At 60.8% G+C, this 44,017-nt stretch carries 34 protein-coding genes, 1 tRNA gene and 1 pseudogene; 17 read left to right on the top strand and 19 right to left on the bottom strand.

Going from position 1 to position 44,017, the window contains the following annotated elements; translation table 11 throughout:
* A pseudogene (locus ACOVRJ_RS18380) lies at positions 1-169 on the top strand (ABC transporter ATP-binding protein); the annotation flags it as partial.
* Between the two features lie 71 nt (positions 170-240).
* Here the strand turns inward: ACOVRJ_RS18380 and ACOVRJ_RS18385 are convergent.
* The 3 genes from ACOVRJ_RS18385 to ACOVRJ_RS18395 form a co-directional block, all read right to left on the bottom strand.
* The gene (locus tag ACOVRJ_RS18385) at positions 241-1,347 is read right to left on the bottom strand and encodes a Leu/Phe/Val dehydrogenase (protein WP_422045278.1); all 1,107 of its coding nucleotides are present in this window, start codon (positions 1,345-1,347) and stop codon (positions 241-243) included.
* A 130-nt stretch (positions 1,348-1,477) separates the two neighbouring features.
* Positions 1,478-2,206 carry a 2OG-Fe dioxygenase family protein gene (locus ACOVRJ_RS18390; protein WP_422045279.1) on the bottom strand — a complete coding sequence of 243 codons (729 nt, stop codon included), beginning with the start codon at positions 2,204-2,206 and terminating at the stop codon, positions 1,478-1,480.
* 39 nt (positions 2,207-2,245) lie between these two features.
* Entirely contained in the window at positions 2,246-3,283 is a 1,038-nt protein-coding gene (locus ACOVRJ_RS18395; RefSeq protein WP_422045280.1) for a CDP-6-deoxy-delta-3,4-glucoseen reductase, read from the bottom strand.
* A gap of 206 nt (positions 3,284-3,489) precedes the next feature.
* On the opposite strand from ACOVRJ_RS18395, the gene ACOVRJ_RS18400 reads away from it, so the two are divergent.
* Complete coding sequence (locus ACOVRJ_RS18400) at positions 3,490-4,317, top strand: NAD-dependent epimerase/dehydratase family protein (protein WP_422045281.1); 828 nt, start codon at positions 3,490-3,492, stop codon at positions 4,315-4,317.
* A 19-nt stretch (positions 4,318-4,336) separates the two neighbouring features.
* Here ACOVRJ_RS18400 and ACOVRJ_RS18405 read toward each other — a convergent pair whose 3' ends face one another.
* Positions 4,337-4,915 (bottom strand): rhomboid family intramembrane serine protease, encoded by a 579-nt coding sequence (locus ACOVRJ_RS18405; protein WP_422045282.1) that lies wholly within the window; start codon positions 4,913-4,915, stop codon positions 4,337-4,339.
* A 347-nt stretch (positions 4,916-5,262) separates the two neighbouring features.
* A tRNA-Leu gene (locus ACOVRJ_RS18410) sits at positions 5,263-5,347 on the bottom strand.
* Positions 5,348-5,469: 122 nt separating this feature from the next.
* Between ACOVRJ_RS18410 and cysM the strand changes: the two genes are divergently transcribed.
* Together cysM and ACOVRJ_RS18420 are read left to right on the top strand one after the other, a co-directional pair.
* Positions 5,470-6,375 carry a cysteine synthase CysM gene (cysM, locus tag ACOVRJ_RS18415; RefSeq protein ID WP_422045309.1) on the top strand — a complete coding sequence of 302 codons (906 nt, stop codon included), beginning with the start codon at positions 5,470-5,472 and terminating at the stop codon, positions 6,373-6,375.
* Positions 6,376-6,445: 70 nt separating this feature from the next.
* Positions 6,446-6,673, top strand: coding sequence for a sulfurtransferase TusA family protein (locus ACOVRJ_RS18420; RefSeq protein ID WP_422045283.1), 228 nt, complete (start codon positions 6,446-6,448; stop codon positions 6,671-6,673).
* A 67-nt stretch (positions 6,674-6,740) separates the two neighbouring features.
* On the opposite strand, the gene galU is transcribed toward ACOVRJ_RS18420, so the two are convergent.
* Positions 6,741-7,622 (bottom strand): UTP--glucose-1-phosphate uridylyltransferase GalU, encoded by an 882-nt coding sequence (galU, locus tag ACOVRJ_RS18425; protein WP_422045284.1) that lies wholly within the window; start codon positions 7,620-7,622, stop codon positions 6,741-6,743.
* Between the two features lie 83 nt (positions 7,623-7,705).
* Here galU and ACOVRJ_RS18430 point away from each other — a divergent pair, with 83 nt between their 5' ends.
* On the top strand, positions 7,706-8,683 hold the full coding sequence (locus ACOVRJ_RS18430; protein ID WP_422045285.1) for an NAD(P)-dependent oxidoreductase: 978 nt from the start codon (positions 7,706-7,708) through the stop codon (positions 8,681-8,683).
* On the opposite strand, the gene ACOVRJ_RS18435 is transcribed toward ACOVRJ_RS18430, so the two are convergent.
* From ACOVRJ_RS18435 to ACOVRJ_RS18445, 3 genes are all read right to left on the bottom strand, one after another.
* Positions 8,631-11,474 carry a valine--tRNA ligase gene (locus tag ACOVRJ_RS18435; protein WP_422045286.1) on the bottom strand — a complete coding sequence of 948 codons (2,844 nt, stop codon included), beginning with the start codon at positions 11,472-11,474 and terminating at the stop codon, positions 8,631-8,633. The genes ACOVRJ_RS18430 and ACOVRJ_RS18435 overlap by 53 nt on opposite strands.
* Before the next feature lie 175 nt (positions 11,475-11,649).
* Positions 11,650-11,865, bottom strand: coding sequence for a hypothetical protein (locus ACOVRJ_RS18440; RefSeq protein WP_422045287.1), 216 nt, complete (start codon positions 11,863-11,865; stop codon positions 11,650-11,652).
* Between the two features lie 207 nt (positions 11,866-12,072).
* Entirely contained in the window at positions 12,073-13,050 is a 978-nt protein-coding gene (locus ACOVRJ_RS18445; RefSeq protein WP_339594103.1) for a GMP reductase, read from the bottom strand.
* A 269-nt stretch (positions 13,051-13,319) separates the two neighbouring features.
* Here ACOVRJ_RS18445 and ACOVRJ_RS18450 point away from each other — a divergent pair, with 269 nt between their 5' ends.
* Positions 13,320-14,447, top strand: a complete 1,128-nt coding sequence (locus tag ACOVRJ_RS18450; RefSeq protein WP_422045288.1) for a beta-ketoacyl-ACP synthase III — start codon at positions 13,320-13,322, stop codon at positions 14,445-14,447.
* Between the two features lie 63 nt (positions 14,448-14,510).
* Here ACOVRJ_RS18450 and ACOVRJ_RS18455 read toward each other — a convergent pair whose 3' ends face one another.
* Positions 14,511-16,691: a diguanylate cyclase domain-containing protein gene (locus ACOVRJ_RS18455; protein ID WP_422045289.1), complete on the bottom strand. Its 2,181-nt coding sequence runs from the start codon at positions 16,689-16,691 to the stop codon at positions 14,511-14,513.
* Positions 16,692-16,754: 63 nt separating this feature from the next.
* On the bottom strand, positions 16,755-19,067 hold the full coding sequence (locus tag ACOVRJ_RS18460; RefSeq protein ID WP_422045290.1) for a penicillin-binding protein 1A: 2,313 nt from the start codon (positions 19,065-19,067) through the stop codon (positions 16,755-16,757).
* 136 nt (positions 19,068-19,203) lie between these two features.
* On the opposite strand from ACOVRJ_RS18460, the gene sbcB reads away from it, so the two are divergent.
* The 3 genes from sbcB (at position 19,204) to ACOVRJ_RS18475 (ending at position 22,223) form a co-directional block, all read left to right on the top strand.
* Complete coding sequence (gene sbcB / locus ACOVRJ_RS18465) at positions 19,204-20,646, top strand: exodeoxyribonuclease I (protein WP_422045291.1); 1,443 nt, start codon at positions 19,204-19,206, stop codon at positions 20,644-20,646.
* A gap of 197 nt (positions 20,647-20,843) precedes the next feature.
* Positions 20,844-21,785 (top strand): GGDEF domain-containing protein, encoded by a 942-nt coding sequence (locus ACOVRJ_RS18470; protein ID WP_422045292.1) that lies wholly within the window; start codon positions 20,844-20,846, stop codon positions 21,783-21,785.
* 138 nt (positions 21,786-21,923) lie between these two features.
* Positions 21,924-22,223, top strand: coding sequence for a flagellar basal body rod protein (locus tag ACOVRJ_RS18475; protein ID WP_422045293.1), 300 nt, complete (start codon positions 21,924-21,926; stop codon positions 22,221-22,223).
* A gap of 25 nt (positions 22,224-22,248) precedes the next feature.
* On the opposite strand, the gene ACOVRJ_RS18480 is transcribed toward ACOVRJ_RS18475, so the two are convergent.
* Positions 22,249-24,297, bottom strand: a complete 2,049-nt coding sequence (locus ACOVRJ_RS18480; protein WP_422045294.1) for a sensor histidine kinase — start codon at positions 24,295-24,297, stop codon at positions 22,249-22,251.
* 154 nt (positions 24,298-24,451) lie between these two features.
* Entirely contained in the window at positions 24,452-26,380 is a 1,929-nt protein-coding gene (locus ACOVRJ_RS18485) for a bifunctional 2',3'-cyclic-nucleotide 2'-phosphodiesterase/3'-nucleotidase (protein ID WP_422045295.1), read from the bottom strand.
* 262 nt (positions 26,381-26,642) lie between these two features.
* Between ACOVRJ_RS18485 and ACOVRJ_RS18490 the strand changes: the two genes are divergently transcribed.
* From ACOVRJ_RS18490 to ACOVRJ_RS18505, 4 genes are all read left to right on the top strand, one after another.
* Positions 26,643-27,911 (top strand): 3-methyl-2-oxobutanoate dehydrogenase (2-methylpropanoyl-transferring) subunit alpha, encoded by a 1,269-nt coding sequence (locus ACOVRJ_RS18490; protein WP_422045296.1) that lies wholly within the window; start codon positions 26,643-26,645, stop codon positions 27,909-27,911.
* Positions 27,908-28,948, top strand: coding sequence for an alpha-ketoacid dehydrogenase subunit beta (locus ACOVRJ_RS18495; protein ID WP_422045297.1), 1,041 nt, complete (start codon positions 27,908-27,910; stop codon positions 28,946-28,948). Before ACOVRJ_RS18490 ends, ACOVRJ_RS18495 begins: the two co-directional genes overlap by 4 nt.
* Positions 28,948-30,252: a dihydrolipoamide acetyltransferase family protein gene (locus ACOVRJ_RS18500; RefSeq protein WP_422045298.1), complete on the top strand. Its 1,305-nt coding sequence runs from the start codon at positions 28,948-28,950 to the stop codon at positions 30,250-30,252. The genes ACOVRJ_RS18495 and ACOVRJ_RS18500 overlap by 1 nt, the downstream gene beginning before the upstream one ends.
* Before the next feature lie 174 nt (positions 30,253-30,426).
* Entirely contained in the window at positions 30,427-34,506 is a 4,080-nt protein-coding gene (locus tag ACOVRJ_RS18505; RefSeq protein WP_422045299.1) for a two-component regulator propeller domain-containing protein, read from the top strand.
* 140 nt (positions 34,507-34,646) lie between these two features.
* Here the strand turns inward: ACOVRJ_RS18505 and acnB are convergent, their stop codons facing one another.
* From acnB to ACOVRJ_RS18535, 6 genes are all read right to left on the bottom strand, one after another.
* Complete coding sequence (gene acnB, locus ACOVRJ_RS18510) at positions 34,647-37,241, bottom strand: bifunctional aconitate hydratase 2/2-methylisocitrate dehydratase (RefSeq protein WP_422045300.1); 2,595 nt, start codon at positions 37,239-37,241, stop codon at positions 34,647-34,649.
* 25 nt (positions 37,242-37,266) lie between these two features.
* Positions 37,267-37,674, bottom strand: a complete 408-nt coding sequence (locus ACOVRJ_RS18515) for a type II toxin-antitoxin system VapC family toxin (protein ID WP_422045301.1) — start codon at positions 37,672-37,674, stop codon at positions 37,267-37,269.
* On the bottom strand, positions 37,671-37,940 hold the full coding sequence (locus ACOVRJ_RS18520; RefSeq protein WP_263540215.1) for an AbrB/MazE/SpoVT family DNA-binding domain-containing protein: 270 nt from the start codon (positions 37,938-37,940) through the stop codon (positions 37,671-37,673). The genes ACOVRJ_RS18515 and ACOVRJ_RS18520 overlap by 4 nt, the downstream gene beginning before the upstream one ends.
* 128 nt (positions 37,941-38,068) lie before the next feature.
* The gene (locus tag ACOVRJ_RS18525) at positions 38,069-38,566 is read right to left on the bottom strand and encodes a hypothetical protein (RefSeq protein ID WP_422045302.1); all 498 of its coding nucleotides are present in this window, start codon (positions 38,564-38,566) and stop codon (positions 38,069-38,071) included.
* Between the two features lie 242 nt (positions 38,567-38,808).
* Positions 38,809-39,807: an HpcH/HpaI aldolase/citrate lyase family protein gene (locus ACOVRJ_RS18530; RefSeq protein WP_422045303.1), complete on the bottom strand. Its 999-nt coding sequence runs from the start codon at positions 39,805-39,807 to the stop codon at positions 38,809-38,811.
* 112 nt (positions 39,808-39,919) lie between these two features.
* Positions 39,920-40,906 (bottom strand): malate dehydrogenase, encoded by a 987-nt coding sequence (locus ACOVRJ_RS18535; protein ID WP_422045304.1) that lies wholly within the window; start codon positions 40,904-40,906, stop codon positions 39,920-39,922.
* A 288-nt stretch (positions 40,907-41,194) separates the two neighbouring features.
* On the opposite strand from ACOVRJ_RS18535, the gene ACOVRJ_RS18540 reads away from it, so the two are divergent.
* The 4 genes from ACOVRJ_RS18540 to ACOVRJ_RS18555 all read left to right on the top strand — a co-directional run.
* A complete protein-coding gene (locus ACOVRJ_RS18540) occupies positions 41,195-42,010 on the top strand; it encodes a GntR family transcriptional regulator (RefSeq protein WP_422045305.1) in 816 nt (271 codons plus the stop codon).
* Positions 42,011-42,171: 161 nt separating this feature from the next.
* Complete coding sequence (gene sdhC / locus ACOVRJ_RS18545; protein WP_422045306.1) at positions 42,172-42,594, top strand: succinate dehydrogenase, cytochrome b556 subunit; 423 nt, start codon at positions 42,172-42,174, stop codon at positions 42,592-42,594.
* Positions 42,595-42,622: 28 nt separating this feature from the next.
* Entirely contained in the window at positions 42,623-42,982 is a 360-nt protein-coding gene (gene sdhD / locus ACOVRJ_RS18550) for a succinate dehydrogenase, hydrophobic membrane anchor protein (protein ID WP_422045307.1), read from the top strand.
* The coding region (locus tag ACOVRJ_RS18555) for an FAD-dependent oxidoreductase (protein WP_422045308.1) at positions 42,982-44,017 on the top strand (1,036 nt) is incomplete at its 3' end. The genes sdhD and ACOVRJ_RS18555, both read left to right, overlap by 1 nt.

Here is a 44,017-nt window from a genome sequence, read left to right on the forward strand (position 1 = left end):
CATCCACAGCCAGGGCGTGACGATTTTGCTGGTCGAGCAAAACGCCAGCCGGGCCTTGCAGATCGCCAGCCGCGGCTATGTGATGGAGTCGGGTGAGGTGACGATGACGGGTGAGGGCCGAGCCTTGCTGAGCGACCCCAAGGTGCGGGCGGCTTATTTGGGCGAGTGAGCCGCAGGGCCGGGCAAAAAAGAAAGGGCGCCTTGGCGCCCTTTTGTTTGATCGCGAAAAATCGCGATGGATCAGGCCGGCTTGACCAGCTTGGAGCGGGCCCAGTCATCGGCCACACGGCCGGGTGTGGTGCCGGCAGACTTGACACGCTCCAGCAACTCGGCCACGCGCTCACCGATACGGCTCACCTCGGCCATCACGGCGTTTTCTTCGCCTTCGTTGCGGTACTCACGCGCCACGCTGATGATGCCGCCGGCATTGACCAAGTAGTCCGGCAGATAGCAAATGCCGCGTTGCTGCAGAGCGTCGCCGTCCTCGACGGTGGCCAACTGGTTGTTGGCGGCGCCGGCGATCAGCTGAGCGCGGATGCCAGGAATGCTCTGAGCGTTCAAGGAGGCACCCAGTGCGCAAGGTGCCAGCACGTCCACTTCGGCACTCAGGATGGCATCGATGCCCACGGCTTGCGCGCCGAGTTGCTCTTGTGCGCGAGCCACCTTGGCGGCATCCACATCGGCCACCACCAGCTTGGCACCGGCCTTGTGCAGGAACTCTGCCAAGTGCCAGCCCACCGCGCCCAGGCCTTGCAGTGCCACGCGTACGCCAGCCAGAGACTCGCGCTTCAGTTGCAGGCGAACACCGGCTTCAATCGAGACAAACACGCCCCAGGCGGTTTTCGGGCTGGGGTCGCCACCAAAGGCGCCGGCGCGAGGAATGCCGCTGACGAATTGGGTTTGGGTCTGCATGCCCAACATATCGGCCGTGGTGGTGCCCACGTCTTCGGCGGTGATGTAGGCGCCGTTCAGTGATTGCACCGCGCGGCCGAATGCAGCGAACAAAGCCGCCCGATCTTGGATGGCGGCGGGCTTGATGATCACGGCTTTGCCGCCGCCGAAAGGCAGATCGGCCAAGGCGTTCTTGAGACTCATGCCTTGCGACAGACGCAGCGCATCGTTCAGCGCGGCCAACTCATTGTCATAGGTCCAGAGGCGGCAGCCGCCGAAGGCCGGGCCGCGGGCGGTGCTGTGCACGGCCAAGATGCCCTTCAGGCCGGTTTGCTCGTCTGCCACCAGAAGCACACGCTCATGCGGGGCTTGGCCTGGAAGACCGAACAAGGAGGAGGGCAGGGATGATGCAGGGGCGGCCGCAATGGCGCGAGCGAGATCGGAAGTCGCATTCATATGTGGATGGCACTCGTGATGCTGAAGATAGGGGCTTGAAACCCGTGAATTTGGCCGCTTTTGGCAGCCAAGTCTGCAAGTGTAAAGGCCGCCGAGCCGCGTGTCCCCGTCGGGCTGTGGCTCGGCCGTATCAAAGTGCCTGAAAACCGTCTCGGCGCAAGGTCACAACCAGGGTGTCGCGGTGGCCGTGTTCGTCGGCGGGCTGAATGGGCGTGGTCTCGTGGATCACGCGCTCATCGTCCAGCAAGAGCAGGGTCCAGGGCTGGCTGAGCGTGAAGCGTTGGCCGTTCGGCCCCTCGGCTTCGAACACGCGGGACTCACCGCCCTTGATGTTGTGTCGACCTAACAAGAATACGGCGACCAGATCGACACCATCGCGATGGGCACCCTCCGGTGTTGGGCGGCCGATGCCGTCGGTGGTGTCGATGCGGAACTGGTGCGCTTCAATGAACCAGCTGTGCTCGCCCTTCAGGCGTGAGGCGATTCCAGCCAAACCCAGCAGCAGCTTGGTCCAAGCAGGCTGGGTCACGGCGGCCTCGTCCATCGGTTCAAACCACCGTTCAATGCCGCCATGCAGGGCGTTGTAATCGATAGGCTGCCAGTGGGCTCTGTGGGCCACCTGGGTCAAGGTGGCACCTGTGGCAACAAAGCAGCTGTGACGACGAAAGCGATAGCGGCCGCCATCGCGAAGGTAAGCGTCGGGCGGCAATTCGTTCCAGAACGGCAGCAAGGGCGCCAGCTCGGCTGCGCTGCAGTTCAGAGCAGCAGGCAGACTGTCCGGGGCAAGCACGGTATGGCCAGATTCGCGGAGTCGAGCTTCAAACCGCTCGGGGGAGTCATAGGGAGGCGTGAAGATCAAGACCGGTCCTTCGGCAATGAAGGGGGATGAGAGAAAGGCTCAAGCGAGGTGCTTGTCGGCTTCTGAAGTGAAACTGTCGGCGAAGAACTCTTCGGCTGGCAATCCGCAACTTGCAACGAAGTCTTTCTTCGCCGAGTCCACCATGATGGGAGCGCCACATGCGTAGACTTGGTGGGCGGAAAGATCCGCTTGGTCACTCATCACCGCCTGATGCACAAAGCCTGTGCGACCGAGCCACTGATCCTCTGGCTTGGGTTCGGAGAGCACTGGCACGTAGCGGAGCCAGCTCGACTGAGCTGCCGCTTGCTCGGCCCATTCATGCAAATAGAGATCCGCCTTGCTGCGGCAGCCCCAGTAAAGCGTCGTCGGGCGGGCCAAGCCAAGATGCTGCATGCGTTCGATGATGGCTTTGATGGGCGCAAAACCGGTGCCGCTGGCCAGCAAAATGATGGGCTTGTCGCTGTCCTCGCGAAGGAAGAAGCTGCCAAAGGGGCCTTCCATGCGCAAGATGTCTTTCTCCTTCATGGCCCCGAACACATGCTCGGTGAACTTGCCGCCTGGCATATGGCGGATGTGCAGTTCGACGGCAGCGGGCGTGCCCAGGTTGTGCGGCGCATTGGCCATGCTGTAGCTGCGGCGAGCGCCGTCGCGCTGGATGAACTCCACATACTGGCCGGCGTGGAATTGGAAGTTCTGCGTCGCCGGCAGTTGCAGGCGAAGTACCGCCACATCCGCGCTGGGCTTTTCAATGCTGATGACGCGGCTGGGCAACTTCAAGACCGGGAACTCCCCGGCACCCGGTACGGTTCGGGCCTCAAGCGTGCAATCGGTCTGCGGGGTGGCGCAGCAGGTCAACACGAAACCAGCGGCTTCTTCCTCGGGGGTTAAGGTCTTGGCTTGATGCGCGCCATGAATGACTCGACCCTCCAGCAACTTGCTCTTGCAAGAACCGCAGGCGCCATCTTTGCATCCATAAGGCAATCCGATGCCGCCGCGAATGGCGGCACTGAGCAAGGTTTCATCGCGTTCGACGGCGAAAACACGGCCGCTGGGCTGGACGGTGATTTGGAAGTTCATGGACAGAAGGGCTGGAAGCGAAAAGCGTGACGCTGAATAAGCACTGCGGCCCGGGAATGCCGGGTCGTACACTGTTGCCCCATTTTGCCTGAGCTTGTCGCATGCTTTTGAAATCCTCTGCGCGGACCCGTTTGCATGAGCCATTGCCAGGGCCTCGAGCCAGGGTCAAGCCACGTTTATTGATTGTGGGTTGTGGCGATGTGGGCATGCGAGTCTTGAGCCTGTTGTCGGGCCGTTGGCAGGTGATGGCGCTCACCTCCAGTTTGCATCGCATGCCTGAGTTGCGAGCGGCTGGGGCGATTCCGATGCTGGCGAATCTTGATCATGCGCGGACCTTGTCGCGCTTGAGTGGCTGGGCTGACGCGGTTTTGCATCTGGCTCCTCCCAAAGCGGAAGGGCAGACGGACTCCCGAACTCGCCACTTGCTGCAGACCTTGGCCCGAGCCAAGCTGCCCCGTCGAATCGTTTATGCCAGCACAACCGGGGTTTATGGCGACTGTCAGGGGGCGCGCTTTGATGAGACCAGGCCGGTCGCACCGACTTCCGAGCGCGCTCGGCGCCGTGTGGATGCGGAGTCTCAGTTGAGGCGCTTTGCAGTGGCTCATGCGGTCGGCGTGACGATTCTTCGTGTGCCTGGTATTTACGCGTCGAACCGGGTAGGCGGGCATCCGCGTGAGCGCCTAGCGAGGTCGGCTCCGGTGTTGAATCGTGCCGATGATGTTTTCACCAACCACATCCATGCGGCTGACCTGGCGCGGGCCTGTCTGCTGGCCCTGCACCGAGGTCCAGCATCGCGCGTGATTCATGTCTGTGATGACAGTGAACTGTTGATGGGTGACTACTTCGACTTGGCGGCCGACTTGTGTGGACTCGCTCGACCACCGCGGATCAATCGACAAGAGGCCCAGGCCCTGATGACGCCGATGCAACTTAGCTTTATGAGCGAGTCACGCCGGCTGATCAATCAGCGCTTGAAGCACGAGTTGCGACTCCGACTTCTCTATCCTCGGCCTGAAACGGGCCTGTTGGCTTGAGCGATCGAAGCGATCGATTTCAGCGGCGCCGCGCAGTGCGCCAGTATCGAATCAAAAGGTAGGCGCCAAGCATGCCGCCCAGGTGGGCGAAATGGGCCACACCGCTGTGGGTGTTCAAACCGAGTAGCAATTCCAAGGTACCGAAGATGGCCACGAAATACTTGGCCTTCATTGGGATTGGGGGAAACAAGGGCACGATGATTCGGTCAGGAAACAGCATGCCGAATGAGAGCAGCAGGCCGAACAAGGCGCCGGACGCCCCCACGGTTGGCGCCGAGGACCCGGACAAATAGGTGACGATCAGTTGCACAGCAGCAGCGCTGAGTGTGCTGGCGATCAGGATATGGGTGTAACGCTTTGCGCCCCAGACCCGCTCCAACTCGGAGCCAAACATCCACAAGCCCAGCATATTGAAGAACAGATGGAATTCTCCACCGTGCAAAAAAGCGTAGGTGATGGGTTGCCAGGGCAGAAAGTTGCCCGTTTGCAGTGGCCATAACTCGAACCATGGGCGCAAGCCAGGCACCAAGTAAAACAGGCAATACAGGCCCACGCAGGCCAGCATGAAAGCTTTGGTAACCGATGGAATCGGGGGCATGTCTAAAGGTGCTTTCTAGAGGCGGCCCGGGCGCGCGGAACAATGCGACCCCTGGACAAAAAGCCGAGTGTAAACGCAGGGCCGGCGACATGATCTAAGGCAAGATCTGAGCGGTGCCTCCAACTCGCGCTCATGTGCATTGCTTGGCAATAATGCTTCTTGTGCTGGGCGCGTTGCTGGTGCAGCGGTCGCAAGACTGCTTGCCAACCCGCGGTGCGCGTGCTGTCGCGAGTGCTGCAGGCGAAAAAAAACCACCTCATGGGTGGTTTGTTTCTCGCAATCAACAAGCTTTGCTGCTTGTCACTTGCTCTTCAACTTTGATACACCTGCCACCAAGACCGAAGTCATGGTGCCCGAGGCCGGACTCGAACCGGCACACCTTGCGGCGGGGGATTTTGAGTCCCCTGCGTCTACCAATTCCGCCACCCGGGCTGGGTGCTTGGAGGTATCTCGCTGCTGAAGCCCACTATTATGCCATGATTTTTTTGGGTTTGGAAACAAATTTTGATTTTGAAGCCACAATGTTCTCCATGAGCACAAACAAGATCATCGGCATGAAGCACTACCCTAGCTTGGAAGACGTGATTGGCAATACGCCTTTGGTGCGCCTGCAGCGTTTGTTGGGGCCAGAGATTCGCGAGCGAGGCAATACTGTCTTGGCCAAGTTGGAGGGCAATAACCCGGCTGGTTCGGTCAAGGATCGACCCGCAATCAGCATGATTCGGCGGGCAGAAGAGCGTGGTGACATCAAGCCAGGTGACACCTTGATTGAGGCCACATCGGGCAACACAGGCATAGCCTTGGCGATGGCCGCAGCAATTCGCGGTTATCGCATGGTGCTGATCATGCCGGAGGACTTGTCCATCGAGCGGGCGCAAACGATGAAGGCCTTTGGCGCTGAGTTGATCTTGACGCCACGATCGGGTGGCATGGAGTACGCCCGCGATCTGGCTGAGCAGATGCAGCGTGAAGGAAAAGGCCTTGTGTTGGATCAGTTTGCCAACGCAGACAACCCGCGCATTCATTACGAGACCACCGGGCCCGAGTTGTGGCGCGACACCGGTGGGCAAATCAGTCACTTCGTCAGTGCCATGGGTACCACGGGCACCATCACCGGCACGTCGCAGTTTTTGAAGGAAAAGAACCCCGCGGTTCGGATCATCGGCGCTCAGCCGTCCGAAGGCTCCCGCATCCCTGGCATTCGGAAATGGCCCGAAGCCTATTTGCCGAAAATCTACCGTCCTGAAGCTGTTGACGAGTTGATCTTGGTCGGCCAAGCCGATGCTGAGGAGATGGCGCGTCGGATGGCCCGTGAAGAGGGGATCTTTGCAGGAATTTCGGCCGCCGGTGCATGCTGGGTGGCGCTGCAGTTGGCGTGTACGCTCGAGAATGCCACCATTGTTTTCGTCGTCTGTGATCGGGGTGACCGCTATCTCTCCACAGGCGTTTTCCCCGCATGACGGCTTTGAAAAGGGCGGGCTGATGCCGTGCGGGCGCCTCTAGAATGAAGCAATCTAAAGGAAACAGATGATGGATGTTCACAAAGAACTCGACACGCGCGGACTCAATTGCCCTTTGCCGATTTTGAAAGCCAAGAAGGCGTTGGCGGAGATGGAAAGTGGCCAACTCTTGAAGGTCGTCGCCACTGATCCTGGCTCCACGCGAGACTTTCAGGCCTTTGCACGGCAGACCGGCAATGAGTTGGTGGAGCAAAGCAGTCAGGCCGATGAATTCATCCACGTCTTGAAGCGACGCTGAGTCTCGTCGCTAGGTTCATGAAAAAAAAGCCACGACAACGTGGCTTTTTTTGTTCCGAACAACAAGCTCAGATGTCGATCGAGCGCAGATAGTCTCTAAAGCCTGCGCCCAGTTGCGGGTGGGCCAAAGCAAGCTCCACATTGGCCTCAAGGAAGCCTTCCTTGCTACCGCAGTCGTAGCGCTTACCTTCGTAGCGATAGGCGAACACCTTTTCGCGGCGCAGCAGTCCGGCGATGCCATCCGTCAACTGAATCTCTCCACCCACGCCGCGTGGTTGATTGGCGATTTCATGGAAGACGCCAGGCGTCAGAATGTATCGACCGGCAACGGCCAAGCGCGAGGGCGCATCTTCAGGGGCTGGTTTTTCGACGATACGGCTGACGTCCAACATGCGGTCATTGACCGTTGTGCCGGCCACAATGCCATAACGCCGGGTTTGTTCGGCGGGCACTTCTTGCACGGCAAGAATCGACGCCCGCCATTCGGCGAACTGTTCCACCATTTGCTTGAGCACCGGAGGCTGGCCGACCATCAAGTCATCCGCCAGCAACACGGCAAAAGGCTCGTTACCAATCAAACGCTTACCGCACAGCACCGCGTGACCGAGTCCCAGCGCTTGGGCTTGGCGGACGTAAATGCACTCCATATCGTTGGGCTTGACGCTGCGGACCACCTCCAGCAGTTCTTGCTTACCCGCCTGTTCGAGGGCTACCTCCAATTCGAAAGTCATGTCAAAGTGATCTTCGATGGGGCGCTTGTGGCGGCCGGTGACGAAGATCATTTCTCTGACCCCGGCGGCGTAGGCCTCTTCAACCGCGTACTGGATCAAGGGCTTGTCCACCACCGGCATCATTTCTTTTGGCTGAGCCTTGGTGGCGGGCAAGAACCGTGTACCCAGGCCAGCGACCGGGAAAATCGCTTTGGTGATCGCTCCAGCACTTTTTGTCATAACCGTACACTCTCCTGTAGAAGGCGCGCATTGTTGCATGCGATGTTTGCGCGCTAGCTCTGATTACACCATCGCAAAATGACATGAGTCTGCTGATTCTTGAACCGCTTGAGACCGATGTCATGCAATGGCTGTCGGAACGCAATACCGTGCGTTTCGCGCCGGATTTGGTTGGGGAAACGGCGCAGCTGCATCAGGCCTTGCACCAAACCCGCGCCTTGATTGTTCCTCCCAGTGTGGCGGTGGATGCCGCGTTGCTGCGCGCTGCGCCGCGCTTGCGCGTTGTCGGTCGCATGAGCGCGGGCGGCGAGAACATCGATCTGGAAGCTTGCCGTGTGGCGCGGGTTGAGGTGGTGCGCAGCTTGACCGCCACGGCCAGTGCCGAGGCTGAGTTTGCGATCGGCGCTTTGCTGTCGCTACTGCGCCGTGTGCCGGTCTTGGCCAATGATGGCTTGATGGTCGGCCGCGAGTTGGGTTGCTCTACCGTGGGTTTGATCGGCATGACACCGGCCTCGCGCATGCTGGCGCAGCTTTTGCCGGCCTTTGGCACTCGTGTGGTGGGTTACGACCCGAGCTTGCATCAGAGTGATCCACTCTGGGCCCAATGGGGCATTGAGCCTCTGCCCTTGCGTGAATTGATGGAGCAGAGTGACGGTGTTTGTGTACAACTGGCCTTCTTCCCGCGATATCGGGGCCTGATCGGTGAGCGCGTGCTGAGTTTTGCTAAGCAGGATCAGGTCTTGGTCAGCATTGCCCATTCGGCTGTGTTTGACGCACCGGCTCTGGCCGAGGCCTTGAACAGCGGCCGTATCTTGGCCGCTTGGTTCGACAGCATGGAACCCGGCTTGCAGGAGCCGGGTTGCGTGCTGCATGGCGTGGCTTCGCTGCAACTGACCCCGCGTTTGGCCAGTACGACGCGCGAGTCTCGTACGCGCGCCGCTTGGGGCGTCGCGCGGCGCATTGATGAAATGCTGGCGGCGCCGCCGGAGCCGGCGGCGGATTTTCGGATCAGCGGGCCAGGCGAGCTGCCTGATCCCGTAGCCGAGCGGCGGTGGCGCTGAAGTCGCTCAGGCGCTGACGCTCCTGTTCCACCACGGCGGCTGGCGCGCGGGCCACAAAGCCTTCGTTGCCCAGCTTGGCTTCGATCTTGGCGACTTCGCCCTCCAGACGGGCGATTTCCTTGTTCAGGCGCGCGGTTTCGGCCGCTACGTCAATCTCCACATGCAGCGCCAATCGGGCGTCTCCGTGCACCAGCACCGGTGAAGTGGCGCTGGCTGCGTTGAAGGCGGCCTCGTCTGCAATGATCTGCACCTCACTCAGCTTGGCCAGCGTCTTCAGCAGCGCGGCGGCCTCGGCGATGAAGCCGGTATCGCCGCCGACCAAGAGCGGCACGCGGGTCGAGGGCGAGAGATTCATTTCGCTGCGCAGGCTGCGGCAGGTGCCGACCACGGCCTTCAGGCTGTCCACCCAAGCGATGGCCTTCTCGTCGATGCGCTCGGGCTGGGCGATCGGGTAGCTGGCGTTGACCAGATAGTCGGTCGACTTGCGGCCGGCGATCGGCGCCACGGTCTGCCACAGCTCTTCGGTGATGAAGGGGGCGATCGGGTGCAGCAGACGCAGGATGGTCTCCAGCACGCGGATCAGCGTGCGGCGGGTCGCGCGTTGCTGAGCTTCGTTGCCGTTCTGGATTTGCACCTTGGCAATTTCTAGATACCAGTCGCAGTACTCGTCCCAGACGAAGGAGTAGATGGCCGTGGCCACATGGTCGAGGCGGTATTCGGCAAAACCTTGGGCGATGGTCAGCTCGGCTTTTTGCAGCGCGCTGCTGATCCAGCGATCTGCCAGGCTGAAGTCCAGATAGCCATGGGCCGCGCCGCCGGGCGCGCATTGCTCCTTGCTGTGCTCCATCAGGCCGCAGTCTTGGCCCTCGGTGTTCATCAGCACAAAGCGGGTGGCGTTCCAAAGCTTGTTGCAGAAATTGCGATAGCCCTCGCAGCGCTTGCTGTCGAAGTTGATGCTGCGGCCCAGCGAGGCCAGCGATGCAAAGGTGAAGCGCAGGGCATCGGCCCCGAAGCCAGGGATGCCTTCCGGGAACTCCTTCTCGGTCGCCTTGCGTACCTTGGGCGCCGTCTCGGGGCGACGCAGGCCGGTGGTGCGCTTGTCCAGCAGGGGGCCGAGCTCGATGCCGTCGATCAGATCGACCGGGTCCAGCACATTGCCTTCGCTCTTGCTCATCTTCTGGCCTTGCGAATCGCGCACCAAGCCGTGGATGTAGACATGCTTGAAGGGCACTTTGCCGGTGAAGTGCTTGGTCATCATGATCATCCGGGCGACCCAGAAGAAGATGATGTCGTAACCAGTCACCAGCACGGAGCTGGGCAGGAACAGGTCTTGCTCTTTGGTCTGTTCGGGCCAGCCCAGGGTGGAGAAGGGCACCAAGGCTGAGGAATACCAGGTGTCCAGCACGTCTTCATCGCGCGTCAGCTCGCCGGTGTAGCCAGCCGCAGTGGCTTTGGCTCGTGCTTCTTCTTCGTTGTGCGCAACAAAGAGCTCGCCGCCCGAGCCATACCAGGCCGGGATTTGATGGCCCCACCAAAGCTGGCGCGAGATGCACCAGTCATTGATATTGCCCATCCAGTGGTTGTAGGTGTTGACCCACTGCTCGGGGAAGAACTTCACATCACCCGAGGCCACCGCTTCGACCGCTCCGGCGGCGATGCTCTTGCCTTGCTTGCCGGGCTTGTTCATGGCGACAAACCATTGGTCGGTCAGCATGGGCTCGATCACCTGACCGGTGCGCTCGCAGCGCGGCACCATCAGCTTGTGCTTTTTGACCTCCACCAAGAAGCCTTGCGCTTCCAGGTCGGCAACGACCTTTTTGCGCGCCACAAAGCGGTCCAAGCCGCGGTAGGCCTCGGGCGCTTCGTCGTTGATCTTTGCATCCAGCGTCAGCACGCAAATCAATGGCAGACCATGGCGCTGGCCGACGGCGTAGTCATTGGTGTCATGCGCGGGCGTGACCTTGACGACGCCGGTACCAAAGGCGCGGTCCACATAATCGTCAGCAATCACCGGAATCGTGCGGCCGCACAAGGGCAGGGTGACTTGCTTGCCGATCAGGGCGGCATAACGCTCATCTTCCGGGTGCACCATCACGGCGACGTCGCCCAACATGGTCTCGGGACGGGTGGTGGCCACGGTGATGTCGCCGCTGCCATCGGCCAGCGGATAACGGATATGCCAGAGGAAGCCGTCTTCCTCTTCGCTGGCCACTTCCAGGTCCGACACTGCCGACTTCAGCACCGGGTCCCAGTTCACCAGGCGTTTGCCGCGGTAGATCAGGCCTTCGTCGAACAATTGAACAAAGGTATCGGTCACCACGCGCGAGAGCTTCTCGTCCATGGTGAAGTACTCATGCTCCCAGGACACGCTGTCGCCCATGCGGCGCATCTGGCGGGTGATGGTGTCGCCGGACTCTTGCTTCCACTCCCAGATGCGGGCGACGAAGTTCTTGCGGCCCAGGTCGTGGCGGGTCTTCTGGCCTTCCACGCCCTTGTCAGCCAACTGCCGCTCCACCACGATCTGGGTGGCAATGCCGGCGTGGTCGGTGCCCGGAATCCACAAGGTGTTGTGGCCCAGCATGCGGTGGTAGCGCGTCAACGAGTCCATGATGGTCTGGTTGAAGGCGTGGCCCATGTGCAGGGTGCCGGTCACATTCGGCGGTGGCAACTGAATGCAGAAGGACTCGCGGCTGGCGTCCAGCGTGGGTTTGTACAGACCCTTGCTTTCCCACAAAGGGCCCCAGTGGGCTTCAAGGGCGGCGGGCTCAAACGATTTGGCGAGTTCTGTCATATCGGGCTGTTTGCTCGGCCATGTGCCAAGCAGCGGAGTTCATGGGGGAATGGGCCTGGATTGTAGGCGGCCGTTGGTGGCCCACCCGCTCTCGCGCGCAGATCATGCGGCGGGTTGATCACAAGGCTTGACTGCGGGTGCCATGGCGCCAACTTGGCGCAGGCTTCGTTCTCAATCAGTTGTCGGGAAGCAAGGCCGCCATCAGGTGGCCAGCCCAGGAACTGCGCGGCTCGAAGCGGGCCTCGCAGGGCACCATGGAGTTACGTCCCGCGGGATCCAGGATGCACAGCCCAATGGCCAGGGCATGACGTTCGCTTTCCACGCGAATGAGGGCGAAAGCGGCCGCCAGCAAGGCGAGCGCCAAAGCCGCGATGGTCAGAGTTTTCAGCATGAGGATCCCCTCCTATGGTTCTGCTTGCACCAATAGGGCAGCGTCAGTCGAGGCGGGAGTCTAGAAGCTGAAGTTGTGCGGCTGACGCACCGACGGACATCCGTCCGTCGGCATTCGGCAAAAGTTCGCGCTTGGCGCGAATTGCAATATGAGCAGAGGGCCACCGGCATTTCGGCTGGGCCGAAACGCCGTAGCCTTGCAAGCCAATTACATGAATAGATGTTCCCCGGCGTTCTCCCCACCGAGCACCACATAGTTCACTTTGCGCAGATCGGCCAGGGTCTTGCCACCGGAGTAGGACACCGAACTCTGCAAGTCTTCTTGCATCTCGCGCAAGGTGTCGGCCAAGCGGCCTTTCACCGGCTCCAAGATGCGCTTGCCTTCCACATGCTTGTACTCGCCCTTGTTGAAATCGCTGGCCGAGCCGTAGTACTCCTTGAAGAGCTTACCGTCGACTTCCACGGTGTTGCCGGGCGATTCTTCATGGCCGGCGAACAGCGAGCCAATCATCACCATGGCCGCGCCAAAACGCATGCTCTTGGCGATGTCGCCATGGTGGCGAATGCCGCCATCGGCCACGATGGGCTTGGTGGCCACGCGCGCGCACCACTTCAGCGCCGAGAGCTGCCAGCCGCCGGTGCCAAAACCAGTCTTCAAGCGGGTGATGCAGACCTTGCCAGGGCCAATGCCGACCTTGGTGGCGTCTGCCCCCCAGTTCTCCAGGTCGATCACGCCTTCGGGCGTGCCCACATTGCCGGCAATCACGAAAGCATCTGGCAGATGCTTTTTGATGTGGGCAATCATGCGTTGTACGCTGTCGGCATGGCCGTGGGCGATGTCGATGGTGATGTAGTCCGCCCCCACGCCTTCAGCAGCCAGTCGTTCGATGACCGCGTAATCGGCTTTTTGCACGCCTGAGCTGATCGAAACGAACAAGCCTTTGTCGCGCATGCTCTTGGCATAAGCCACCGCGTCGAGGTCGAAGCGGTGCATCACGTAGAAGTAGCCATTCGCGGCCAAGTATTCGGTGATGCGCTCGTCCACCACCGTTTTCATATTCGCCGGCACGGCCGGGAGCTTGAAACGACGGGGTCCGAACTGGACCGAGGTATCGCATTCGCTGCGGCTCTCCACACGGCACTTCCGTGGCAGCAGCAGGATGTTGTCGTAGTCAAAAATTTCCATGAGTCTTCGTCAGTTCGCAAAATCGAGGTGCGTTGATGCAGTGCACGCCCAAGGCTGCGAGCGCTTGACTTGGAAACCCGGTGATCTGTGAACCGCTGAAGCCATCCAGCCAGGGATGGGGCGGCACAAACAAAAAACCGGGCGCCAAAATTTGGGCCCGGTGGTTGATTCTACGCGAACGTCGTCGAATGCCAGCATATTTGTCAGACGATCGGCTGGATACACTTGCCAGCATGAATGAGCCGCCGAACGGCTCCAAGGAATCTTGCATGTACTCAGTCGTCATCAGCGGCACCGGCCTGTATCAGCCACCGCACGTTATCAGCAACGCCGAATTGGTCGAGGCTTTCAATGCTTACGCCGATTTGCAAAATGCGAAGAATGCCGAAGCGATCGCCGCCGGCACGCAAGTCGCGTTGACCCATTCCAGCGTGGAGTTCATCGAAAAGGCCTCCGGCATCAAACAGCGTTATGTGATCGAGAAGAGCGGTGTGCTGGACCCGACGCGCATGTACCCGCGCTTCACCGAGCGGCCCGATGACGAGTTGTCCTTGATGGCCGAGATTGGCGTCGATGCCTGTAAAAAGGCATTGGCCGCAGCGGGCAGACAGGCCAGCGATGTGGATGCGATTTTTTGCGCCAGCGCCAATATGCAGCGTGCTTATCCGGCCATGGCGGTCGAGATTCAAGCCGCGCTGGGCGCCGGTGGCTATGGCTTTGACATGAATGTGGCTTGTTCTTCGGCCACTTTTGCGCTGGAGCAAGCCTTCAACGCCGTGCGCTCGGGTGCCAGCAAATGTGTGCTGGTCGTCAACCCCGAAATCACCTCGGCGCACCTGGAGTGGCGCGACCGGGATTGCCACTTCATCTTTGGTGATGTCTGCACTGCCATCGTGGTGGAGCGTGCCGACCTGGCGGTTTCTGGCGATCAGTGGGAGATCTTGGGCACCCATCTGGCCACCCAGTTCTCCAACAATATTCGCAACAACTTTGGTTTCTTGAACCGGGCCGAGGACAGCGATCCGCTGGCGCGTGACAAGACCTTCCGGCAAGAGGGCCGCAAGGTCTTCAAGGAAGTGGTGCCGATTGCCGCTGCGCATATCGAAGGGCATTTGGCCAAGCTGGAGCATCAACCTGCCGAGGTGCGCCGTTTCTGGTTGCACCAGGCCAATCTGGGCATGAATCAGTTGGTGATCAAGAAGCTGGTCGGTGACGCCGCCGCGGCCGGTTCGGACATCGCGCCCTTGATTTTGGATACCTTCGCCAACACCGCTTCGGCCGGCTCCATCATTGCCTTTCACGAGCACCGCGCGGACTTGAAGCCGGGCGATCTCGGCGTAATCTGCTCGTTCGGCGCTGGCTACTCGGTGGGCAGCGTGATCGTGCGCAAGTGCTGAGTGAGCAAAGTTTGATTCCGCGCAGGGCGCCAGGCCGCTACGGCTTGGCGCTCTGCGGTGGGCTCAAAGCTGTGCCGGGAAGTCTGAGGCGCGCTTTTTCATGCGGGCCTTGACGGCATACATGGCTTGGTCTGCTTGCCCCACGCAGGCGGTCAGTGTTTGCTCTGCCGAGTGGCGAACCGCATAGCCCATTGCGGCGCTCGCACATGCTTCCTCACGGCCTTGAGACAGGGTTCGGGGAGTGTTCAGACAGCGCTGGCGCAGGGCCTCGATGTCTTGTTCGATCTGAGATTCGTTCCGCTGCGGGACCAGAAACACGAATTCGTCGCCGCCAATGCGAAAGCTGGAGGCTTGGGGCCACTGGCTGCGGGCGCAGTCCGCAAATAGCTGAATCAGCGCATCCCCGGCCGCGTGCCCCAAGCTGTCATTGACACGCTTGAGGTTGTTCATGTCGGCGACCACCACGGCAAGAGGCAAGGGCTGCGCTTGTGCTTCGTCCAGGATGAGGTTGAAGGCATTGCGGTTTTGGAAGCCCGTCAAGCCATCGGTGTACAAAAGGTGTTCACGCTCGCGCAGGAACTGCGTCTTGGCTTTTTGCAAGGCCAGCTTGCGAACGATGTAGACGGTCAATCCTAAAAACAAGCTCAGGGCCACCAGCAGGGCCGCCACCATTTGGGTGAGCTGTCGATTGGCCTCGTTGTCCAAACTGGGGACGGACTGCATGCCCAGGTACTTCATCTCTTCAAACTGAATCAAGGGAATGACCTTGTCCATGATGGCCGCCAGTTCGGGTTGGCGGCGGCTGACTCCAAAATAGATGAAGGAGTCTTTGGAGGTGTTGCCGCGCTTGACCAGCTCGGTGTAGCCCAGGCCATTGATATAGAACTCGGCCACCGTGGGGTTTTCAATCAGGTAGTCCACTTGACCATCGCGCACCAGCTTCAAGGATTCGATGATGGTGGCCGTCTTGGTGATCTGGGCGTTCTTCAGGTTTTTGAGCAAGTACTCTTCATGCCAAAAGCCATCGATGACCGCCACTCGCTTGCCGTCCAGACCATAGACATCCTGTACCGGTGCGCTGCGCTTGAGGCCGATGATGATGTCGCGCTCGGTGCTGATGGCATTTGGAAACAAGAAATAGGGCAGGCGGTCTTCGGTTTTGGCGAGATTCAGTACATCCACACCGCCATGCTTGGCTTTCTCAAGCAACTGAGCAAAGCTGCCACTTTCGACCTTGAAGCGGATCCCGATGATGTCGCCGATGCGTTGCAGCGTGGCGCCGGCGATGCCGCGGTACTCGCCCGCGTGGGCGTAGTCAAAGGGCAAGTAGTCCTCTGCCACGCCGACCACCGCTTCGCCCTGACGTTCCAGCCAGTCGAGTTCAGCATCGCTCAGCCTTAGCACCTTACGGCTGTAGTTGCGTGCCGCTTGCTTGGCCAGTAGCTCAATCGCCGGTTGGCGTTGATCTAGATAGCGGTTGATGATCTGCGCCAGCATGGGCTGATCCTTGAGCACCGCAAAGGTCATGTCGGAGGTGATGGCCTTGAGGTCGGCGACGATGCTCAGGCTTGGGTACTGGTGCAGGAACTCATGCTCGATACCGCCTCCAGCGGTCACGAAGCCGTCGACTTTGCCCTGTGTCAGCGCGCGCAATCCAGCGGCCTGGTCATCAAAGCTGGCTTGCTTGAAGCGGATGTTGGGGAACTCTTTGGGCAGTTGCTCGATGACAAAGTCATTGGCCAAGAAACCGATGGTGCGTCCATCCAAGTCGCCCAAGGTCTGGACGGATGCATCACGGCGCGCAAACACGGCGTAGGGGTAACGTTGCGCGGCGCGGGTGAAGCGCATGATTTGCTCGCGCTCTGGGGTCACGTTAGCACCGTAAAGAACGTCAATCTTCCCCTGCAAAAACTGGGTGTAGGCGTCGTCCCAGTTCTTCACTTCGGCCGGCCTCAACTGCAAGCCCAGCTGTAGCTTCATGTCTTCAAGCAAGGAGGGCAGCAGCCCGAGAGGCTTACCCCTGAGCATGAAGCTGTCCATGCCGGAGAAAGGGTCAAACCCGACGGTCAAGACTTGGCCGCGATGCTCCGAAATCCAGGCCTCTTCCTCGGCACTGAGTTGGATGGCGTTGGCCGCCCAGGCCGAAGAGCCAAGCGCCAAGCAGACCCACAAGCCGGCAAGAATGGGGCGCAACAAGGCGAACAAAAAGCGGTAGACGAGCAAGGCGGAGTCCCAGGATTGCATGGCATGACAGGGAACTGATGCTAGCGGACTGCAGCGCTGTTGCACTCAGAAGAAATCAGGATCTCAGCGCAAAGGGCTGGTGGTCATTGGGCTGGGGCTGTTCGTTGCTGCAGCGGAGGCCGCGATGAGGGGGGCAATCGCAGCAGGGCTGGGCTGAGCGGCGTCGAGTCCCAGGCTCTTGATGCCGGCTTCGCCCGCAAACTCCTCAAAGCTCCAATCGCTGCCGCTGTGAATCAAGCCTTCAACCGGAGCGATTTCGCGTACCGGCTGATGCTTCAGCGCCACGCTCATGAAATCGATCCACACCGGCAGTGCCAAGCCGCCGCCGGTTTCCCGGTCACCTAAAGGACGTGGTTGGTCATGGCCCACCCAGACGACGGCCACCAGTCCGGGTTGGAAACCGGCGAACCAGGCGTCAACCGCATCATTGGTGGTGCCGGTCTTGCCGTAGAGATCGGGACGCTTCAGCGTGGCTTGAGCGCGAGCGGCGGTGCCGCTGCGGGTTACTTCCTGCAATAGGCTGCTGGTCAGAAAAGCGTTACGGGCGGAAATGGCGCGATTGTCTTCCGTCGGAGCGGCCTCTGTAGCCTCGAACAAAACGCCGCCTTTGCTATCAACAATGCGCGAGATGACCATCGGCGGTAGCCTGTGACCGCCATTGGCGAAGACAGCGTAGGCGCTGGCCATCTGAAGCGGGGTGACGCTGCCGGAGCCCAGGGCCAGGGTCAGGTTGTCGGGCTGCTTGTCGATGTCAAGGCCAAACTGTGCTGCCCAAGCGCGTGTCTTGGCGGGCCCCACCAAGTCCATCAATCGAATGGTGACCATATTCTTGGAGCGCGCCAGCGCTTGACGCACGGTCATTGGCCCCTCAAAAGTGCCGTCGTAGTTTTTCGGCTCCCAATCGCCGCGAACAAAGGGGGCGTCATTGACCAGCGTTTGCGGCGTCACGCCTTGCTCCAGGGCCGCTGAATAGACCAGGGGTTTGAAGCTCGAGCCAGGCTGGCGCCAGGCCTGCGTCACGCGATTCAACTGGCTCTTGCTGAAGTCGAAGCCGCCCACCAAGGCATGGACCCGCCCGGTGCTGGGTTCCAAAGCCACCACTGCGCCTTCGGCCTCCGGCATTTGAAGCAAGGACCACGCACCCTTGGGTTCCGATTTGCTCGGCGGTCCCCGCATGACCCGCACGATGGAGCCGCGCCGTATGCGCAGCTTCTCTTGGGCCTTTTCAGACAGCAGCGCCTGGACTTGGCGCAGACTCTCGGCGCTGAGGGTCAGGTCTTCGCCACTTTGTAGGCTGGCCAGCACCTGGCCTTTGCTCACTTCTGTGACGACGGCGGCCCGTACCTCGTCCAGGTCGGGGTGATCGGCCAAAGCTTGGGTAATGGCTGCGTCTTGCTCTGCCGCACCCTTGGGCAGGGCCACAAAACCCTCGGGGCCGCGGTAGGGCTTGCGCCGCTCCAGATCCAAAAGGCTGCGCCGCAAGGCTTTGTAGGCGGCCGCTTGCTCCGCTGCGATCAAGGTGGTGTAGACCTTCAGACCCCGGGTGTAGGCCTCGTCGCCAAACTGCGCGTGCACCACTTGGCGGGCCATTTCGGCGGCATATTCGGCATGCAAGCGGGTGTCCTGGGCACTTCGGATGTGCAGGGTTTGGGCACGGGCCTCATCGAGTTGGGCCTGTGTGATCAGTTCCAACTCGCGCATCCGATTGAGCACGACCACCTGGCGCCGCTTGGCCCGGTCGAGGTTGACCACCGGGTTGGCGTAGGCCGGGTTGGGCGGTAGGCCGGCCAACAAGGCAGTCTCCGCCAAGTTCAGTTGCCTGAGCGTCTTGCCAAAATAGATGTCAGCGGCGGCTTCGAATCCGTAAGCACGTTGGCCGAGGTAGATCTGGTTCATATAGATCTCCAGAATCTGCTGCTTGCTCAGCTGGCTTTCCATCTTCAACGCCAGCAAGACCTCGACGAACTTGCGGGTGTAGACCTTTTTCTTGGTCAGATAGACCGTGCGTGCCAACTGCTGGGTAATCGTGGAGCCGCCTTGGCTGCGGGGACGAAACAAATTCGCCAGCACCGCACGGGCCACGCCTTGCAGATAGATCCCAGGGTGCTCATAAAACTTGTGGTCTTCAATCGCCAGCAGCGCTTCTTGCATCTGCAGCGGTATCTGAGCCAGCGGCAAGTAGCGGCGTCGTTCCGCGCCGTACTCTCCGATCAAGACCTCATCGGCGGTGTAAACCCGCAAAGGCTGCTTGGGCTGATAGTCAGTCAGCTCGGCAATATCAGGCAAGGTAGGGTAGACCAAAACAGCCGCCACGCCCAGCAGCAGTGCAATCCCCGCCAGCGCCGCAGCGCTGATCATCAGCAGTTTTTTCTTCAAGTGCGGTCACGCGCTCAGGCGCGGGCTCTAGGGTTGATGGAGGGCCGTGGCTCGAGGTCGTGATTATGGCGGGCCCTGCGCTGAATCCACTGCGCATGAGGAACGTAGGCTGGGCCCATCGGTTAATCTGTGGCCCATGAGCGAGATGACTTTCTTTTGGCATGACTATGAAACCTTCGGCCGCGTACCGCGCCGTGATCGGCCGGCTCAGTTTGCCGGTCTGCGCACCGACACTGACTTGAACGAAGTCGGCCCGCCCTTGATGGTCTATTGCCAACCTGCACCGGACTTTTTGCCCGACCCTGAGGCCTGTTTGTTGACCGGCATCCTGCCGCAAGCCTGTTTGGAGCAAGGGGTGTCGGAGCAGCAGTTCGCGGCGCAGATTGAAGCGGCGCTGGCCGAGCCCGGCACCGTGGGTGTGGGTTACAACTCGATCCGGTTTGATGATGAGGTCACGCGCCATTTGTTTTGGCGCAATCTGATCGATCCCTATGCCCGTGAATGGCAAAACGAATGCGGTCGATGGGACTTGTTGGATGTGGGGCGCTGTGCCTACGCACTGCGCCCGGAAGGCATCCAGTGGCCTCTGCATGACGATGGTCGGCCTTCATTCAAACTCGAACATCTGACCGCGGCCAACGGCCTCAGCCATGAGGCCGCCCATGATGCGCTGAGTGATGTGCGCGCCACCATCGCTTTGGCGCGCCTGCTGAAAACAGCCCAGCCCAAGCTCTTTGATTTTTGCCTGAAGTTGCGCAAGAAAGAGGCGGTTTGGGCCGAGATCGGCGTCGGTCGGCCCTTCTTGCATGTGTCGGGCATGTATGGGCCGGAGCGCGGCTGTATCGCCTTGGTCTGGCCTTTGGCGCCGCATCCCAGCAACAAGAACGAGCTGATTGTCTGGGACTTGGCCAGTGATCCTGCTGAACTGCTGACGCTGAACGCAGCGGCCATCCGCGCGCGCTTGTTCGTCAAGCAAGAGGACCTGCCAGAAGGTCAAAGCCGCTTGCCCATCAAGACCATTCATATCAACAAGTCGCCGGTGGTGATTGGCAACTTGAAAACGCTCAGCCCGGCGATGGCCGAACGCTGGGGCTTGGATATGGCCCAAGGCTTGCAGCATGCGCAATTGCTCATGGAGAAAGGTCGCTTGCTGGACGGCCTGTGGGGCGATGTGTTCAAGCGGGAGGCGACGGGGGGTAAGCCCGATGTGGATGAGGATCTCTACGGCGGCTTTATCGGCCCCGAGGATCGGCGTGCTTTGCAGCGGCTGCGGGGCATGTCGCCTGAGCAAATGGCGCAGCGAGCGCAAGAGGGCAAGCTGGCGTTTGTCGATGAGAGGCTGGGCGAATTGGTGTTCCGTTTCCGTGCCCGAAATTGGCCGGAAAGCCTGAGCGAGCCCGAACAGCTGCGCTGGCAAAACCATTGCGCTGCGCGTCTGCATCAGGGAGAGGCCGGCGCGCAGACCTTGGCGGCGTTTTTCGAGCAGATTGATCAGCTCAATGAATCGGCAGACGAGCGCGGGCAGGACATTCTTGCTGCGCTTTACGATTACGCCGAGCAGATTGCTCCGCCCGTTTGAGTGAGGCTGAACGAGGCTTGAGTTCAAGGGTGTCTCGGCCGATATGTCTTCCTTGTGGGGCGCTGGCGGCCTGGAGTGCCTGCGCATGGAAGAATTGAGGCGCTTTGGGCGAACTGTTCGGGCTATCCATAGGAAACTAAACCGGGTACACCTGCGATAGTGAACAATCGGTGAGGCCACCGACAAAGGAGTAGCAGATGCAAGCCAAGTCAGATGTCAGCCCCAGCGCAGCGAGCGATAGCGGTGCCGCACGGATGCGGGCCCTGATGGTGCGCGCGCCGATGGCGGTCGGTTTCGTCAAGGACGGTCACTTCGAGCTGGTCAGCGAGCACTTCAATCATCTCTTCGGTCACGGTGACGACACCGATCTGGTCGGTCAGTCGACCCGCGCCGTTTATGTCTCGGACGCGGCGCAACTGTCGGTGCACGAGCGTATGAGCGCCGCCTTCATCAGCGGCAAACCTCTGGATGATGAATTTGAGTTTGTTCGGCGTGATGGCAGCCGATTTTGGGGGCGTTTGCAGGCCACGCCTGTGCAATGGGATTCACCCGCCGGCGAGTCGCTTTGGCTGCTGGAAGATGTGACCGTCGCTCGTCAACAGCGCATGCTGCCGACATGGACGGCCAAGCATGATGCGCTGACCGAACTGGCCAATCGCCGCGAATTTGAACGCCGATTGGGCGAACATGTGGGCAGTCGCCGACATGAACCGGTGTCGGTCCTGTGGGTCGATGTGGATAAATTCACCGAGGTGGTGGCTGCGATGGGCAGTGAAGTGGGCGACCATTTCCTGTACGGCCTGGGCCAGCTGCTGATCACCAAGGTTCGCGCTTCGGACTTGGTGGCGCGCTTGGAGCATGACCATTTCGCCGTGCTACTGCCGAATTGCGACCAACACTACGCTGAGATCGTGGCCGAGAAAATGCGCTCGGGCATCGCCGCCTATCGTTTGCGTTGGGGCTTGCATCGCACCCGGGTTAAGGCCTGTATTGGTGTCGTGCAAATCCAGTCGACGCTGGAGACGGTAGATGCCGTTATCGGCGCCGCTGTCCTGGCCTGTACCGAGGCCAAGGCGGCGGGTGGTGACAGCGTGCGAGTGTTCATTTCAGCCGGTGGCTACGAGGAACTGGCGGGCTGAATGGCGCTGGCGGGCTTGGGTAAACCCGCGGTGCGTGAGGAAATGACGGGATAAAGCCCTTCTTTTCTAAAGTTTGGGCGCCGACTGCCGAAGAGCTTGGAACAATCCAGGCATTCGCTTGCAGTTCGGAGTCTTGCCATGTCCATCGGCCTGTCCACCGCCTTGTCCGGCCTCTCGGTTGCCAGCGAGCGGCTGCGCGCATCGGCCAGCAATACGGCCAATAGCGGGGTCAGTGATTTCCGTCGTCAACAAATTGAAAGCCAGACGCTGGAGGCCGGCGGCGTCAAGGGACAGCTGAAGCAAGTCAATTCGGTCGGAAGCTCGCCCGAGGCCGAGATGGCTACGCAAAAGTCCGCCACCTACGCTTTTGTGGCCAATCTGCGGGTGCTGCAGACCCAGTTGCAAGCCAGCGGAACCTTGCTGGACATCCATGCCTGAAGGTTTGATCTGATCGGATCAGATCTCAGCGCCGCTTTTCCCAGCTGAGTGGAAGTTTCACTTCAACCCGGGTGCCTTGCCCCAGTTGACTGCTGATTTCGATTTGCCCGTGCAGCAGTTCCTCAACCAGCATACGCACCACACTGAGGCCCAGCCCCGCACCCTCACGCCCCATCTGGCCGCAGAAAAACGGATCAAAGACACGCGGCAGTGACTCGGCTGAAATTCCGCAGCCATTGTCTTGTATGCGAATCAATACCCGTCCCTCGGGTAGGTGCTGCAGACTGAGACTGAGTTGGGGTGAAGCAGCCCCCTTGAGACCGTGACCGATGGCGTTGTCGAGCACCTCTCTCAACACGTCGCCCAAGGCATGCATGGCGCCATGCATAGTGACGGACTCGGGCAAGTCTTCATGCCAAGCGATGTGGCCTTCGCTGAGTCGGCTTTGTTCCTTGCTCAGCGTATCGCGCAGCAGTTGGCAGAGATTGAAGTCTTGCGCCACCTCTTGTGCGCCATCCAACGACAGTGCCTTCAGGCGCTGGACCAGGATCGACGCACTCTCTAGCGAGCGATCGACCAAGGACGAGCATTGGCTCAAAGCGTTGGCGGCTTCGCTGAGGGCTTGGCGTCGAACCTGGCCGTCATTCAGCCAGTGCGCCAGTTCCGTCGCGCGGTCATGGATCACCGAGGCGCCCATTCGTGCATTGCCCAGCGGCGTGTTCAGCTCATGCGCCATTCCGACCACGACGCGGCCCAGCGCCAGTTGTTTTTCCTGCTTCATCACGGTTCGCAGTGCCAACTCCAATTCTTGTGTCCGCGAATTGACGCGCGCCTCCAACTCGTCATTGGCTTGTTGCAGGGCTGCCTCGGCTGCGCGCCGGATGCTGGCTTCGGCCTGCAGGCGTCCCAAGGCTTGGCTCAGCTCTGCGTTGCGCGCAGCCAGTGATTGCTCCAGTTGCGTGCCTTGTCGAGTCAGTTGTTCGTTGGCCAGACGCATGCGCTGCAGACTAAAAACATCTTGCATGGCTTGCGTCAAGGTGAAAGAGACACTGCGCACCCGTTGGCGCTGCAGGGCCAATAAGGCGTGACTGGCGCGTAAAGCGGCGTCGGCATCGCCCGCGGCCAGACCATGGCGAGCAATGGCGCGCAGCACATACTCGTGCACGAATTGCATGGACGGCCCGACTTCTTCTTTGACCCGGCGTTCAAAGGCAAGCAGCGCCTGCCAAGTCTGTGCACTCGGTGATTCGCGCCACTCGATCAGCCGGCTTGAAAACTCGACGGCCCAAGGAGCGCCGGCCACTTGCGACATGATGCTGCTGTCCGGCCGCAGCAACAAAGCCTGCAAATGCGGGCGCGCATCCTCCGGCGCACCGATCAAGGCCTCGACCAGCGACAGATTCAAGTGACTGAGCAAGGCGTCTTCCGACAGTCCTTCGGACTCGGCCAATTGCAGCGCATCCTGATGCAAGGCTCGGCAGCGCTGCCACAAAGCATCGTCGGGCGGCGCGAGCGCCTCGTCGGCCAAGACAAAGCAAGCGGTGGCGCCAGTATTGAGCACGCGGTGCAGGGCGCCCACAGGCATCACCTCACGTTGCGGCAGTAGCTGCTCGATCAAGCGGAGCAAGTCCTCATGCATCTCCGCAGCCGCCATGATGCGCGAGCGTGAGGCCTGAAACTCAAAGCCGAGAGCCGGCTTTGCGGCGGTGCCCGCCAACTCATGGGCGCGCTCTAAGCTGCTCAATGCCCCGTGATGAAGCCGCATCCGAGATTGCAGCAGCGACAGACAGTTCAAGGCGATTGCCTCGATCAGAGGGTCGTCCGGCAGCATTGCGGCTTTCTCGGTGAGGGCCAAGACTTGCTCCAGCCACACCATGCCCATCAGGCTTGCATCCGAATGCAAGCGCCATTGCAGCCGCAAGATGCTCAACAGCAAGGTGTCGTGGTCATTCAGGTCATGGCCTTCCAGCGCAAGCAAAGTGCGGTCGGCACTGACCAGATCCATGCGCGTCATCATGGACTGGACTTGCTCCAGCCTCAAACGTGCGTCGGCCTGCTGTTCAGGAATCTTCATCGGCACACCCTTCGGGAAGATCCCGAAGCCCTGCTTGTTCTTGGCTCCCTGGGCTCAGCCTATTCTGTTGCCAAACTTAGCTGTGTTGTCGGCTCATTATGGGCCTAGCTTTCGTGTTGGTCTTTCCCCGGCTCAAGTGGCGGAGCGATGGGCTTCAGGGCTTGAACTCAAAGAGCGCCGAACCATCGGCATCCTCACGCAGCAACTGGAGCTGAGGCAAGGTGTTCAGGTACTTGATGCCACCCGCGCCGCTGCGCAAAAGCAAGCGAATGGCTGGTACAGGTTGAATGCGCCAGTTGCCGTCGGCACTTGGATTGAATTGCTGCGCCGTCGCCAAGAATTGGGCGACTGATTCTCTGGTTTCGTCTGGCGCGTCGACGACGATCTTGCTCGCGTTCAGGCCAGGAAAGCCGCCGCCACCGTTGGCGCGGTAGTTGTTGGTGACAACCAGGAAATCGGCCTGCTCGTCAATTGGCAACCCTTGGTAGCGCAGATTGACGATGCGTTGCGCATTCGAGTTGCTTCGTCGGCCCTCGGCGTCATAGCGGGCTGCTTGGGTGACGTCGATCTGATAGCTCAAACCTTCGATCATGTCGAAGTTATAAGCACGAAAGTCTGGGTTCAAGAGTTCTTGCTCGGGGGCGCCGGCCGGGTCGATCTGGCGGAACTGGCCCGCCGACATTTCCAGCCACTCGCGCACTTCCGAACCATTCAGCCTCAGGGCCTTGATCGTGTTGGGGTAGACGTAGAGATCGGCCACATGCTTGAGCGCCAGCGGGCCGGCTGGGATGTCGGTGTAGTTGCTCCAGCCTTGGCGGCCGCCAGACTTGAAGGGGGCTGCAGCGGACAGCAAGGGCAGGCGCTCCAGCGCTGTGCCTTGCACGGCTCTTCTGACGTAGTCTTTCTGCGCCTGCGCGACCAATTGGACCGAGGGATCGTCCATAAGCTGAGCGAAGTAGCTGTGTATTGGCGCGGTCGAATGGGCGACCTGGGCACGCATATGGGCCACGGTGTCGGCATGCTCCTGCCCGATCACATGCGCGACCATCGGGTCGGCGGCCACCAAGGGTCGGCGCGAACTGCGTTGATAGATGCCACGCAACTCTGCGCGACTGTCGCTGATTCGCCAGCGCCCCTGCTGCCGGGTCAGGGTCAGGTCAATCAGCCCCAGGTGATCCCCCCAACGACCCGGCATGATCGTCGGAACGCCATGAATGCTGCCCCGTTCCAGGTTCACGCCGGGATGCTGGGCAAACGCGGCGCTTGGAAACTCGCTGTGGGCATGGCCCAGCAGCAGGGCATCCAGTCCGGGCAGTCTTGCCAGTTCGGCCGCCTTGTTCTCCCCCAGATGGGCTTGAGCCTCTTTCTCAAAACCGGTGTGGGCGATGGCAATGACCAGATCGGCTCCTTGAGCACGCAGCTTTGGGATCAGCGCGCGGGCGCTGTCCACCATGTCCATGGCGATCAGCTTGCCCTCCAGGTGAGGACGGTCCCATTGCATGATCTGCGGCGGGGTCAGACCGATCACCCCGATCTTCAGCGGGTGGTGTTTGCCAGCGGTGTCGCTGAAACGACGCTCCAGCAAGATATAGGGCCTGAAGGCATGGCGCGGCCGACCCGGGCCGGCCAGCATGACATTCGCATTCACATAGGGAAAGGCGGCACCGGCCAGGGCCCGGCGCAGAAAAGGCAGCCCGTAATTGAACTCATGATTGCCCAGATTGGCGGCGTCGTAACGCAGCAGGTTCATCACCTTGTAGGCGGGGTGAACCGCCCCTGGCGCCAGCGGCTTGATCTTGGCCGTCATGTCGCCCAAGGGATTGCCTTGCAGCAAGTCGCCGTTGTCAAACAGAAGATTGTTGGGGGCTTGTTCGCGTGCTTGGTGGATCAGGGTGATGGTTTTGGCGAGGCCGTACTCATCGGTCAGACGATCCTGGTAGTAGTCGTAATTGAGCAGGTTCATGTGCAGATCGGTGGTCTGCATGATGCGCAACTTCAGTTTGGCGGCTGTGGCGGCCGGAACGAACAAGGACAGGGCGGGGAGCAGGGCCAGTGCGGCCAGTGTTGGACGGAAGAGTGGCATGGGCTGAGTGAAGGAGTTGACCGCGTGCCGTCTGGCGCTTGGCTTGAACAATGTGCAGATGCTAGCTGCTCACTAGGGTTTGTTCCGGCGCGTTTTCTCCCTGCGCTTGGGTCAAAGGGCTGCGCTTTTCCGCTACGCTAGACCCAAGCGACCGGCAACCCCGGTTGCCTCCCCATGCTTGCAGCCGAGGTGCTACCGCCGAGACTGGAAGGCATGCTTCATCGAAGCTTGGGCGCGAGATCCGCGCAGGAGTGAATGACGAATGAACCGCAATGATGAGCGCGCTCATGGCGAGCGCCTGCGCTTGCATGTGCCCGAACCCAGTGGCCGGCCGGGCTGTCACACCGATTTTTCCTATCTGCATCTGTCACCGGCCGGTGAGGTGCGCCGACCTGATGTCGATGTGGCGGCGGTCGACACCGCCGACCTGGCCTACAGCCTGATCCGGGTGCTCGATGAGCAAGGGCAGGCTGTCGGGCCTTGGGCCCCGGCGCTGAGTCCCGATCAATTGCGCCGCGGCCTGCGCACCATGCTCAAGACGCGCATTTTTGACGGCCGGATGCTGATTGCACAGCGTCAGAAAAAGCTTTCTTTCTATATGCAAAGTCTGGGCGAAGAGGCGATTGGCAGCGCCCATGCGATGGCGCTGAACGAGGGCGATATGTGTTTTCCCACCTATCGCCAGCAAAGCCTGCTCCTGAGTCGCGACGATGTGCCGCTGGTGGAGATGATCTGCCAGCTTTTGTCGAATGAGCGCGACCCGCTCAAGGGGCGGCAACTGCCGGTGATGTACTCGATCAAGCGAGCTGGTTTTTTTAGCATCAGCGGCAATTTGGCCACCCAGTTCATTCAGGCGGTGGGATGGGCCATGGCGTCGGCCATCAAGGGCGACACCCGCATCGCCAGTGGTTGGATTGGTGACGGCGCCACCGCCGAGGCGGACTTTCACACCGCGCTGACCTTTGCCCATGTCTACCGCGCGCCGGTGATTCTTAATGTGGTCAACAACCAATGGGCGATCTCGACCTTCCAGGCTATTGCAGGCGGCGAGGGCACGACCTTTGCCGCTCGCGGCTCGGGATGCGGCATTGCTTCCTTGCGTGTCGATGGCAATGACTTCTTGGCGGTCTACGCAGTGTCGCAATGGGCGGCCGAGCGCGCCAGGCGCAATCTGGGTCCGACCTTGATCGAGTGGGTGACCTATCGAGCCGGGCCGCATTCCACCTCAGACGACCCGTCCAAGTATCGGCCGACCGACGAGTGGCAGCGCTTCCCGCTCGGTGACCCGATCGCACGCCTGAAGCAGCACTTGCTCGTTCTGGGCGAGTGGTCCGAGGCGCAGCATGAGGCGCTGCACAAGGAACTGGAGGCCGAGGTCATCGCCGCGCAGAAAGAGGCTGAGGCTTTTGGGACCCTGGCCGATGGCCACATCCCCAGCATTGCCTCGATGTTTGAGGACGTCTACAAGGAAATGCCGGCCCATCTGCAACAGCAGATGGCCGAGGCGCGCCGCTTTGGAGGTCGGGAATGATTGAGAAAGAAGCACAAGACAAGGCGGTGCCCATGACCATGATCCAGGCCCTGCGCTCGGCCATGGATGTGATGCTGGCGCGCGAACCCAATGTGGTGATCTTCGGCCAGGACGTGGGCTACTTCGGCGGTGTGTTCCGTTGCACCGATGGCCTGCAAGCCAAGTACGGCGACCAGCGCGTCTTTGATGCGCCGATCTCCGAGGGCGGCATCGTCGGCGTGGCCGTGGGCATGGGGGCTTACGGCCTGCGGCCGGTGGCAGAGATCCAGTTTGCCGACTATTTCTACCCGGCCTCGGACCAGATCGTTTCCGAGGCGGCGCGGCTGCGCTATCGCTCGGCGGGTGACTTCACCGCGCCGCTGACGATTCGCATGCCCTGCGGCGGCGGCATCTACGGTGGGCAAACCCACAGCCAAAGCCCCGAGGCGCTGTTCACCCATGTCTGCGGCCTGCGCACGGTGATGCCGACCAACCCCTATGACGCCAAGGGGCTCTTGATCGCGGCCATCGAGTGCGATGACCCGGTGATTTTTCTGGAACCCAAGCGGCTCTACAACGGCCCCTTTGATGGCCATCATGACCGGCCATCAACGCCCTGGTCCAGTCACCCGCTGGGTCTGGTGCCGGAGGGCTATTACAGCTTGCCGCTGGATCAGGCCACGGTCTTCAGGGCCGGGCGGGACCTGACGGTGATTACCTACGGCACCATGGTCTATGTGGCCGAGGCGGCGGCCAAGGAAACCGGCATCGACGCCGAGATCATCGATTTGCGCGCCATCTGGCCGCTGGATCTGGCGGCCATTGTTCGCTCGGTCAAGAAGACCGGACGCTGCGTGGTCTTGCACGAGGCCACGCGCACCAGCGGCTTTGGTGCCGAATTGGTGGCCTTGGTGCAGGAGCATTGCTTCTACCACCTGGAGGTGCCGATCGAGCGCGTGACCGGTTGGGACACGCCTTATCCCCATGCCCAGGAATGGGACTACTTTCCCGGCCCGGCCCGTGTGGCCGCCGCCCTGCAACGTGCGATGGAGCAATGATGGGACAACATGTCATCAAGATGCCGGACATCGGCGAAGGCATTGTCGAAGTGGAGTTGGTGGCCTGGCGGGTTCAGGTCGGCGACGAAATTCGCGAAGACCAGATCCTGGCCGATGTGATGACCGACAAGGCGACGGTGGAGATCCCGTCTCCGGTGCACGGCCTGGTGCTGGCCCTGGGCGGCGAAGCGGGCGAGGTGATGCGAGTGGGCTCCGAGTTGATTCGTATCGCGGTGGAGGGAGAGCAGGGCAAGGCGAGTGCGTCAGCGACGCCTGTGGCTGCGCCGGTGCCGGCACCTGCACCTGCTGCCGCTTCCATCGTTGCCGCCGTGGCCAGCTCGGTCAAGGCTTCGGCTCCAGTGGCGCCCGTGGTCACGCTGCCCGCATCGAGCGCAGCGGCGCACCGGCCGCAAGACCTGAGTGCCGGCGACAAGCCGATTGCCTCGCCGTCGGTACGCCGTCGTGCCTGGGAGTTAGGCTTGGAGCTCAGCCAGGTGCGGGCCAGTGGGCTGGGCGGGCGCATCATGCATGCCGACCTGGACTTGGCCGCGGTACAGCCCAAAGTGGCCGCAGCACGTCCTGGTCGGCTTGTCAGCACCGCGCTGGCCGCCGACGAGACCATCAAGATCACCGGCTTGCGCCGCAAGATCGCGCAAAAGATGCAGGAGTCCAAGCGCCGCATTCCCCATTTCAGCTATGTGGAGGAGGTCGATGTCACCGAACTGGAAGCGCTGCGCGAGCAGATGAACCAGCGTTATGGCGCCAGCCGCGGTAAGTTGACCTTGTTGCCGCTACTGATTCGCGCCATCACGCTGGCGGTTCGGGAGTTTCCGCAGGTCAATGCGCGGCTGGACGACGATGCCGGCTTGCTGACCCGCTATCAAGCCGTGCACCTGGGCGTAGCAACGCAGACCGATGCGGGCTTGATGGTGCCGGTGCTGCGCGAGGCTCAATCCCTCAGTCTTTGGGAGACGGCGGCTGAAGTTCGCCGCCTGGCCGAGGTGGCCCGCAGTGGTCGCGCCACTCGCGATGAGTTGAGCGGCTCCACCCTGACCTTGACCAGTCTGGGCGCCTTGGGCGGCATCGTCACCACGCCCGTCATCAACCATCCGGAGGTGGCCATTGTGGGCGTCAACCGCATCGTTGAGCGGCCCATGATGATCAAGGGCCAGGTGGTGGGGCGGCAGATGATGAATCTGTCCTCATCCTTCGACCACCGGGTGGTTGACGGCATGGTGGCGGCGCAATTCATCCAAGCGATCCGCGCCTTGTTGGAGTGCCCGGCCCTCCTGTTCGTCGATTGAGTCGACAGGGGGCCGCAGATTCAGGAGCCGGTCTTGTCGCGGGGCTCTCAATTGCTTGAATATTGCCGTGCAAGTCGGCTGTTTCCCTGACCTTGTCGCCCGCAACTGCGGGTACGATGACTTGAAGCGTTGCGGGGAGCGACAGCCGGCTTCGATTACTGGCAAACGGTTCGGGTGGCAATTGATTTGGCGACTCAAGGCGACTATCGACGGCGAGCCTTTGTTGGCAAAGGCGATGCAGGGATCTGCAGCAAGGGCTGGTGGATGCAGCGTCTTGCGCTGCTGCGTGCGGAGGGTTTGCGCCGCTTGAGCCCTGGCGTTTGCATTGCGGTGCTTCTGGCGGTGCTGACGTCGGCATGGCCCGGAGGTGCCCACGCGCAAGACCACCCGCGCAATTTCTACTTCGAGCGACTGTCCGAGATTCAAGGCTTGCCGCGTGACAACGTCACTGCCTTCGCTCAGGACCGGCACGGTTTCATGTGGATTGGTACGCAAGCAGGGCTGAGCCGTTTTGACGGCCATCGCTTGGTGAACTATCGGCATGTGGAGGGCAAGGCCAACAGTTTGAGCGAGGACTGGATTCAGGCTTTGCAGGTGGATTCGCAAGGGACGCTTTGGGTAGGAACGCGCCGTGGCTTGCAGCGCTATCGCCCTGAACTGGATGATTTTGTGAGTCTGCCGCTGCCTGCTGGTGCCGGTTCAGGTCAGAGCCATTTGCAGGTCAATGTCCTGAGTGTCGATGCGCAGGGTGATCTTTGGGTCGGCACCGAAAGCGGCTTGTTCCGCTATTTGTTTCAGAGCCAGACGTTCCAGGTCATGAGCGCAGGCCTGAGCCACCCTCGCATCTTGTCTTTGTCTCTGGATCAAGCGGGACAGATGTGGGTGGGCACCGAGGCCGGGGTCGATCGCTGGCAGCCGGGTACCTCAGTGCTGCGGAATGTGAAGGTCACCAGTCAAGGCCTTGCATTTGCGATGGCTCCCGCAAAGGTCGTGCTTTTGGATGCACAGCAGCTGTTGTGGGTGGTCAGCGAGATTGGCATTCAAGCCTGGCAGTTGGACGCGCAGGGTGAAGTGCTGCAGCGCGTCTACGCCTTGCCACGTCCGCGCTCCGACGCCTATATGGCGATTTTCAAAGACCGCCAGCAACAGCTTTGGATGGGCATGGAAACCGAGGGCCTGTGGCGTTGGCTTCCAGCCCAGCAGCGCTTTGAGGTGCTGGCGCATCGTGAAGCCGACGCGCACTCGGTGCCCAAGCATATTTCTGCCTTCTTTCATGATCGCTTTGGCAGCTTGTGGGTCGGTACCTGGGCATCCGGGGCTTATCGGGTGGATCTGGAAAGCGGTGGTTTCAATAAGTATGTTCATGTGCCGGGCGACAGCAGCAGCCTGGTCGAGAACCGCATATTCAGCATCACCAGCGACCGGCAGCGCGGGCTTTGGCTGGCCACCTATGACGCAGCGATCCGACTGGATCCACGGACGGGCCGCTCCACGACCTATCGCTTTGGCAAGAATGAAAAAGAAAGCCTGAACCTGTCAGACACGCATGTGTCTTGGAAGGACAAAACCGCGGTGGACTGGGTGCTCAAACACCTGGATCCCAAGACCAGCCAAGTCAAGTTGCCGCAATTCAGTCAAGACAATCCCCTGGCCGAGGTGGTGCGCTATATCAGCAGTGATCCGCAAGGGCAGTTGTGGTTGGGCTCGCGCGGGGGGCTGCATCGCGTCGACCCTGTCAGCGGCAAGGTGCGGACCTTTCGACATAATGCGAATGACCCGCACAGCCTGGCCCAAGACTATGTGCGCATGTTGATCGTGGATCACGATGGGGATGTTTGGGCAGCGACCTATCAGGGCTTGGACCGACTGAAGCCGGGCAGTGAGCGTTTCGAGCATTTCCGAAACAAGCCTGCGGATCCGAGCAGCCTGGTCAGTGACCGGGTGCAGTATCTGTTCCAAGACAGCCAGCGCCGCATTTGGGTGGGCACCGCTCAAGGGCTGACCGAGTTGATCAAGCGCAGCGATGGCACGGTTCAGTTTCGTCGTTTGCCAAGCGCCTTGAGCCTGAGCAGCGACCCCATCGGTGGCATTTTGGAAGACGAAAAAGGACGCCTGTGGATCAGCACCACCTCAGGTATCACGCGCTATGACCCCGCCTCGGATCAGGTCCAAAACTACACGGCCCAAGACGGCATGATCGAAGGCTTCTACTTCGCGAACTCGGCCTTCAAAGACAGTGATGGACGGATGTATTTTGGCGGTTTGAACGGTTTGACGGGATTCCATCCGGACGATATTCGTGAGAACACCAAGCCGCCGCAATTGGCTCTGACGGCCATTCGGGTCAACAACGAGGCCTTGAAGCCGGGACAAAGCGTGCAAGGGCTGCTCCTGACTTCGAGCTTCATGGACTTGCGAAGCTTGAAGCTCGGGAGCGCACATGAAACCCTGACGTTTGAGTTCGCGGCACTGCACTTTGCCGATCCGCAACGCAATCGCTATGCCTACAAGCTGCAAGGCTACGACAAGGACTGGGTTCACCCGGTTCAAGGGCAACGCACGGCGAGCTACACCAACTTGCCGCCGGGCAGCTATGTCTTCCAGGTCAAGGCCGCCAACAAAGATGGGTTTTGGAGCGATCAGTCGATTCACTTGGACTTGCGGGTCCAACCAGCTTACTGGGCGACATGGTGGTTCCGGCTCCTCGCTGCACTGGCTTTGATGGGCCTGCTGTGGGCCTTGCTACATGCTCGGCTTGCGGCCTTGACGCGACAGAAGATGCAACTGGCAGCCCAGGTGTCTGCGCGCACTGCTGAGTTGAGTGAAGAAAAGCAGCGGGTCGAGAACACCATGGCCTTGCTGGTCGACCAGAAGCGCGAAGTCGAACGGCAGAAAGAGATCGTCGAGCAGGCCCATGGCAACATCTCGACCTTGAGCGAAATGGGTCGACGCATCACTGCGAACTTGGATCAGGACGTGATCCTGCTCAGCGTCCATGGGCATGTGGCGCAGTTGATGCCGGTGGACGGTTTCGGCCTGGGCCTTTTGGATCCCCTGAGCGACTGCTTGGACTTCCCTTATCTCTTCGATGGCCCGCTCAATCGATCGGGTTTGCTAATGAGCAAGCCAACACCCAGCAGGCCTCTTGAAGTCCAACCGTCCTACTTAGAGTGGGCTTGTGTCAACTCAGCCAAGCCCCGGCACTGCAGGACTGAAGCGTCGCCGGTGATTCAGATTTTTGGCGTGGACTGTTGCGAAGCTTTGCTCGCGCCCTTGTTGGTCAATGGCCAGGTGCGAGGCTTGATGGGTGTCTATAGCCAAAAGACCGGTGTCTATCAGACTTGGCACCTGGATATGTTGGCCACGCTGGCCGCTTACAGCGCCATTGCACTGGAGAACGCAAGCACCTTTGGCCGCTTGCGGCAAACCCAGGAAGAACTGGTTCAGCAGCAGAAGTTTGCGGCCTTGGGTTCTTTGGTGGCGGGTGTGGCGCATGAGCTTAATACGCCCTTGGGCAACTGCCTGCTGGCAGCCAGCACCCTGGAGCAAAACTCATCGGCCTTCGCCGAGCGTTTGAATCAAGGCTCCGTCGGCCTTCGACGTTCGGAGTTGAAGGACTTTGTCGCTGATGTCAGTCGTTCGGCGCAACTGTTGATGCGTGGGCTGAGCCGTTCGGCTGAGTTGGTGCGTAGCTTCAAGGAGGTTGCCGTCGACCGCAGCAGCCAGTTGCGACGCAGCTTTTCACTCAAGCATTTGGTCGACGATGTGCTGGAAACACTGGCCAATGAGCTGAAGAACAAGGGCCATGAGTGGCAGGTCGAGATTCCAGCCGACTTGGAGATGGACAGCTATCCCGGCCCCCTGGGCCAGGTCTTGAGCAACTTGGTCAAGAACTCCATCCTCCATGGCTTTGAGACCCGGCGCGGTGGGCGGATTCGGATCAGTGCGAGCTTGATCCGGGACGGGGCCGAGCGCAGCGAAATGCCACGCTTGCGCATGAGCTATTCAGATGATGGGCGGGGCATTGCGGCTGAACACCTTGAGCGTGTCTTCGATCCCTTTTTCACCACCAAGCTGGGGCAGGGCGGTAGCGGCCTCGGCATGAGCATCAGCTACAACCTGGTGCATTCGGTGCTGGGTGGCGAAATCACGGTGCAAAGTGATGAGGGCGGCGGTGTTCTCTTTACGCTCGATTTGCCCTTGAGCGCACCGATGGGCTCGCGCAAGGCCGATGCGCTTGAAGAGGCGGAGTGATATCCGGCCCCTTGCCGAGACTCCGCGTGGGCAGTTCTGAGCCGCCCTTGGGGAGCTCCTTTTGCATGCAATGAACAAATGAAAAAGGCCTGCCGGGTGCCCGGCAGGCCTTTCATGGGTTACTTCAGTCCCGCGTTTGCTTAGACGCTGGCGACACCCTTGGCGGCTTCCGCGTACTCTTCAATCTGGTTGAAGTTCATGTACTTGTAGATGGCGGCGCCGTCTTTGTTCACCACGCCCATGGCTTCGTGATACTCGGCCACGGTGGGGATCTTGCCCAGCTTGGAGGCAATCGCCGCCAGCTCGGCCGAGGCCAGGAACACATTGGTGTTCTTGCCCAGACGGTTCGGGAAGTTGCGGGTCGAGGTGGAGACCACGGTAGCACCCTCACGCACTTGTGCCTGGTTGCCCATGCACAGCGAGCAGCCCGGCATTTCGGTGCGTGCACCGGCGGTGCCGAAGGCGGCGTAATGGCCTTCCTTGATCAGCTCGCTCTGGTCCATCTTGGTCGGCGGTGCGACCCACAGCTTGACAGGGATGTCGCGCTGGCCGCCCAGCAGCTTGGCTGCGGCACGGAAGTGGCCGATATTGGTCATGCAAGAGCCGATGAAGGCTTCATCGATCTTGGTGCCGGCCACTTCGGACAGGGTCTTGGCATCGTCCGGATCGTTCGGGCAGCACAGGATAGGCTCCTTGATGTCGGCCAGATCGATCTCGATGACGTGGGCGTACTCGGCGTCCTTGTCGGCTTCCAGCAGGCTGGGGTTGGCCAACCATGCTTCGACCTTGTCGATGCGGCGCTGTAGGGTGCGGGCGTCAGCGTAGCCATCGGCGATCATGTTCTTCATCAGCACGATATTGCTGGTGAGGTATTCCTTGATCGGCTCGGGGTTCAGCTTGACGGTGCAACCGGCGGCGCTGCGCTCGGCAGACGCGTCGCTCAGCTCGAATGCCTGCTCAACCTTCAGGTTAGGCAGCCCTTCGATTTCCAGGATGCGGCCCGAGAAGGCGTTGATCTTGCCGGCCTTAGCGACGGTCAGCAGACCGGCCTTGATGGCGTACAGCGGGATCGCATGGACCAGATCACGCAAGGTGATGCCGGGCTGCATTTCGCCCTTGAAGCGCACCAAGACGGACTCAGGCATGTCCAGCGGCATCACGCCGGTGGCGGCGCCGAAGGCCACCAAGCCAGAACCGGCTGGGAAGGAAATGCCGATCGGGAAGCGGGTGTGCGAGTCGCCGCCGGTGCCGACGGTGTCGGGCAGCAGCAGACGGTTCAACCAGCTGTGGATCACGCCGTCGCCCGGACGCAGGGACACGCCGCCACGGTTGCTGATGAAGGCGGGCAGTTCGCGGTGCGTCTTCACGTCCACGGGCTTCGGATAAGCCGCGGTGTGGCAGAAGCTCTGCATCACCAGATCGGCGCTGAAGCCCAGGCAAGCCAGGTCCTTCAGCTCGTCGCGGGTCATGGGGCCGGTGGTGTCTTGCGAACCGACGGTGGTCATCTTCGGCTCGCAGTAAGTACCGGGGCGCACGCCTTGGCCTTCAGGCAGACCGACAGCGCGGCCGACCATCTTCTGGGCCAGTGTGAAGCCAGCCTTGGTGGCGGCAGGAGGCGCGGGCAGGCGGAACTGCGTCGATGCTGGCAGGCCCAGGAACTCACGGGCCTTGGCGGTCAGCGAGCGGCCGATGATCAGGTTGATACGGCCGCCGGCGCGCACTTCGTCGAACAGCACATCGCTCTTGAGCTTGAACTCGGTGACGGTGGCGCCGTCCTTCACGATCTTGCCTTCATACGGCAGGATGTCGATGACGTCGCCCATCTCCAGCTTGCTGACGTCCACTTCAATCGGCAGCGAGCCCGAGTCTTCTTGGGTGTTGAAGAAGATGGGGGCGATCTTGCCGCCCAGTGTCACGCCGCCAAAGCGCTTGTTTGGCACGAAGGGGATGTCTTGGCCAGTGGCCCAGATCACGCTGTTGGTGGCGCTCTTGCGCGAAGAGCCGGTGCCGACCACATCGCCGACGTAGGCAACCAGATGACCCTTCTTCTTCAGGTCTTCGATGAACTGCATCGGGCCGCGCTTGCCGTCTTCTTCTGGCTTGAAGGCCGCGCCTTCGCGGGTGTTCTTCAGCATGGCCAGGTAGTGCAGCGGGATATCCGGGCGGCTCCAGGCGTCAGGGGCGGGCGACAAGTCGTCGGTATTGGTCTCACCAGGCACCTTGAAGACGGTGACGGTGATCTTCTTCTCGACTTCGGGGCGGCTGGTGAACCACTCGGCATTGGCCCAGCTCTGGATCACGTCCTTGGCGTGGGCGTTGTTGGCCTTGGCCTTTTCAGCCACATCGTGGAAGAAGTCGAACATCAGCAGCGTCTTCTTCAGCGCGGCGGCGGCAGTGCTGGCGACGTCGGCGTCATCCAGCAGATCGATCAGCGGCTTGACGTTGTAGCCGCCGACCATGGTGCCCAGCAACTCGGTCGCGCGGGTCTTGGAGATCAAGCCAACGCTCAGGTCGCCGTGCGCCACGGCAGCCAGGAAGCTGGCCTTGACCTTGGCGGCATCGTCCACGCCCGGAGGCACGCGGTGGGTCAGCAGGTCCAGCAGGAATTCACCTTCGCTGGCGGGAGGGTTCTTGATCAGCTCGATCAGTTCGGCCGTCTGCTTGGCATCCAGGGGCAGGGGCGGAATGCCCAGCGCGGCGCGCTCGGCGGTGTGTTGGCGATAGGCTTGCAACATGGCTACTCCTGGGGTTTAGGGTGGGTCAGAGGGGCTGAGGCACGATGAGCTTCAGACCCTTGTAGTAATCGCGAAAAAATCCTTCGTCGCGAGTGATCAGGGCTTGGCACTGCAGCAGGGCATGCGCGCCAATCAAAAAATCGGCAACCACGCGCTCGCGTTGGCCACCGCGGTCGCGCCAGCGGCGCTGCATATGGCCTGCGCGCACAGCGGCGGCTTCTTGAATCGGTTCAAAGCGGATGCCAAATTCGTTCAGGGCATCCATGACGGTCTCACGGGTGTCGAGCAAGGCTTGGACTTCAGCCACCACCGCTTCGCTGATGACCACCTCGCCCGCGCTCAAGGCTTGCGCCAAGGCCAGGGATGAGGCCTCGCCATGTTCGGCGTCGCCGGTGAGGACGTCAATCAGGACGGAAGAGTCCACAGCAATCATGCGTCTTCGCCTGGAGCAGGTGCTGGGTAGGGGTCGCCGGGGGCGCGGCCGCGCAGAGCGCGCATGGCTTCATTGGTGCTGGTGAAGCCTTCGGCTAACTTGAATCGTCCCCGCAACTTGGCCAGCGCGTCATCGACGTTTTTGCGCAAGATGATGCGGCCGCCGTCCAACTCGACCTTGAGCGTCGTGCCCTTGGTCAGACCCAAAGCATCACGCACCGCCTTGGGCAGGGTGATCTGGCCGCGCTCAGCAACAGTGGCTTCCATGAGGGGACTCCGGCTTGCGAAAGTATGTATTGATTTTACGTACTTTCGCATGCATACCGCAAGCGCAATCCGACTTCATTCATGAATAAGGAGGCGTGGAGCCTCCTCGTTTCAGGCGCTACGGCGGCTTATTTTTTGCTGCTTTTGCCTGGGCGCACCGGCACTGCGGTGTTGGCCGCGGCGGTGGCGGCATCGGGCGTGATGCCAATCCCGTTGTCTTGTTGGTCGGTGGCTTCGGCCTGCGCGGCGGCCAAGGCGGCCGATTGAGCCTCGGAGATTTGGATTGAATTCATGCAACTGTCAACAATGCGCTGGCCAACCTTCGTGTTCATCAGCATGGACTTGGCGGGAATCTGCAGCCACACGACGCCGGCCTTTTTGTCCTCCAGGCGCACGGCGCCGGTGGTGGTGGGCTCGGGCGCCATGTTGTAGATCATCTTGCCGAACTGCACATGAAAGCGGCCGGGCTTTTCGGGATGAGGGGTGACTGTGACCTTGCTCTTGAATTCGCAATCGGCGTCGCCATGGTGCACGTTTGAAGCGGCGGCGATTTGTTCCTCCGTCAGCGGTGTGTTGTCTTCTTCAGGCATTGGTGCCACCGCGTTCTGCGGTTTGGCCTTGGTCACCAGGCGATTCTTTGGTTTGCTGTTTTCAACAGCGGCACACCAGGCATGGTTGCCCGCCGCGCTAACGGCAAACAGCAGCGCAAACTTGAACAGGGCAGATGGGCGTGTGATAAAGGACTGCATGAGTAGACGAAAGCAAAGCTGATCAAGCGATTGTCGCTCCAGTGCGGCTGACTTTTCTTAGCGTTTGCCAGCAAATTTGGTGCAGGGTGTAAGCAGGTGCGTGAAGGCCTTGCGCAATGTCAAGGCTCGCCGAAGAATGCCAACTCGACTTCAATGGGTAGCGCCTGGCCGGTTCGGTGAGCGCGCTCCAGCAGCTGCCAGAAGAAACGGTAGCTGGCGCGGTCGTGCAGGGTGTCGTGGTGCTTGATGGGGGCCCAGTGAGCGGCTTGGGCGGCGTGGATGATCTCGATCGCCTCGTCAATCTCGGCCACGCTGGGGGCAAAGGCATCAATGATGGGTTGGATCTGCGCCGGGTGAATGCTCCACATGCGGGTGTAGCCGAACTCTCGCGCGGCTCGCGCTGCCGAGGCTTCGATGGCGGCGGCATGTTTGAACTCGGTCACTACGCAGTGCGAGGGCGTTTTGCCATGGGCATGCGCTGCCGCTGAGATCTCGAGTTTGGCTCGGGCGACCAGCGGGTGGCTGAACTGCCCTTCAGCGCCCAGGGCATGACGAGGAATAGCGCCGCGATGGGCGGAGACGAAGTCCATCAGACCGAAGGATAGAGACTCGATGCGGGGATGCGCAGCAATGGCTTGCACATCTCGCAAAGCGCCGTGGGTTTCGATCAACACATGGATGGGCAGCGGCTTTTGAATGCCGTGCCGGCGCAGGGTGGCGTCGATAAAGTCGCAGGCCTGATTCACGTCGTTCAAGTGGCGCGGCTTGGGCAGCATTAAAAACGCCAGTTTTTCGCCCGAGGCCTGAATCAAACCGTCCACATCGGCTTCGAAGGCGGCATGCCCCAGCGGATGAACGCGGGCGCCAACACGGCCATGGGCATTGGCCTGGCTGTTCAGCAAGGCGTTGATCAGTTGCACATGCTCCGCCTCGCCGCCGATAGGGGCGCCGTCTTCGCAGTCCAGCGTGATGTCGAACACCGGGCCCATCTCGGCTTGTAGCGCCAGGCTCTTGACCATGCGGGCTTCAACGCCGCAGTAGTGGTCAACCACTGGCAGCGCGGTGGCGGCGTCGCCGTCTTCAAACAGGGCCAGCTTGGGGTGCAGGGCAGCGGTCACGTTCAGGGCTCACGAAAATTAAAAAGGGTCGGTATGACCAGCATACCGACCCTTGATGGTCGATTCTAGAGCTGAGCAGTTTGCCGCAAGGGCGCTCCGCTCAGCATTGGCATCACAGCAGGTGCTTGACGCCGTCTTGCTCGCCCTGCAGTTCTGCCAGGGTGATGTTGATGCGCTCTTGCGAGAAAGCGTCGATTTCCAGGCCTTCGACGATCTTGTACTCGCCGCCAGCGGTGGTCACCGGGAAGCCGAACACGACGCCGGCGGGGATGCCGTACTCGCCATTCGAAGGCACGCCCATGGTGACCCATTCGCCGTTAGAGCCCAGGGCCCAGTCGCGCATATGGTCGATGGCGGCGTTGGCGGCCGAGGCAGCCGAGGACAGGCCGCGTGCGGCAATGATGGCGGCGCCACGCTTGCCGACGGTGGGCAAGAAGGTGTCAGCGTTCCAGACTTGGTCGTTGACCAGGTCCTTGATCGACTTGCCATTGGTGGTGGCGAAGCGGTAGTCGGCGTACATCGTGGGCGAGTGGTTGCCCCAGACGGTCAGCTTCTTGATGTCGCCCACGGCGGTGCCGGTCTTGGCGGCCAGTTGCGAAGCGGCGCGGTTGTGGTCCAGTCGCAGCATGGCGGTGAAGTTCTTGGCCGGCAGGTCCGGGGCCGACTTCATGGCGATGTAGGCATTGGTATTGGCGGGGTTGCCGACCACCAGCACCTTGACGTTGCGCGAAGCGACGGCGTTCAGAGCCTTGCCCTGGGCGGTGAAGATCTGGGCATTGGCGGCCAGCAGATCGGCGCGCTCCATGCCGGGGCCACGGGGGCGGGCGCCGACCAGCAGGGCGTAGTCGGTGTTCTTGAAGGCTTGCAGCGGGTCGCTGTGAGCTTCAACGCCAGCCAGCAGCGGGAACGCGCAGTCTTCCAACTCCATGATCACGCCCTTCAGCGCGTTCTGGGCCTTCTCATCGGGGATTTCCAGCAATTGCAGGATGACGGGCTGGTCCTTGCCCAGCATTTCGCCAGAGGCGATGCGGAACAGCAGGGCATAGCCGATTTGGCCTGCGGCGCCGGTGACGGCCACGCGAACGGGTTTCTTGCTCATATGAAAGCTCCGAGAGGGTTGATTGACTGGGATGAATTCGTTCTGTCCGTTGGGGCGCCTGATCTGGCCGAGGCCAAGGGAATGGGGCGTCTTTCCGGCTGCGCGGCAAGTGTAGGGCAGGCAAAGGGCTTTCCCCTAGTCTGGCTGCGGCTGTCTTGCTGGCTGCGGGCGCAATTATGCGCCGTATTTGACAAAAATCTGACACTCTTATGTCTTATAGAAGATGGCAAAGCAATTTGAGGCGGGCTTGTCTGGACTGACGCTGGCGCTTGTGCTGCAATGCCTGCCATGCCCTCCGACCCGCCCAATTTTTTGAATGATCCTGAGCGTCAGGAAACCATCCGGCAAGCTGCGCGCGCGGAAACGGTGGCTTCTGTTTTGCATGGCAGCACGCCCGCATTCAGCCCGCTGTATCAACAGATCAAGGCCTTGATCATTGCGCAGTTGCAGGCCGGCGAATGGAAGGCGGGCGAATCCATTCCCAGCGAGTTGGATCTGGCCAAGCGTTTCGGCGTCAGCCAGGGCACGGTGCGCAAGGCCATCGATGAAATGGCGGCCGACAATTTGCTGGTGCGCCGCCAGGGCAAGGGCACTTTTGTCGCGACCCATGCCGAACAAAAAGTTCAGTACCGTTTTTTGCGCTTGATGCCGGATGAGGGCAAAGAATCGCTGGAGCGGCAACTGCTGGACTGCCGCCGTCAACGCGCTCCGGCCGCCATCGCCAAGCAGTTGCAGATGCGCAGCGGCGACGCCATGGTGGAAGTGCGTCGCTTGCTCAGTCGTCAGGGTGTGCCGGTGGTTCTGGATGACATCTGGCTGCCTGGTGATTTGTTCAAGGGTCTGACGACCGAGCGCTTGAATCAACATCGCGGCCCCTTTTATGGCCTGTTTGAGGCTGAGTTTGGGGTGCACATGATTCGCGCCCAGGAAAAAATTCGCGCGGTAGCGGCGGACGAAGAGTCGGCGGCTTTGCTGCAAGTGGCGGTCGGAACGCCGCTGCTGAGCGTCGAGCGCCTGTCATTCACTTATGGGGACAAGGCGGTAGAGTTGCGTCGAGGTCTATACAACACGGAGTCGCACTTCTATCGCAATGAGCTTAACTGAGTCTTGCAGCGCAAGCCTCGACGCTGCAAAAGCCCCTCTTGCGTTGCGTGTCGGGTACGGCGTCAGCCAAGCGTGTGCTGCATTGCAATAAACTACTCCGGTTTCACGTTGATTACAAAAGGTTGGGCCCCGCGGCCTCCATCAACTGCATCACCCAGAAAATGAGCAATAAAAAACGACCGACTTTCACCAATATCCATGTGACGCAAATCGTGTCATACCGCCTGCCCCCGGCCGGTATCGTGTCGATCTTGCATCGGATCAGCGGCTTGATGATGTTCTTGCTGCTGCCTTTCGTCATTTGGATGTTCGACACCAGTTTGACGTCTGAAATCTCCTACGAGAGCTTCACCAATGCCTTTGTTGCGGGCATCGGCTTTGTGCCGGCTTGGTTTGTGAAGCTGGTGACCCTGGGCCTGATCTGGGGCTATTTGCACCACTTCATCGCCGGCGTGCGCCACTTGTGGATGGACGCCACGCACAGCGTGTCGAAGGAGCAGGGCCACAGCTCGGCGGTCATGACTTTGGCCTTGAGCGTGTTGCTGACCCTGGTGCTGGGCGCCAAGTTGTTTGGCCTGTACTGATCCGCAGCTAGTTCGGAGAAAAAACAATATGTCTACTTTTGGCTCGAAGCGCATCGTCGTTGGTGCGCATTACGGACTGCGCGACTGGTTGGCGCAGCGCGTCACCGCTGTCTTGATGGCGGTTTTTACCGTGGCTCTGCTGGTTCAGTTTTTGATGCCCGGTGAGTTGGGTTATGACCATTGGGCGAGCATCTTCTCGTCGCAATGGATGAAGATTCTGACCTTTGTCACCATCGTCTCGCTGGCGTTTCACGCCTGGGTCGGTGTGCGTGACATCTGGATGGACTATGTGAAACCGGTGGCGCTGCGCCTGACTTTGCAGGTGCTCACGCTGGTGTGGTTGGTGGGATGCGCCGGTTGGGCCATCCAAGTGCTGTGGAGAATGTGATGACGGTGACAAATAAGTCGATTCCTAAGCTGCCTAAGCGCAAATTCGATGTGGTCATCGTCGGAGCCGGTGGCTCGGGCATGCGCGCCTCTTTGCAGTTGTCGCTTGCTGGCCTGAATGTGGCCGTGCTGTCCAAGGTCTTCCCGACCCGTTCGCACACGGTCGCGGCTCAAGGCGGCGTCAGCGCTTCGCTGGGCAATATGTCGGAAGACAACTGGCACTATCACTTCTTCGACACTGTCAAGGGTTCGGACTGGCTGGGCGACCAGGATGCGATCGAGTTCATGTGCCGCGAGGCGCCCAAGGTCGTGTACGAGCTTGAGCACTTCGGCATGCCTTTCGACCGCAATGCGGATGGCACGATCTATCAGCGCCCGTTCGGCGGCCACACCGCCAACTATGGCGAAAAGCCGGTGCAACGCGCTTGCGCTGCGGCTGACCGCACCGGCCACGCCATGCTGCATACGCTGTATCAGCAAAACGTCAAGGCCAAGACCCAGTTCTTCGTGGAGTGGATGGCGCTCGACCTGATCAAGGACGAGGCCGGCGATGTGGTCGGTGTGACCGCGCTGGAAATGGAAACCGGCGAACTGCACATCATGGAAGCCAAGACCGTGCTGCTCGCCACCGGTGGCGCAGGGCGCATCTTCGCGGCTTCCACCAATGCCTTCATCAACACCGGTGATGGCTTGGGCATGGCAGCGCGCGCGGGCATTCCCTTGGAAGACATGGAGTTCTGGCAATTCCACCCCACCGGCGTGGCCGGCGCGGGCGTCTTGCTGACCGAAGGCTGCCGTGGCGAAGGCGCGATTTTGCGCAACTGCAACGGCGAGCGCTTCATGGAGCGCTATGCGCCCACTTTGAAGGACTTGGCGCCGCGTGACTTCGTGTCGCGCTGCATGGACCAGGAGATCAAGGAAGGTCGCGGCTGTGGTCCGAATAAGGACTATGTGGTGCTCGATATGACCCACTTGGGCGCCGAGACCATCATGAAGCGCCTGCCCTCGGTGTACGAGATTGGCCACAACTTCGCCA

The sequence above is a fragment of the Roseateles sp. genome (genome assembly GCF_049240545.1).
Classification (GTDB): Bacteria; Pseudomonadota; Gammaproteobacteria; order Burkholderiales; family Burkholderiaceae_C; genus Paucibacter_A.

Bases quoted from the DNA above. Each gene is read 5' to 3' on its own strand.
- ACOVRJ_RS18480 (WP_422045294.1), bottom strand. From the start codon at position 24,297: ATGAAGATTCCTGAACAGCAGGCCGACGCACGTTTGAGGCTGGAGCAA.
- ACOVRJ_RS18445 (WP_339594103.1), bottom strand. From the start codon at position 13,050: ATGGAAATTTTTGACTACGACAACATCCTGCTGCTGCCACGGAAGTGC.
- ACOVRJ_RS18490 (WP_422045296.1), top strand. From the start codon at position 26,643: ATGAACCGCAATGATGAGCGCGCTCATGGCGAGCGCCTGCGCTTGCAT.
- ACOVRJ_RS18420 (WP_422045283.1), top strand. From the start codon at position 6,446: ATGGATGTTCACAAAGAACTCGACACGCGCGGACTCAATTGCCCTTTG.
- ACOVRJ_RS18515 (WP_422045301.1), bottom strand. From the start codon at position 37,674: ATGATTGCTGTGGACTCTTCCGTCCTGATTGACGTCCTCACCGGCGAC.
- ACOVRJ_RS18540 (WP_422045305.1), top strand. From the start codon at position 41,195: ATGCCCTCCGACCCGCCCAATTTTTTGAATGATCCTGAGCGTCAGGAA.
- sbcB (WP_422045291.1), top strand. From the start codon at position 19,204: ATGAGCGAGATGACTTTCTTTTGGCATGACTATGAAACCTTCGGCCGC.
- ACOVRJ_RS18520 (WP_263540215.1), bottom strand. From the start codon at position 37,940: ATGGAAGCCACTGTTGCTGAGCGCGGCCAGATCACCCTGCCCAAGGCG.
- ACOVRJ_RS18485 (WP_422045295.1), bottom strand. From the start codon at position 26,380: ATGCCACTCTTCCGTCCAACACTGGCCGCACTGGCCCTGCTCCCCGCC.
- ACOVRJ_RS18405 (WP_422045282.1), bottom strand. From the start codon at position 4,915: ATGCCCCCGATTCCATCGGTTACCAAAGCTTTCATGCTGGCCTGCGTG.
- ACOVRJ_RS18500 (WP_422045298.1), top strand. From the start codon at position 28,948: ATGGGACAACATGTCATCAAGATGCCGGACATCGGCGAAGGCATTGTC.
- ACOVRJ_RS18470 (WP_422045292.1), top strand. From the start codon at position 20,844: ATGCAAGCCAAGTCAGATGTCAGCCCCAGCGCAGCGAGCGATAGCGGT.
- ACOVRJ_RS18450 (WP_422045288.1), top strand. From the start codon at position 13,320: ATGTACTCAGTCGTCATCAGCGGCACCGGCCTGTATCAGCCACCGCAC.
- acnB (WP_422045300.1), bottom strand. From the start codon at position 37,241: ATGTTGCAAGCCTATCGCCAACACACCGCCGAGCGCGCCGCGCTGGGC.
- galU (WP_422045284.1), bottom strand. From the start codon at position 7,622: ATGACAAAAAGTGCTGGAGCGATCACCAAAGCGATTTTCCCGGTCGCT.
- ACOVRJ_RS18435 (WP_422045286.1), bottom strand. From the start codon at position 11,474: ATGACAGAACTCGCCAAATCGTTTGAGCCCGCCGCCCTTGAAGCCCAC.
- ACOVRJ_RS18400 (WP_422045281.1), top strand. From the start codon at position 3,490: ATGCGAGTCTTGAGCCTGTTGTCGGGCCGTTGGCAGGTGATGGCGCTC.
- ACOVRJ_RS18440 (WP_422045287.1), bottom strand. From the start codon at position 11,865: ATGCTGAAAACTCTGACCATCGCGGCTTTGGCGCTCGCCTTGCTGGCG.
- ACOVRJ_RS18430 (WP_422045285.1), top strand. From the start codon at position 7,706: ATGAGTCTGCTGATTCTTGAACCGCTTGAGACCGATGTCATGCAATGG.
- cysM (WP_422045309.1), top strand. From the start codon at position 5,470: ATGAAGCACTACCCTAGCTTGGAAGACGTGATTGGCAATACGCCTTTG.
- sdhD (WP_422045307.1), top strand. From the start codon at position 42,623: ATGTCTACTTTTGGCTCGAAGCGCATCGTCGTTGGTGCGCATTACGGA.
- sdhC (WP_422045306.1), top strand. From the start codon at position 42,172: ATGAGCAATAAAAAACGACCGACTTTCACCAATATCCATGTGACGCAA.
- ACOVRJ_RS18455 (WP_422045289.1), bottom strand. From the start codon at position 16,691: ATGCAATCCTGGGACTCCGCCTTGCTCGTCTACCGCTTTTTGTTCGCC.
- ACOVRJ_RS18495 (WP_422045297.1), top strand. From the start codon at position 27,908: ATGATTGAGAAAGAAGCACAAGACAAGGCGGTGCCCATGACCATGATC.
- ACOVRJ_RS18535 (WP_422045304.1), bottom strand. From the start codon at position 40,906: ATGAGCAAGAAACCCGTTCGCGTGGCCGTCACCGGCGCCGCAGGCCAA.
- ACOVRJ_RS18395 (WP_422045280.1), bottom strand. From the start codon at position 3,283: ATGAACTTCCAAATCACCGTCCAGCCCAGCGGCCGTGTTTTCGCCGTC.
- ACOVRJ_RS18385 (WP_422045278.1), bottom strand. From the start codon at position 1,347: ATGAATGCGACTTCCGATCTCGCTCGCGCCATTGCGGCCGCCCCTGCA.
- ACOVRJ_RS18475 (WP_422045293.1), top strand. From the start codon at position 21,924: ATGTCCATCGGCCTGTCCACCGCCTTGTCCGGCCTCTCGGTTGCCAGC.